The organism is Kribbella sp. WER1, from assembly GCF_054189145.1.
The window spans coordinates 4,222,518-4,279,872 of the sequence record NZ_CM135186.1; the positions used below are offsets into that span (position 1 = coordinate 4,222,518).

The 57,355-nt window shown below is 69.8% G+C and carries 47 protein-coding genes and 1 tRNA gene (2 of these 48 only partly in view); 18 read left to right on the top strand and 30 right to left on the bottom strand.

The window, feature by feature from the left end; all coding sequences use genetic code 11:
- From ACXJJ3_RS20295 to ACXJJ3_RS20305, 3 genes are all read left to right on the top strand, one after another.
- Nucleotides 1-602, top strand: partial view of an MFS transporter gene (locus tag ACXJJ3_RS20295; RefSeq protein WP_458171773.1) — the 3' portion only. 601 nt of this gene lie to the left of the window's left edge; only the last 602 of its 1,203 coding nucleotides appear in the window; the start codon falls outside the window, past its left edge; it ends in the stop codon at nt 600-602.
- A gap of 278 nt (nt 603-880) precedes the next feature.
- On the top strand, nt 881-1,063 hold the full coding sequence (locus ACXJJ3_RS20300; RefSeq protein ID WP_458171774.1) for a hypothetical protein: 183 nt from the start codon (nt 881-883) through the stop codon (nt 1,061-1,063).
- Entirely contained in the window at nt 1,060-1,383 is a 324-nt protein-coding gene (locus tag ACXJJ3_RS20305; RefSeq protein WP_344189234.1) for a hypothetical protein, read from the top strand. The genes ACXJJ3_RS20300 and ACXJJ3_RS20305 overlap by 4 nt, the downstream gene beginning before the upstream one ends.
- Before the next feature lie 235 nt (nt 1,384-1,618).
- On the opposite strand, the gene ACXJJ3_RS20310 is transcribed toward ACXJJ3_RS20305, so the two are convergent.
- Nucleotides 1,619-2,371: a hypothetical protein gene (locus ACXJJ3_RS20310; RefSeq protein ID WP_458171775.1), complete on the bottom strand. Its 753-nt coding sequence runs from the start codon at nt 2,369-2,371 to the stop codon at nt 1,619-1,621.
- 402 nt (nt 2,372-2,773) lie between these two features.
- Nucleotides 2,774-3,571 carry a methyltransferase domain-containing protein gene (locus tag ACXJJ3_RS20315; RefSeq protein ID WP_458171776.1) on the bottom strand — a complete coding sequence of 266 codons (798 nt, stop codon included), beginning with the start codon at nt 3,569-3,571 and terminating at the stop codon, nt 2,774-2,776.
- Nucleotides 3,572-3,652: 81 nt separating this feature from the next.
- On the opposite strand from ACXJJ3_RS20315, the gene ACXJJ3_RS20320 reads away from it, so the two are divergent.
- On the top strand, nt 3,653-4,510 hold the full coding sequence (locus tag ACXJJ3_RS20320; protein WP_458171777.1) for an aminoglycoside phosphotransferase family protein: 858 nt from the start codon (nt 3,653-3,655) through the stop codon (nt 4,508-4,510).
- Here ACXJJ3_RS20320 and ACXJJ3_RS20325 read toward each other — a convergent pair.
- From ACXJJ3_RS20325 to ACXJJ3_RS20335, 3 genes are all read right to left on the bottom strand, one after another.
- A complete protein-coding gene (locus tag ACXJJ3_RS20325) occupies nt 4,491-5,228 on the bottom strand; it encodes a phytanoyl-CoA dioxygenase family protein (protein ID WP_458171778.1) in 738 nt (245 codons plus the stop codon). The genes ACXJJ3_RS20320 and ACXJJ3_RS20325 overlap by 20 nt on opposite strands.
- A 41-nt stretch (nt 5,229-5,269) precedes the next feature.
- Nucleotides 5,270-6,688 carry an alpha/beta hydrolase gene (locus tag ACXJJ3_RS20330; protein WP_458171779.1) on the bottom strand — a complete coding sequence of 473 codons (1,419 nt, stop codon included), beginning with the start codon at nt 6,686-6,688 and terminating at the stop codon, nt 5,270-5,272.
- Between the two features lie 84 nt (nt 6,689-6,772).
- Nucleotides 6,773-7,135, bottom strand: coding sequence for a nuclear transport factor 2 family protein (locus ACXJJ3_RS20335; RefSeq protein WP_458171780.1), 363 nt, complete (start codon nt 7,133-7,135; stop codon nt 6,773-6,775).
- Between the two features lie 113 nt (nt 7,136-7,248).
- Between ACXJJ3_RS20335 and ACXJJ3_RS20340 the strand changes: the two genes are divergently transcribed.
- On the top strand, nt 7,249-8,043 hold the full coding sequence (locus tag ACXJJ3_RS20340) for a helix-turn-helix domain-containing protein (RefSeq protein WP_458171781.1): 795 nt from the start codon (nt 7,249-7,251) through the stop codon (nt 8,041-8,043).
- Nucleotides 8,040-8,543 (top strand): DinB family protein, encoded by a 504-nt coding sequence (locus ACXJJ3_RS20345; protein ID WP_458171782.1) that lies wholly within the window; start codon nt 8,040-8,042, stop codon nt 8,541-8,543. Before ACXJJ3_RS20340 ends, ACXJJ3_RS20345 begins: the two co-directional genes overlap by 4 nt.
- Before the next feature lie 57 nt (nt 8,544-8,600).
- On the opposite strand, the gene ACXJJ3_RS20350 is transcribed toward ACXJJ3_RS20345, so the two are convergent.
- Together ACXJJ3_RS20350 and ACXJJ3_RS20355 are read right to left on the bottom strand one after the other, a co-directional pair.
- Entirely contained in the window at nt 8,601-9,635 is a 1,035-nt protein-coding gene (locus ACXJJ3_RS20350; RefSeq protein WP_458171783.1) for a hypothetical protein, read from the bottom strand.
- Nucleotides 9,635-10,150 (bottom strand): SigE family RNA polymerase sigma factor, encoded by a 516-nt coding sequence (locus ACXJJ3_RS20355; RefSeq protein ID WP_458171784.1) that lies wholly within the window; start codon nt 10,148-10,150, stop codon nt 9,635-9,637. Before ACXJJ3_RS20355 ends, ACXJJ3_RS20350 begins: the two co-directional genes overlap by 1 nt.
- Before the next feature lie 174 nt (nt 10,151-10,324).
- On the opposite strand from ACXJJ3_RS20355, the gene ACXJJ3_RS20360 reads away from it, so the two are divergent.
- Together ACXJJ3_RS20360 and ACXJJ3_RS20365 are read left to right on the top strand one after the other, a co-directional pair.
- Entirely contained in the window at nt 10,325-11,536 is a 1,212-nt protein-coding gene (locus ACXJJ3_RS20360) for a hypothetical protein (protein ID WP_458171785.1), read from the top strand.
- A gap of 994 nt (nt 11,537-12,530) precedes the next feature.
- Nucleotides 12,531-13,250 (top strand): hypothetical protein, encoded by a 720-nt coding sequence (locus tag ACXJJ3_RS20365; RefSeq protein ID WP_458171787.1) that lies wholly within the window; start codon nt 12,531-12,533, stop codon nt 13,248-13,250.
- Between the two features lie 53 nt (nt 13,251-13,303).
- Here the strand turns inward: ACXJJ3_RS20365 and ACXJJ3_RS20370 are convergent, their stop codons facing one another.
- The 4 genes from ACXJJ3_RS20370 to ACXJJ3_RS20385 all read right to left on the bottom strand — a co-directional run bounded on the left by ACXJJ3_RS20370 (nt 13,304) and on the right by ACXJJ3_RS20385 (nt 17,664).
- Nucleotides 13,304-13,831: a hypothetical protein gene (locus tag ACXJJ3_RS20370; RefSeq protein ID WP_458171788.1), complete on the bottom strand. Its 528-nt coding sequence runs from the start codon at nt 13,829-13,831 to the stop codon at nt 13,304-13,306.
- A 133-nt stretch (nt 13,832-13,964) separates the two neighbouring features.
- The gene (locus ACXJJ3_RS20375) at nt 13,965-14,489 is read right to left on the bottom strand and encodes a SigE family RNA polymerase sigma factor (RefSeq protein ID WP_458171789.1); all 525 of its coding nucleotides are present in this window, start codon (nt 14,487-14,489) and stop codon (nt 13,965-13,967) included.
- A gap of 21 nt (nt 14,490-14,510) precedes the next feature.
- A complete protein-coding gene (locus tag ACXJJ3_RS20380) occupies nt 14,511-15,842 on the bottom strand; it encodes a diguanylate cyclase (RefSeq protein ID WP_458171790.1) in 1,332 nt (443 codons plus the stop codon).
- Between the two features lie 283 nt (nt 15,843-16,125).
- Nucleotides 16,126-17,664 (bottom strand): helicase HerA-like domain-containing protein, encoded by a 1,539-nt coding sequence (locus ACXJJ3_RS20385; RefSeq protein ID WP_458171791.1) that lies wholly within the window; start codon nt 17,662-17,664, stop codon nt 16,126-16,128.
- Between the two features lie 243 nt (nt 17,665-17,907).
- On the opposite strand from ACXJJ3_RS20385, the gene ACXJJ3_RS20390 reads away from it, so the two are divergent.
- Complete coding sequence (locus ACXJJ3_RS20390; RefSeq protein ID WP_209697067.1) at nt 17,908-18,201, top strand: type II toxin-antitoxin system VapB family antitoxin; 294 nt, start codon at nt 17,908-17,910, stop codon at nt 18,199-18,201.
- A gap of 32 nt (nt 18,202-18,233) precedes the next feature.
- Nucleotides 18,234-18,797 carry a LytR C-terminal domain-containing protein gene (locus ACXJJ3_RS20395; protein WP_458171792.1) on the top strand — a complete coding sequence of 188 codons (564 nt, stop codon included), beginning with the start codon at nt 18,234-18,236 and terminating at the stop codon, nt 18,795-18,797.
- Here the strand turns inward: ACXJJ3_RS20395 and ACXJJ3_RS20400 are convergent.
- The 5 genes from ACXJJ3_RS20400 to ACXJJ3_RS20420 form a co-directional block, all read right to left on the bottom strand.
- Nucleotides 18,794-20,305 carry a potassium/proton antiporter gene (locus ACXJJ3_RS20400; protein ID WP_458171793.1) on the bottom strand — a complete coding sequence of 504 codons (1,512 nt, stop codon included), beginning with the start codon at nt 20,303-20,305 and terminating at the stop codon, nt 18,794-18,796. The two genes, ACXJJ3_RS20395 and ACXJJ3_RS20400, sit on opposite strands and share 4 nt — an antisense overlap.
- A gap of 209 nt (nt 20,306-20,514) precedes the next feature.
- Nucleotides 20,515-20,605 (bottom strand) — tRNA-Ser (locus ACXJJ3_RS20405).
- A 13-nt stretch (nt 20,606-20,618) separates the two neighbouring features.
- Complete coding sequence (locus ACXJJ3_RS20410) at nt 20,619-21,047, bottom strand: nucleoside deaminase (RefSeq protein ID WP_458171923.1); 429 nt, start codon at nt 21,045-21,047, stop codon at nt 20,619-20,621.
- Nucleotides 21,048-21,078: 31 nt separating this feature from the next.
- Entirely contained in the window at nt 21,079-21,561 is a 483-nt protein-coding gene (locus ACXJJ3_RS20415) for a tRNA adenosine deaminase-associated protein (protein ID WP_380190514.1), read from the bottom strand.
- A gap of 131 nt (nt 21,562-21,692) precedes the next feature.
- Nucleotides 21,693-21,854 carry a hypothetical protein gene (locus ACXJJ3_RS20420; protein ID WP_458171794.1) on the bottom strand — a complete coding sequence of 54 codons (162 nt, stop codon included), beginning with the start codon at nt 21,852-21,854 and terminating at the stop codon, nt 21,693-21,695.
- Between the two features lie 104 nt (nt 21,855-21,958).
- On the opposite strand from ACXJJ3_RS20420, the gene upp reads away from it, so the two are divergent.
- Nucleotides 21,959-22,600, top strand: a complete 642-nt coding sequence (gene upp, locus ACXJJ3_RS20425) for a uracil phosphoribosyltransferase (protein WP_458171795.1) — start codon at nt 21,959-21,961, stop codon at nt 22,598-22,600.
- 1 nt (nt 22,601) lies between these two features.
- Here upp and ACXJJ3_RS20430 read toward each other — a convergent pair whose 3' ends face one another.
- The 3 genes from ACXJJ3_RS20430 to ACXJJ3_RS20440 form a co-directional block, all read right to left on the bottom strand.
- Nucleotides 22,602-23,537 carry a phage baseplate protein gene (locus ACXJJ3_RS20430; RefSeq protein ID WP_458171797.1) on the bottom strand — a complete coding sequence of 312 codons (936 nt, stop codon included), beginning with the start codon at nt 23,535-23,537 and terminating at the stop codon, nt 22,602-22,604.
- A gap of 79 nt (nt 23,538-23,616) precedes the next feature.
- On the bottom strand, nt 23,617-26,109 hold the full coding sequence (locus tag ACXJJ3_RS20435) for a right-handed parallel beta-helix repeat-containing protein (RefSeq protein ID WP_458171798.1): 2,493 nt from the start codon (nt 26,107-26,109) through the stop codon (nt 23,617-23,619).
- Nucleotides 26,106-36,749 (bottom strand): actin cross-linking domain-containing toxin, encoded by a 10,644-nt coding sequence (locus ACXJJ3_RS20440; RefSeq protein ID WP_458171799.1) that lies wholly within the window; start codon nt 36,747-36,749, stop codon nt 26,106-26,108. The genes ACXJJ3_RS20435 and ACXJJ3_RS20440 overlap by 4 nt, the downstream gene beginning before the upstream one ends.
- Nucleotides 36,750-36,881: 132 nt before the next feature.
- On the opposite strand from ACXJJ3_RS20440, the gene ACXJJ3_RS20445 reads away from it, so the two are divergent.
- Together ACXJJ3_RS20445 and ACXJJ3_RS20450 are read left to right on the top strand one after the other, a co-directional pair.
- Nucleotides 36,882-37,784 carry a hypothetical protein gene (locus ACXJJ3_RS20445; RefSeq protein ID WP_458171800.1) on the top strand — a complete coding sequence of 301 codons (903 nt, stop codon included), beginning with the start codon at nt 36,882-36,884 and terminating at the stop codon, nt 37,782-37,784.
- 14 nt (nt 37,785-37,798) lie between these two features.
- The gene (locus ACXJJ3_RS20450; RefSeq protein WP_137255555.1) at nt 37,799-38,107 is read left to right on the top strand and encodes a hypothetical protein; all 309 of its coding nucleotides are present in this window, start codon (nt 37,799-37,801) and stop codon (nt 38,105-38,107) included.
- Between the two features lie 270 nt (nt 38,108-38,377).
- On the opposite strand, the gene ACXJJ3_RS20455 is transcribed toward ACXJJ3_RS20450, so the two are convergent.
- From ACXJJ3_RS20455 to ACXJJ3_RS20465, 3 genes are read right to left on the bottom strand one after another with little or no spacing between them, the layout of a single operon-like run.
- The gene (locus tag ACXJJ3_RS20455; RefSeq protein ID WP_458171801.1) at nt 38,378-42,877 is read right to left on the bottom strand and encodes an FtsK/SpoIIIE domain-containing protein; all 4,500 of its coding nucleotides are present in this window, start codon (nt 42,875-42,877) and stop codon (nt 38,378-38,380) included.
- Nucleotides 42,868-43,905, bottom strand: a complete 1,038-nt coding sequence (locus ACXJJ3_RS20460; RefSeq protein ID WP_458171802.1) for a hypothetical protein — start codon at nt 43,903-43,905, stop codon at nt 42,868-42,870. Before ACXJJ3_RS20460 ends, ACXJJ3_RS20455 begins: the two co-directional genes overlap by 10 nt.
- On the bottom strand, nt 43,902-44,435 hold the full coding sequence (locus tag ACXJJ3_RS20465; protein ID WP_458171803.1) for a sigma-70 family RNA polymerase sigma factor: 534 nt from the start codon (nt 44,433-44,435) through the stop codon (nt 43,902-43,904). Before ACXJJ3_RS20465 ends, ACXJJ3_RS20460 begins: the two co-directional genes overlap by 4 nt.
- A gap of 224 nt (nt 44,436-44,659) precedes the next feature.
- On the opposite strand from ACXJJ3_RS20465, the gene ACXJJ3_RS20470 reads away from it, so the two are divergent.
- Nucleotides 44,660-45,625 carry a ricin-type beta-trefoil lectin domain protein gene (locus ACXJJ3_RS20470; protein ID WP_458171805.1) on the top strand — a complete coding sequence of 322 codons (966 nt, stop codon included), beginning with the start codon at nt 44,660-44,662 and terminating at the stop codon, nt 45,623-45,625.
- On the opposite strand, the gene ACXJJ3_RS20475 is transcribed toward ACXJJ3_RS20470, so the two are convergent.
- Nucleotides 45,622-46,524, bottom strand: a complete 903-nt coding sequence (locus ACXJJ3_RS20475; RefSeq protein WP_458171806.1) for a 1,4-dihydroxy-2-naphthoyl-CoA synthase — start codon at nt 46,522-46,524, stop codon at nt 45,622-45,624. The genes ACXJJ3_RS20470 and ACXJJ3_RS20475 overlap by 4 nt on opposite strands.
- A gap of 14 nt (nt 46,525-46,538) precedes the next feature.
- Nucleotides 46,539-47,552 carry a LacI family DNA-binding transcriptional regulator gene (locus ACXJJ3_RS20480; protein WP_458171807.1) on the bottom strand — a complete coding sequence of 338 codons (1,014 nt, stop codon included), beginning with the start codon at nt 47,550-47,552 and terminating at the stop codon, nt 46,539-46,541.
- A gap of 142 nt (nt 47,553-47,694) precedes the next feature.
- Here ACXJJ3_RS20480 and ACXJJ3_RS20485 point away from each other — a divergent pair, with 142 nt between their 5' ends.
- Together ACXJJ3_RS20485 and ACXJJ3_RS20490 are read left to right on the top strand one after the other, a co-directional pair.
- Nucleotides 47,695-49,626: a Xaa-Pro dipeptidyl-peptidase gene (locus ACXJJ3_RS20485; protein ID WP_458171808.1), complete on the top strand. Its 1,932-nt coding sequence runs from the start codon at nt 47,695-47,697 to the stop codon at nt 49,624-49,626.
- A gap of 168 nt (nt 49,627-49,794) precedes the next feature.
- Nucleotides 49,795-50,655, top strand: a complete 861-nt coding sequence (locus tag ACXJJ3_RS20490; RefSeq protein WP_458171809.1) for a DUF559 domain-containing protein — start codon at nt 49,795-49,797, stop codon at nt 50,653-50,655.
- A gap of 91 nt (nt 50,656-50,746) precedes the next feature.
- Here ACXJJ3_RS20490 and ACXJJ3_RS20495 read toward each other — a convergent pair whose 3' ends face one another.
- The gene (locus tag ACXJJ3_RS20495; RefSeq protein ID WP_458171810.1) at nt 50,747-51,673 is read right to left on the bottom strand and encodes a helix-turn-helix domain-containing protein; all 927 of its coding nucleotides are present in this window, start codon (nt 51,671-51,673) and stop codon (nt 50,747-50,749) included.
- Between the two features lie 92 nt (nt 51,674-51,765).
- Between ACXJJ3_RS20495 and ACXJJ3_RS20500 the strand changes: the two genes are divergently transcribed.
- Both ACXJJ3_RS20500 and ACXJJ3_RS20505 read left to right on the top strand, forming a co-directional pair.
- On the top strand, nt 51,766-52,095 hold the full coding sequence (locus ACXJJ3_RS20500; RefSeq protein ID WP_458171811.1) for a PadR family transcriptional regulator: 330 nt from the start codon (nt 51,766-51,768) through the stop codon (nt 52,093-52,095).
- Nucleotides 52,092-53,270, top strand: a complete 1,179-nt coding sequence (locus tag ACXJJ3_RS20505) for an HAAS signaling domain-containing protein (protein WP_458171812.1) — start codon at nt 52,092-52,094, stop codon at nt 53,268-53,270. The genes ACXJJ3_RS20500 and ACXJJ3_RS20505 overlap by 4 nt, the downstream gene beginning before the upstream one ends.
- Here the strand turns inward: ACXJJ3_RS20505 and ACXJJ3_RS20510 are convergent.
- The 5 genes in view from ACXJJ3_RS20510 to ACXJJ3_RS20530 are tightly spaced (at most 41 nt apart) and all read right to left on the bottom strand, a layout consistent with a single transcriptional unit that may run on beyond the window.
- Nucleotides 53,254-53,982, bottom strand: coding sequence for a GNAT family N-acetyltransferase (locus tag ACXJJ3_RS20510; RefSeq protein ID WP_458171814.1), 729 nt, complete (start codon nt 53,980-53,982; stop codon nt 53,254-53,256). The genes ACXJJ3_RS20505 and ACXJJ3_RS20510 overlap by 17 nt on opposite strands.
- 15 nt (nt 53,983-53,997) lie before the next feature.
- Nucleotides 53,998-54,978, bottom strand: a complete 981-nt coding sequence (locus ACXJJ3_RS20515; protein WP_458171815.1) for an adenylate/guanylate cyclase domain-containing protein — start codon at nt 54,976-54,978, stop codon at nt 53,998-54,000.
- Nucleotides 54,968-55,366 carry a cyclic nucleotide-binding domain-containing protein gene (locus ACXJJ3_RS20520; protein WP_458171816.1) on the bottom strand — a complete coding sequence of 133 codons (399 nt, stop codon included), beginning with the start codon at nt 55,364-55,366 and terminating at the stop codon, nt 54,968-54,970. The genes ACXJJ3_RS20515 and ACXJJ3_RS20520 overlap by 11 nt, the downstream gene beginning before the upstream one ends.
- Before the next feature lie 41 nt (nt 55,367-55,407).
- Nucleotides 55,408-56,757: an FAD-dependent monooxygenase gene (locus tag ACXJJ3_RS20525; protein WP_458171817.1), complete on the bottom strand. Its 1,350-nt coding sequence runs from the start codon at nt 56,755-56,757 to the stop codon at nt 55,408-55,410.
- A protein-coding gene (locus tag ACXJJ3_RS20530; protein ID WP_458171818.1) for a VC0807 family protein crosses the window boundary here: on the bottom strand, nt 56,754-57,355 show its 3' portion. The gene runs 136 nt beyond the window's last position; only the last 602 of its 738 coding nucleotides appear in the window; its start codon lies off the right edge, out of view — the gene reads right to left on this strand; it ends in the stop codon at nt 56,754-56,756. Before ACXJJ3_RS20530 ends, ACXJJ3_RS20525 begins: the two co-directional genes overlap by 4 nt.

The following is a 57,355-nucleotide window of genomic DNA, read 5'->3' on the forward strand; positions in this document are numbered from 1 at the left end:
CCACCGTCCGGCACCGGGCGCTCCGCGGCATCCTGATCGGCCAGACCGTCTTCCTGACCGCGAACGCCGGCCTCACCGCACTCCTCGTCCCGTTCACCGTCGACCGTCTGCACGCCCCCGGGTACGTCGTCGGCTACCTGATCTCCGGCCTCGGCGCCGGGTACCTCATCGGCGCGACCCTCAGTACCCGCGCCGCCCGGCTGCTCAACACCCGCGAACTCCTGACGGTCACCCAACTCGCCAGCGCGGCGGCGTACTTCGCGCTCTTCAACGCTCCGAGTGTCCCGATCGCCGTCGCGGCGGCGGTCCTGATCGGGTTCCCCGGCAGCATCCTGCTGATCACCGCGGGCACGACGATCCAGCGAGCGGCTCCGTCGGAGGTACTGGCGAGCGTCGGCGCGATCTTCTTCGCGGCGGACTCGCTGGCGCTGCTGCTCGGCGGCCTCGTCGCACCGGCGATCACGCTCGCGATCGGGCTGCACCTGACGCTCAACCTGCTCGCGGTACTCGCGGTCGGCGCCGCGGGCGTGACGCTGGCCGTCGTACCGCGGCATCCCGCACATTTACTACCGGTCCGTGAGCAGCCGCACGCAAAGGGTTAGCAGGACGTCATAGATTTCGTCCCTCATCGAATAACCCGGGGCGTCTCCGAATCGTTATTGGCAAATAGCTGCAAACATTCTTGACACCGTTTCCCGCGGGGTCAGTGACGCTCCGGAGACGGCGTTGACCTGCACGTTCGAAGGTTTCCCTACTCTGCGTCAAGGCTCTGTAAAGGTCCCTACCGAAGTGTTCCGAAGGGCCGGGAGGTTTGGTGTTCTTTATCTCAACGCCGGACAAAGCCGTCCGGGGTGAGACCGAGACTGCCGAAGGAACCGCGATGACCGAGACGCTCGAAGCCCCCGCAACGCACCGTCGGGTGCGGGTCTGGTTCGGCGCGCACCCCATCGCGGACCACACCGCCGACGCGGACCAGGCAGTGCAGTACGAGGAAGCCATGCGGCGCCGCTTCGCCTCCCTCCGGGTGACGAGCGAGCCGGTGGCGGTGGACGCCGAGCGATGACCACCCGGCCGACGTTGCTCGGGTACGTACGGGCCGACGCGCTGAGCTGCGCGGAGGAGCTGGCTGCGGCGACGGATTCGCTCGCCGCGTTCGCCAGCGCCGAGGGATTCACCCTCGGTACCGTCTACACCGAACGCGACGCGGCCGAGTCCGCGGCATTCCACGCACTGCTCGACGAGGTGAAACGCTCGGACGTCCGGGCGGTCGTCGTACCGACGATGAATCATCTCGGACTCGGCAACCCCGGCGGCTCTCCGGCCGCACTGCAGCAGCACCTCGAGTTCCATCACGCTCATGTGTGGGCGGTGGATCCGAGATAACTCCACAGACAAGCGGAGCTGACGTCTTGACCCCTGCATCGGCGTCGGTTCCGCTCTCCACCTCCACAGCTGCACCGGGGATGCCCGGGCGGTAGTGGACCACCAAGGCCCCACCGGCTGCTACCGGTGGGGCCTTGTCGTTGGTTTGAGGGAAGGAAAGAAAAGAAGAGAGATGAGTGGGCGGGGCCTTGTCTCTCACCTGAGGTAGCTGCTCAGGCGAGTCTCAGGTTGCTGGTCAGGCGACGATCTTGTAGCCGTACTTCTTCATTTCGTTGGCTACGGGGGTGTTGAAGATGCCGGTGACCTCGAGCTTGAAGTGCAGCTGGATCTTGCGGATGACGCGCTGGAAGTGCAGGTGCCACGGGACACCCGCCGCCGGGACCGTCTCCGCCTTCGTGATCGCGCCGACGCGCGGATGGGCCGCCCACGCGACCACCCGGGCCCGGTCCGCGCCCCACACCCCCGTCATCGCGTCGTGGGTGCGCGCGTACGCCATCGCTGCCAGCGAGATCGTCGAGTCCGGCACCGGCTCCTTCGGCGGGTGGGCCTTCAGGTACAGCTCCCACGTCATCCCGTAGTACCCGGGCGGGCCGTCGTCCTTCCCGCGGTTCGCCAGCCCGTTCAGCTTCCGGTGGTACTCCGCGACCTGCACGGCCGCGCCCCGGGACAGGTCCTTGTCTCCGACCGCGATCCCGTGCACGTGGTACGGCCAGTTGCCCTGCGCCGGCGTCCGCAGCCAGGCGGCGAATCCGACCTCGCGGAGCGCCTTCACCACGGCGACCCGCTGCGCGGCGCTCTTCGTCCGTACGTCGACGTCGACCGCGCCGCCGCCGTCATGGGTCCCGGCCGACGCCTCGACACCGCCCTTGTTGTACGACCCCTGCAGGATCGCGAACTTCGAGTGGTACAGCCGCTCGGCGGCCTCGACCATCGCCACGGTGCGCTTGTTCATGGTGAACCCGCGCCAGCTGATCCTTGCCTCAGGCATCTTTTTCTCCGGGCCCGAGCAGTACGTCGGCGTCGTCGGCCGCGCCGCGCGCCTCGAGCTCGTCGAGCTGGTCCTCGGTCAGCTCGTCGTCGAACAGTTCCGGCATGGCGGATCCTCCCCCGCGCACCGACTCCCGGTGCCGCGAAATCGGCGTACAGCGTAGGCCGTTGCCGGGTCAGAGACTCGTCAAGGTTTGGGGAATGTGAAGTTTTCCGACGATCCAGCGTGCCGGGAGGTGTGTCGGGCCGGAATCTGGGGTACCAGTAGGTGGTCCCGCGGTTCGGTCATTGCCATTCGGGCATGGGTGGTGTTCACCGAGCCGCGAGTTCTCCCACTGAGGGGCGGGAGAACGACCGGCGCGGCGGGTGTGTCACTCCCAGGATGCACCCGCCGAGTCCGGCCTCAGAGCGCCGACGCGACGAACAGGTACCGGTTCAGGCTGAAGAAGTAGCCGTCGCCGAGTCCGCGCAGGTCGTCGGCCCAGGCGCGGGCCTCGTCGGCCGTGACACCGCCGTGCCCGGGGACGAAGTCCGCGATCATGTCGATCAGCCCGTCGCTGAACGTGCGCTCGTCGTACCCGGCGTTCAGGAGCGGCACCACCTGCCGGTGCGTCGGCGTGAATCCGGTCTTCACCAGTACGTCGGCCAGCGTCCGCGGCAGGTGCGGATCCGCCAGGTGGTCGTCGAACGCGGCCAGCACCCGCGCCATCCGCGCGTCGTCGTTCGACCGCCACACAATCGAGTCCCAGTCGGTGTCCAGGAGTACGACGCGACCCGCCGGCCGCAGCACCCGGCGTACCTCGCGGAGCGCGGCGGCCACGTCCTCGACGTACTCGAAGACCTGCGTGGACACCACCACGTCGAAGCTCTCCGCCGGGTACGGGATGCGGTCCACCGACGCCTGCGTGAACTCGATCTCGGGGCCGCCCGGGACGGCCGCGCGGGTGCGGGCGATCGTCAGCATGCTGTCGCTGATGTCGATCCCGCAGACCCGCCCGTCCGGCCCGACCTCGCCGGCCATCTCCGCCGCCAGCAGCCCCGGCCCGACGCCGATGTCCAGCACCCGGTCACCCGTCCGCAACGCCAACGCCGCCCGCACCGCCCGCCGCTGCTCGACCATGTCCGGCGTCAGGTACGCCGCCTCGAGCCGCCGGGAGCCACGCGCGTCGAACTGCGCTTCCACTTCGACCTGTCCGCCCATCCCCACATCATGGTCCCGGATCCGTCCACCGGGGAGGCCAGATCAAAATCAGCTGAAATGCCCTGCACTAGAGTTGACGCGATGATTAGTTTGCCGGAGTCGTTCCTGGCGATGCCTCGGTGGTGGAGCGAGGGGGCCGAGTGGTTGCGGGGGCTGCCGGCGGCGGTGGAGCGGCAGTGCTCCGCGTGGGATCTGAGCGTCGTGGGAGCGGTTGCACACGGGTCGAACGCGGTGGTGGTGCCGGTCGGCCGTGGCGCGGACGAGTTCGTGCTGCGGATGTCGCCGCCGGGTGACGAGGTCGCCGAGCAGGTGTGGGCGCTTCGGTGGTGGGCAGGTCGGGGCATGGCCCAGTTGTACGACGCGGACGTCGACGCCGGCGCGATGCTGCTGGAGCGGTTGTCCACACCGCTGACGACCCGCCCGGTCGACGAAACCATCGCCGTACTCGGCCGGCTGATGCGTCGTCTCGCCGTCCCCGCGCCCGACGACGCGCGCTCGACCGCGGACATCGTCACGACTCATTCGGCGGAGCTGGAGCCGCAGTGGGAACGCCTCGGCCGCCCGTTCGACGCCGCGATCCTGCGTGAAGCCCTCGACGTCGCGCCGACCACGACCAGCTCCACGGCGGCCGTCAACGGCGACTTCCACTCCGCTCAGGTACTCGCCGGGCAGCGGGAGGAGTGGCTGACCGTCGACCCGGTCCTGTTCCGCGGAGACATCGAGTACGACCTCGGCCGGGTCCTGTGGTGCGACCTCGACAGGATGGACAACATCGTCCGGTACTTCGACCTCGCGGTCCAGGAAGCGGGCCTCGATCGGGACCGCGCTCGCGACTGGGTGATCTGGCGGACCGTCGACTACTGGCTGTGGGGCCTCTCCGCCGGGCTGACCGAGGACCCGGTGCGCTGCGCCCGGCTGGTCACTGCGCTCGGTGGATGAACCGGCTGCGCATCATCCGCGGTACGTCGGCCGCGTTCGGCGCGATCGAGTGCAGGATCCACGGATGCGTCAGGTACACGTCACCCGCCTGACCGGTCAGCTCGATCACCCGCACGGGCAGACCGTCGAGCTCGACCGGCTCCATCGGATCGACCGCCCGCTGCTCGGACGTCAGGTTCCGGAACCACGGATCCGATCGCAGCACCTGGTCGCGGACCTCCTTGAAGTCCCGCTCGTCGGTCGTGGTCAGGAACCGCTCGAATACCCGGTGCGAGCCGGCCACCTGCGGCGTACCGCCGCCGCCCGGTCCGACCTCGTCGTAGAACGCCCAGATCTTCACCGCGTTCAGCGGCTGGTCGAATCCGACGTCGGTATGCCATAGCCGGTGCGGCACAGCCCACGGCACGCCCTCCGGCATCGTCACCAGCACCTGGCCCTGGTGCTTCGGCTCGAGCCATTCGCCCAGCAGACCGTCCAGCGCGGACCGCACCCGCTGCCCCAGGATCGCGTGCGCCCGGCGGTCGAACTTGGTGGTCTTGAGACCGGTCGGCCGCAGGACCGTCCAGGTCGCCCGGTCGTCGCGATCCATCCCGTGCCGCTCGGAGAGCTCGCGCCACAGCACGTCGCGCATCCCGGCGGCCTCGTCGGCGGAGAACGCGGACGGGATCTTGACGATCCCGTCCCGCTCGAAGATTTCCAGCTCCTCGGTGGTGAGCATGCGCTCCATCGTGCGCCCACCACGCGAGGCCTGCCACCGAATTAACAGTTCCGCGTCGGCAGTTTGCCCTCCAACAGGTAATCGGTGATCCGGTCCCGCGCACAGGCCGAGTTGAAGTACGCCGTGTGCCCGAACGTGTCGGCCGTCAGCAGCCGGCTGTTGTCGACCTGCCGCGCCAGACTGCGTGCGTTGACGAGCGGCGTGGACGGGTCGTGCAGCGTCGACGTGATCAGGATCGGCGGCGTACCGTGCACGGGCGTCGCGTGCCACGGGTTGCTCGGCGGGATCGGCCAGCCGGCACAGGCAGCCGTGATCGCCCAGCCCTCGACTGCCGCGCCGACCCGCGGCGCGACCGCCTTCGCCAGCACGAGCCGGGCCCGGGCATCGGCGTACCCGCGCAGCTCACCCGGGAGATCCATGCAGGACACGGCGGCGTACGCCGACTCGGGGTCGCCGACGTAGCTGATGTTCGCGAAGTCGGTGCCGTCGCCCTTGACCGCCTTCGCCAGCGCGGTCGCGAGCGCCGGCCAGTTGTCCGACACCATTGATGTCAAAGGCAACAAACTCGGCAGCGCCATCCGGATGACGTCGCCGTTCACCGGGCCTCTCGGGCTGGGCAGCGGGGTCTTGTCCGCCTTCGCGACGGTCCGGTCCCAGACCGCGCCGACGTCCTGCCCGTGCAGCGCGCAGCTCGTCTCCTTCGTGCACCACGCGGCGAAACGGTTGAAGCCGTCCTCCATCACCTTCGCCTCGTCGAGCATGAACTTCGTCGGGTCCTGCTTGTGGTCGACGATCCCGTCGAGCACCATCCGGCCGACCCGTTGCGGGAACTGCTGCGCATACAGCGTGCCCAGGTACGACCCGTAGGACAGCCCGATGTAGTTGAATTTCCGCTCCCCGAGCGCCGCGCGGATCGCGTCCATGTCGTGCGCGACGGTCGCGGTGTCGAGGTTCCGCATCAGGTCGCCGTGCTGCTTCAGGCACTGCTCACCGGTCGCGCGGCTCGACGCGACCAAAGCGTCGTACTGCGCCTTCGTCTTCGGGAACACCGGGACGCCGCGGCGCAGCACCGGCCCGCAGTCCAGCTGACTGCTGCTCCCCGTCCCCCGCGGGTCGAAGCTGACCAGGTCGTATTTCTCCCGGAACTGCGGGAGCACCGCGTCCGCGAGCCCGGCCGCGAAGATCGACCCGCCGGCTCCACCCGGCCCGCCCGGGTTGAAGAACAGCGCGCCGAGCTTGTGTTTCTGGTCCTTCGCCGGCACCTTCGCGACGAAGACCTTCGTGGTCGGACCGGCGGGTTTCGACCAGTCGAGGGGCACGGTCAGCGTCGCGCACTGCTCCACCGCACCGGGCTTACATTCCTTCCAGGACAGGGATTCCGCGGCCGCCGCCGTACCTGTCGGTACGACGGCGAACACCACGGCCCCTGCTATCGATGCCGCTGTCAACGATCTCCGCATGCCCGCCAACTTATGCGGCAGATCACACGGATCACATCAACCGTTCGGCTACTCCGGGATCATCCCTCGGTATCAGTGTGCGTATCAGTGCGCCGGCGCGAAGTCGTGGAACCCGATCAGCTTCTGGATCCTGCCGTCCGCGTCCAGCATGACGATGTCGGTACCGCCCGCCACCGGTTCCTGGCCCTCGGCCTGCAGGTGCCAGGTCCAGCGCAGGTAGTTGTGGTGCTCGTCGATGTCGCCGATCCGCACGAAGCTCAGCCCCGGGAACATCTGCTGCGCCGCACCGACCAGCTTGTTCAGCTCGTCGGGTCCGGTGGTCTCGAAGCTCGGGTCCTGGAAGGTCGCGTCCGCGGTCCAGTTCGCCGCGATCAGCTCGGCCCGGCGGTCGGCGTCGGCGGCGTTCCACAGCGCGAAGTACTGGTCGGCGAGGGCCTTGGCGTTCATGGTGTCTCCTCCGGTTGTTCGGTGATGACCAGAACCTTGCCGCCGGGTACGGCGTACCGTCGATGACGTCACAGGTAATGGAACTGTCTACGCGACCCGATAACGTCAGAGCTATGGCAGCGACGATCGAGGAGACGTTCCAGCGCCCGGTGGGTGAGCTTCTGCGCGGCTGGCGGGAGCGCCGGCGGCTCAGTCAGCTCGAGCTGGCGAACCGGGTCGACGTGTCCACACGGCACGTGAGCTTCGTCGAGACCGGGCGGTCGAAGCCCAGCCGGGACATGGTGCTGCGGCTGGCCGAGCACCTCGACGTACCGCTGCGGGACCGCAACCAGCTGCTGCTCGCGGGCGGGTTCGCGCCGATCTACAGCGAGGCCTCGCTGCACTCGCCGGCGATGCTCGCGATCCGTACGACGCTGCGCCGGCTGCTGCGCGCCCACGAACCGTACCCGGCGCTCGTCGTCGACCGCTGGTGGAACATCGTCGAGGCGAACGCCGGCATCGAGATCTTCACCGCCGGCGTCGACGAGAAGTTGCTGCAGGCACCGGTCAACGCGCTCCGGCTGACCCTGCACCCGGACGGCCTGGCCCGCCGGATCGGCAACATCGCCGACGTCCGCGCGGCGGCGCTCGGAAGCCTGCAACGGCAGGTCGCGAGTACGGCGGATCCCGAGCTCGAGGACCTGTACGACGAGCTCCGCGAGTACGCCGCCCACGACCGGCCGGCCGCGCCGGGGCCGACCGATGTCGTCGTACCGTTCCGGCTCACCCACGACGGACAGGAGTTGTCCTTGCTGACCACGATCGCGACGTTCGGCACACCGCTCGACGTGACGGTGTCGGAGCTGATGATCGAGTCGTTCTACCCGGCCGACGACGCGACCGCCGAGTACCTGCGGGCGCTGTCGTGAAGCCGGCCCGGGACGTCGCGGACACGCTCGAGCTGCATCTGGAGTACCTCGACCGGTACCGCGGGATCATCGCGGCGAAGCTGACCGGATTGAGCGACGCCGACCTGCGGAGCAGCCGGCTGCCGTCGGGCTGGACGCCGTTGGAGCTGCTGAAGCACCTGATCTTCATGGAGCGGCGCTGGCTGCGCTGGGGATTCACCGCCGAGCAGGTCGAGCACCCGTGGGGCGACTCCGCCGACGACCCCGACGGGCGCTGGACGCTCGAGCCGGGCGACACGCTCGACGGGCTGCTGGCGCAGCTGCATGCGGGTGGTGAGTTCACCCGGCAGGTGGTGAGCGGGGCGGACCCCGCGGCGGTCGCGTCGGCCGGAGGCCGTTTCGGGACCGACGACCGGCCGACGCTGAACTGGATCCTGTTTCACGTGCTCCAGGAATACGCCCGACACGCAGGCCACCTGGACGTGGCCCGCGAGCTCGTGGATGGTGCCACCGGCGAGTAGGGGGCGGACACCCCCTTGCGGCTGCAGGGTTGGCCTACTCGCCGGTGGCGGGGAGCCCTAGCGGCCGATGGAGGGGTGGCCGGTAGGGAACGACGTCGGGACGCCGGTCGGGGTCGGCAAGCTCGGCTTGCCGGTGGGAGCCGGGATGCTCGGCTTGCCGGGGAGCGTGGGCTTCGCGGACGGGAGGGTCGGCTTGGTCGCCGGGACCGACGGCGTACCCGGGTCGACGGTCACCTCGACACCCGCGGAGACCGATGCGGACGGCTTCGGCGGCAGCGACGGCTTGTCGGTCGGCGTACCCGGCACGGTCGGCGTGGGGACACTCGGCTTGTCGGTCGGTACGCCGTGGACGCAGTCGGGGAGCTGGGCCGTCGGCTTCGCGTTCGGCAGCGTCGGCTTCGCGGGCAGACTCGGCTTGGTCGGGAGCGACGGCTTGGTCGGCAAGGTGGGCTTGGCTGTCGGGACGTTCGGCAGCGTCGGCTTGGTCGACGGCAGGCTCGGCGTCGACGGGAGAGTCGGCTTCGACGGCAGCGTCGGCTTGGACGGGAGCGTCGGCGTACCGGGAAGGGTCGGCTTGCTCGGCGTACCGGGCAGCGTCGGCGTACCGGGCAGCGTCGGCTTACCGGGCAGGGACGGCTTGCTCGGCAAGGTCGGCTTGCCGGTTGGCAGGCTCGGCTTGTTCGGCAGGCTGGGCTTCGCGGTCGGCAGGCTGGGCTTGGCCGGCAGCGACGGCGGGGTGTTCGGGTCGATCGTCTTGTTCACCGACACCGTCACCTTCGGCAGCTGCGGCTTCTCCGGCGGCTGCGGCAGGCAGGTCGGGTCGACCGTCGGAACCTTCGGCGTCTCGGTCGGCACCACCGCCGGCACGGGCGGCTTACCGCCCCCGGCCAGCAGGTTCTTCACCGGAGCCGGTCCGCCCACCGCCGCGGACACCGTCGCAACGGTTCCGGCGAGCGCGGTGACACCGGCCGCAGCCAGCCCGCGCCGCAGCCAGGTGAGCCGCTTGCCGCGCCGCATCAGGTCGGCGGCGTTCGGCTGCCACGGGTCCATCTCGTACGTGAGAGCGTCGCGTACCTGCTGCTCGTCACTCATCAGTTTCCTCCAACTCCGCTGTCGATCAGGTCGGGTGCCAGACGCAACTTGGCCAGCCCGCGGGAAGCCGTGCTCTTCACGGTCCCGGGTGCCATACCGAGCAGCTCGGCGGTCTCGGCCTCGGAGAGATCCTGCGAGTAGCGCAGCGCGACCACGGCTCTCTCCCGGACGGTCAGACCCTGGAGCGCCGAGAGCACGGTCTCCCTGGTCTGGACCGCCCCGGCGAAGTCCGCCACCGCTCGCTGGTCCCAATCGTTGAGCACCGGATCACTGGGTACTTCGTTGTTCCAGCGCCGGCGGGCCTGGCTGAGGAAGCGGTTCACCAGCACCCGGCGGACGTACCGCAACGGGTCGCCCTCCAGCCGGTGCCATTTCGGGTAGGACCGCATCAACGCTTGCTGCACCAGGTCCTCGGCGGTGTGCCGATCGCCGCACAGCATCTCCGCGAAGCGGAGCAAGGGGGTCGACTGCGCCTGCACGAAGCGCTCGAAGTCGGCGTCCGCGGTCCGGGTCATCGAATCTCCTCAGCCTCAGCCTCTGTCACACCGGTCCAAACCCGGTGACCGACCGATCGGGTTCTGTTTCGTCACCAACTCCTTCGAAGAAATTTATTGACGGGCTAGCCACAAGTGACGTTGATGAGTCACATTGGGTGAGCACACACCTTCACCGCCCCGGAGGTTCCGCCCATGCGTATCACCCGTCGAAGCACGTCCGCAGCCTGTCTGACGGCTGCCGCGGCCATCCTTGCCGCGACCTTTACGCTGGCCCCGGCCAGCACCGCGGCCCCGACCTCACCGGTCGCCGTCGCCGCCCAACCAGTTGACTCGAGCAACGTGAAGCTCGACGGCAACCGGATCGTCCTCGGCGACGCGGCCGCGTCCATCGGCGCCTCCGAGATCAAGCAGCGCTCGGGCCTGGCCGAGTTGACCCCGGTCCGGTTCGGTACGCCGACGTCCGCCGTCGTCGTCGTCGGCTACACCACCGGTACGCCGGACGGCACCACGGCCGAGGTCGACGTACGCGCACGTCTGAACGACCGCTGGTCCGAATGGACCGCCGCGAAGTCCGGTACGCCGACCGCACTGCCCGGCGCCAGCGACCAGGTCCAGGTCCGCATCATCGTCCTCGCTCCGCCGACCGGCGCCCGCCCGTGGGTCGGCGACATCACCGTCCAACCCACCGACAAGGCCGCCGCACCGCGGATGACGATCCAGGCCGCGCCGCTGAAGTCCCACGTCTTCGCGACCCGCGAAGGCCTGGTCGGCGGTACGACGGCCAACGGCCACGTCATCGCGAGCCGCGACCACTTCGTCGCCCTCCCGTCCCGCCGCGGCCTGTCCAGCAACGGATCCGGCACATACACGGTCAAGGTCTGCACCGCGACCCGCTGCGCGTTCGAGCCCGTCTGGGACGTCGGCCCGTGGAACACCAAGGACGACTACTGGAACCCGGGCGCAACCCGCGAAATGTGGAAAGACCTCGCCCAGGGCAAGCCGGAAGCCCAAGCCGCGTACCAGAACGGCTACAACGGCGGCAAAGACCAGTTCGGCCGCACCGTCGCCAACCCCGCCGGCATCGACCTCGCCGACGGCGTCTTCTGGGACGCCCTCAAACTCACCGACAACAGCTGGGTGGACGCCACCTACCTCTGGACCGGCGACGGCGGCCGCGGCACGGTGTCCATCTCATCCGGCTACCTGAACATCCGCAACGCCCCGAACTCCACGGGCGCGGTAGTCGGCATGGCCGGCAAATCAGCCCAGGTAACCGTCGAATGCCAAACAACAGGCGAGAATGTCACCGGCTCCCAAGGCACAAGCAACGTATGGCTCCGAGTCAACGCAGGAATGTACGTAGCCAAAGCCTGGGTAAACGCCGGCACCTTCGGCAACTGCTAACAAGCTTCCGGCCGCACCACTTGCCCAAAGCAACACAATCCGCGGGTACGTCGACCCGGCGTACCCGCATGCAGATCCGCCCGCCCGCACCACGAGCAGACAGGCACGACGGGCCCCGCACCGCGACCCGAATCATCCGAACCCGTCGCACGACCCACACCCACCTGCCCCGCAGGCCGAGCCGACTCTCACCGAACTACCCCACCCGCAGCCACCCCGTCGGCAGGTGCCTCCGCACCGCAGCACGAGCGACCGCGTACACCGACACCCCACCAACCGCCGACGGGCACCGCCGCCTCGCACCAAGCGCCGGCGGGTACTGCGGCCTCGCACCACGAGCCGGCAGGTACGACGACGCCGCGCCACGCGCAGGGCGGGTACGCCAGCACACAGTGCGAGCCCACGGATCGACCGCAGTCACCCGAGCCCGACGTACGGCCGCACGCCCGTCTGACCTCCAGCAGGCCGAGCCGACTCTCACCGAGCTACCCCACCCGCAACCACCCGCTCCGCGGATGCTTCCGCCCCGGCAGCACGAGCGACCGGGTACGCCGACACCGCATCAGCCGCCGGCGGGCACCGCGCCAAGCGAGCCCGCAGGTACGACGGCACCGCACCACGAGCCGGCGGGTACGACGGCGCCGGGCCAAGCGAGTTCGCGGATCGACCGGTGTCAGCCGAGACCGGCGTACGGCCGCACGCCTGGTCGTCCTTCGTGGGTATGGGGCCGTTGTGTGGAAGGTGTTACTTGCCGCGCGGGGACGCGGTCGGTGGGTCGGTCGGTTCGGCGGTGCGGGTGGGGACGGGACGCGGGGCTCGGGTCGGGGCGACGGTTGGGGGCTCGGTCGGGGTTGCGCGGGGACCGGGGGTGCGGGTCGGCGGTTCGGTGGGGGTCGGGCGCGTGGCGGGGGTGCGGGTCGCCTCGTCGGTTGGGGTTGGGCGCGGGCCGGGGGTGCGGGTGGGCGGATCTGTCGGGGAGACGCTTGGCGTCGCGGTGGGCTCGCAACTCGGTACCGCGCTCGGTACGGCGCTCGGTACGGCGCTCGGTACGGCGCTCGGTACGGCGCTCGGTGCCTCGGTGGGCGTGGCGGGCCGGCGGGGCGGGACTGCGCGCGGTGAGACCGTTGCTGAGGGCACCGGTCGGGTGCTTGGGGTGCCGGCGTCGCGCGGGGTCGGGCGCATGCTCGGGGGCATTGTCGGCTCCGGGCGGCGGGTGGGACTCATGGTCGGAGGCACCGGAGTGGGTACCGCGCGCCGCGTGGGGGACACGCTCGGCGGCGGGGTCGCCACGCGTGTCGGGGTTGCGGCCGGCGACGGGGTCGCGACGCGGACGCGTGGTGGGGTGGCGGCCGGCGACGGGGTCGCGGGGCGGGCACGTGTCGGGGACACGGTCGGTGGTGGGGTGGCGACCCGGGCGCGGGTCGGGGTTGTCGCCACGGGGGTGGGGCGGCGGCTGGGGGGCTCGGTGGGAGGTGTCCAGCAGGTGGGGGCTGGGCGGGTGGGGGTGTTTTGGTCGGTTGGGGTCTTGGCGACCGGGGTGGCCACCGGACCGCCTTGGGTTTGGGCGGTGGTGTCGGTGTTGTTGCTGCGGGCTATCGCCGTACCGGCTACTGCTACGCCGGCGACTGCTGCGACGGCCAGGCCGCCCAGGAGGATTCGGGTGGTTCTGCGTTTGCGGCCTGTGCCGTTCATTGTTGCCCTCCGCACCTTTTGATGTTCGGTCGGGCTGAAGGACGCGGTGGGGTGGGCGGATGGTTCTGCTGGGGTTCAGTTCGGCGATCGGGTAGGCGGGGTGGTCGGTGTCGCGTGCCGCGCCGGCGTACGGCCGCCGCGTGGCCCGGGCGTCGTCGTACTCGGCGCGTTGGTGGTCGCTCCGGTGGGCGTCACCGCAGCGCTAGGGGGCGGCGTGCGGGGTGGGGTTCGGCTGGGTATGTCGGTGGGCGAACTGATCCGCGTGGGCGTCGGTACCGCGGTCGGTCGTACCGACGGTGGTTCCGTCGGCGGGACGGTCGGCTCGGGGGTCGGCGGTGGGTAGGTGGCAGTCGGCGTGGTCGGGCGGACCGGCACGCTCGATGGTGGATCCGCCGGCTGCGGTACTTCGCCGCGCAGCCGTCCCCCGCCGATCACCCCACCCACGACAACCACCCCGGCCACCGCGACCGACGCCACGGCGGCAGTCATCACCCGTCCACGTACCCGTCGCCGCCGAGCCCCGGCGATCACCCGCCCCGGATCAAGCGGCCCAGCCACCCCGTCCGGCGCCAGCGCATCCCGGATCTCGTCCTCGTCCTTCATCCCCACACCCCCAATCCGCACACGGCGCCCAACACACAGAACCCGACCGACCGCCACTCCTCGCCGCCGCACGACCCGCGCAAAGCAAGCCGCGAGCTCTCCCCGCACCGACCCGGCGCCGCGGTACACCAGTTCATGTGCGATCTCCTACGCCGCTCAGCTCCGGGGCGGTGCGGAGCTTGTCCAGGGCGCGGGCGTTGGCGCTCTTCACGGTTCCTACGGCGACCCCCAGGACCGCGGCCGTTTCGCGTTCGGTCAGGTCTTCGAGGTAGCGGAGTACGACGACTGCTCGTTCTCGGCGGCTCAGGCCGTCCAGGGCAGCCCGGACCGCGACCCGGCGGTTGACGCCGCCGCTCGGGTCGGTTTCCGCGTCCAGGAACAGGTCGAGTTCGGCCGCGTCGCCGCTCGGGCGCTCTCGCCACGGGCGGCGGCGGAGCCACGAGAGGTGCTGGTTGACGACGGCCTGGCGGACGTACCCGAACGGGTCTGCCATCTCGATCCGGTCCCAGCGCAGGTACGCCTTCTCGAGCGCGGTCTGTACCAGGTCCTCCGCGAGGCCGGCGTCGCCGCAGAGCATCCGCGCGAAGTGCACCAACCGCGCGGATCTGGCCAGCACGAATGCCGTGAAGTCGTCGTCACGACTCCCCGTTGCCGCCATGCGCACTCCGTCCTGCCGTCCTCATCTCACAGGACGCTGGGCAGGAGCCAAAGGTTCTGTCTGTCCGGAGAATTGCGTCAGATGGTGCAGCGGGACGGTGTCGGCGGCCAGCCGGACCCGGTTGCGGCCGGCGGCCTTGGCGGCATACATGGCGCGGTCGGCGCGCAGCAGCAGGTCGTCGACGGTCGAGCCGTCGGTCGGGTACACCGCGACGCCGATGCTGACGGTCAGCTGGAACGTGTCCGGATCCAGGTCCGGATCGTCGAGTACGCCGGCGCACATCGCGGCGAGCGGGCTGTTCGCGACCGCGTTGCGGAGCCGGTCCGCGGTCACGGTGGCCTCGTCGATCCCGGTGTCCGGGAGCGCGATCACGAACTCCTCGCCGCCGAACCGGCCGATCACGTCCTTCGCGCGGATCGCGCTGCGCAGGATCGTCGCGACCGCCCGGAGCGCCTCGTCGCCGACGAGGTGGCCGTGGCGGTCGTTGACGTGCTTGAAGTGGTCGATGTCGATCAGCAGGACGGCCATCGGCTCGTGCTGATTGCGCGAAGTGCGGAGCATCTGCTCGGTGCGGCGGCGCCACCAGTCGACGCGGGACAGGCTGGTCTTCGGGTCGGTCTGCGCCTCGGTCTCCAGCTGGCCGAGGAGCAGGGCACGCTGGGCGGTCAGCGTGATCGGGATCGCGACGAACGCGAACCACGGCGTCACCAGGCAGGCCGCGGCGAGCAGGCAGCCGAGGGTGGCCGCGGTGGCGTCGGTGCACAGGTCGTCGAGCCCGCCGACCGTCTCGCGGCGGTTGCTGCCCGGGATGATCAAGGAGATCGCGAGGCCGCACAGCAGGGTGTCGGTGACGACGTACGCGAACGCGCCGGCCGCCATCGAGATGACCAGGCCGAGGTCGCCGCCGCCGGTCAGCTGCCGGGCCGAGACGAACACGGCGTGCGCGGCGCCGACCGCGAGGACACACACCGCGGTCGAGAAGGCCCAGCGATACGGGATGCACTTGCCGGCGCGGATCCGCCACCAGATGCGGAGCAGTACGACGACCAGGATCGCCAGCGCCGGGTGCAGGACGACGGCCGCGGCGATCATCCACGCCGGGGCGAGGTCCTTGTGCAGGGCACCGCCGCGGCGGCGACGGCTCTCCACCCGGCGCGCGCCCTCGACCGCGATCAGCGCGGAGACGGTGAGCGCGAGCACGACGTCCAGGCCGCGCCAGCTCGGGCGGTCGGCGAACGCGTGCACGCCGTACGCGATCGCGCCGAGGTCGATGAGCACGACGAGCAGGAACGCCGGGACCGTCAGGGTCCAGAGCGCCCAGGACCGGATCGCCTGCCTACTCTGTGCAACCATCACCTCACACGGTACGACGAGTGGCCGCTCAGGCCCAATCGCTCGCGGCGCGGCTGTGGATGACGAGTTGAGAACGATCGTCGATCCTTCAGTATTCATTCGTTTGATCAACAATCAAACGGAGGTTTTCCCTTGCACGACAGGAAAAACAACACAAATACCCGCGAAGCCGAGCCCCACACCAGGCGAAGGTGAGGTGCCGGGCGGTGGAGGCCCAGCCCGGATCACCCGCCCGGCGGGGCGGACGCTTGCGTCCACCCCGGTGGAACCCGCGGGGGTGGGGTCAGCGTTTGCGGGCGGCGCCGAAGAGGCCTCGGACTATTTCTCGGCCGGCGGAGCGGGCGAACTGTTTGAAGGCGGTGGAGCCGATCACCTGTTCGACCATCGACTTCTCCTGCTTCTGGGCGCGCGGCCGCGGCGCCTCCGGCTCCTTCGCCTGGTCCTGCTTCTCGGCCTCGGCCTGGGCGGCGCCGGCCTGGACCTTCGCGGCGAGGATCTCGTACGCCGACTCGCGGTCGACGGTCTCGGAGTACTTCGCGTTGTTCGGGGACGCCTGCACCGTGGCCGTCATCTGGTCCGCCGACGCGGGCGCCATCAGCGACTGCGGCGCCCGCAGCCGGGTCCACGCGACGGGGGTCGGCGCGCCGGACTCGTTCATCACGGTCACGATCGCCTCGCCGATGCCGAGCTGGGTGAGCACCTCGCCCAGGTCGTACGACGAGCTCGGGAACGTCGACACGGTCGCCTTCAGCGCCTTCGCGTCGTTCGGCGTGTGCGCCCGCAGCTGGTGCTGCACCCGGGAACCGAGCTGCGCGAGCACCGCGTCCGGCACGTCCTTCGGGGTCTGCGTCACGAAGAACACGCCGACACCCTTCGACCGGATCAGCCGGACGGTCTGCGCGATCGAGTCCAGGAACGCCTTGGACGCGTCGTTGAACAGCAGGTGTGCCTCGTCGAAGAAGAACACCAGCTTCGGCTTGTCCACGTCCCCGACCTCGGGCAGGTCGTGGAACAGGTCCGCGAGCAGCCACATCAGGAAGGTGGAGAACAGCGCCGGCCGGTCCTGCAGGTTCGGCAGTTCGAGCAGCGAGATGAGGCCCTTGCCGTCGCGCTGCTGCAGCAGGTCCGCGGTCTCGAACTCCGGCTCGCCGAAGAACGCCTCGGCGCCCTGGTCGGCGAACCCGATCAGCGCCCGCAGGATCACGCCCGCAGTGGCCGCGGACAGCCCGCCGAGCTCCTTCAGGTCCTCTTTCCCCTCGTCCGAGGTGAGGTGCTGGATGACCGACCGCAGGTCCTTCAGGTCGAGCAGCGTCAGCCCGGCCTTGTCGGCGTAGTGGAAGATCAGCCCGAGCGACGACTCCTGAACGTCGTTCAGCCCGAGCACCTTGGACAGCAGCACCGGCCCGAATGACGTGATCGTCGCGCGGATCGGGATCCCGGTCCCCTGCCCGCCGAGCGCGTAGAACTCGGTCGGGAAACCGCTCGCGGTCCACTCCTGGCCGATCGCCTTGGTCCGGGCCAGCAGCTTGTCGCCGCCGGCGCCGGGCTGCGAGATCCCGGACAGGTCACCCTTGACGTCGGCCGCGAACACCGCGACACCGTTCGCGGACAGCTGCTCGGCCATCAGTTGGAGGGTCTTCGTCTTACCGGTACCGGTGGCGCCCGCGACCAGGCCGTGCCGGTTCATCATCCCGAGCGGGATCCGGACCGCCGCCTCCGGTTTCGGCTCGCCGTCGACCAGCAGCGCACCCAGTTCGAGGGCCGCTCCCTCGAACGCGTATCCCTGCTTGACGGTCTCGACGACGTCGGCTTTCTCGGCCATCTCAGCGTGCCTTTCCCCGGTTGACGGAAATAACCCGCTCGAATGCTAGTCCTCCGATGTCAGCCCGGCACGGTCCCACGCGTCGGCCCGGCCCGAACGGCCGGATCCGCGCCACGTTGCCTCAGGCATCGCTGTCCAGGGGTGACGCCGTACTCCTCCAAAAGGTTGAAAAACGGCTCCGGACTGTTCCGGTGACATTCATGACCTCCTCGCGGGACCTGATCCCCGGCTAGACTCCGGGAGGTGATCTTCAAGCGCGTCGGGGACGATCGGCCGTACCCGGACCACGGGCTGCGGCCCAAGGACTGGTCCGCCCTGCCTCCACGGCAGGTACGGCTGGACGAACTCGTCACGACCAAGGGCACCCTGGACCTGACCGCGCTGCTGGACGAGGACTCGACTTTCTACGGCGACCTGTTCGCACATGTCGTGGAGTGGAAGGGCGACATGTATCTCGAGGACGGCCTGCACCGCGCGCTGCGTGCCGCGCTGCAGCAGCGTCAGGTCCTCCATGCACGGGTACTGGTAGTGGACTGACCAATGGCTGCCGCTCACGGGGGGTGGAGCAAATGACAGCGATCCATCCGCAACCGAGACCGCACTCGCGGATCCGGTGGCGTACGCCGATCACGATGGTGATCCTGCTCGTCATACTGGCCGGTGGCGGCTGGTGGGGCTGGAAGTCGCTGATGAGTTCCAGCGCCGATCCGACCTGCACCGAGCAGACGCTCACCAACAACCGGCTGCTGCCCAAGCAGGTCGTGCTGAACGTGTACAACGGCGGCGCCCGCGCGGGTTCGGCCGGCCGGGTCGCGGACGCGCTGAAGAAGCGCGGGTTCAACATCGACAAGATCGCGAACGAGCCGAAGGGCGACAAGACCGCGGTGGTGGCGCTCCGCGGTGCCACCGCGACGGCGCCCGAGATGCTGCTGGTCGCCGGTCAGCTCAACCAGAAGGCCGAGATGATCGCCGACGGCCGCACCGACCATTCGGTCGACCTGGTGATCGGTGCCGGCTTCGGCTCCGTGAAGCTCAAGGGCATCCCGTCCGTCGCGGTCAAGGCCGGTACGACGGTGTGCCTCCCGGTCGTCCGCACCCCGCAGCCGATCCCCTCGGGCCAGAACCCGAACTAATGCTGTTCGCGGCCGCGTTCGCCGAACCAGCCGGCCAGGCGGCCGGCCCGGGAGACGGCGCGGAGGCGGCGTACGGCCTGTTCGCGGACCGGGCTCGGGGTGACGATCAGCAGCGAGTCGGCGGCCCGCAGCACGGTACGGCGGTCCGGGACGAACGCCTGGTCGCCGCGGATCACCAGCGAGACCGACACGCCCGGCGGGAGCCGTAGTTCGCCGATCTCGACACCGGCCAGCCGGGACTCGCTCGGAACGTGGACCTGCAGCATGTCCGCGCCGAGCGACTCCAGCGGCGCGACGTCGATGTCCACCTCGTGGGCCGCGTTCTCGTCGAGGACGCCCAGCCGCTTCGCCAGCCACGGCAGCGACGGCCCCTGGAGCAGCGTGAACAGCAGCACCAGGACGAACACCACGTTGAAGATCCGGTCCGCGTGCGGCACGCCCTCCGAGAGCGGGATCGTCGCCAGCACGATCGGTACCGCGCCGCGCAGCCCGGCCCAGGAGATGAACGTCCGCTCCGCCCACGGCAACCGGAACGGCGCCGCCGAGATCGCCACCGACGCGAACCGGCCGACCACCGTCACCGCGACTCCGATCACGAGCGCCAGCAGTACGTCGTTCAACTTGAACTGTGCGGGCGACGCAAGCAGCCCGAGCATCACGAACAGCCCGATCTGCGCCAGCCAGGCGATCCCGTCGACGAACGACCGGGTCGCCATCCGGTGCGGCAACTCGGCCCGCCCGAGCACCAGCGACGTCACGTACACGGCGGCGAATCCGGACACGTGCAGCAGGACGGAGCCCCCGGCGTACGAGATGAACGCCACCGCGAGCACCGCGACCGGGTAGAGGCCGGCCGACCCGAGCGCCATCCGGCGGATCAGGCGGACGGCCACCCAGCCGACCGCCAGCCCGAAGAGCGCTCCCACGACCAGCTCGTACAGAACCAGGCCCGAGAACGCCAGCAGGCCCTTCTCGCCCACCTCGCCGGTGCTGACGAGTGTGACCAGCAACACGGTCGGAGCGTCGTTCAGGCCGGACTCCGCCTCCAGCGCCCCGCGCAGTCGCGGCCGGATCGGCACCCGTCTGAGCACCGAGAACACGGCCGCCGCGTCCGTCGGCGACGTCACCGCGCCGAGCAGTACGGACAGCTGCCAGCTCAGCCCGAGCACGAAATGCGCCACGCCCGCGACCACGGCGACGCTGACCGCGACCCCGACCGTTGCCAGCACCAGCCCGAGCGGCATCACCGGCCGTACTTCGTTCCACCGGGTGGTCAGGCCGCCCTCGGTGAGGATCACGACCAGCGCCGCGAACCCGAGCGCGTGCGCGAGCTGCGCGTTCTCGAAATGGATGTGCCCCGGGCCCGACTCGCCGAGCAGCAGCCCCATGCCGAGGTAGATCAGCAGCGACGGGAGCCCGATCCGGGCGGACAGCCGAACCGCGACCACGGCCACCAGCAGGACAGCCGCGCTCCCGAGAAGGATCCGGTCGAGCTCAGCTACGTCCATGGGGGGCCTCTCGTCGAGCGTCGGGTCCCGAGTCAGGTCCAGAGAGACGAAAACCCTGACGCATCACACAGCATCAGGGTCTCCGGCTATCTGCCGCCCGAAGGCGGTTGGCGGTGGCGGAGGGAACCGTCGCAGGCTCCTCCCAAATCCCACAGCACTTGATATTTGCTCAGATGGTCCCACACTCCGTGCGGGACCATCTGAGCAAATGGCGGTGGCGGAGGGATTTGAACCCTCGGACGGGGGTTGCCCGTCACGCGCTTTCGAGGCGCGCTCCTTCGGCCGCTCGGACACGCCACCGCCGAGGACAATATCAAGGTCTGTGGCCGATGAAGAAATCGCGTAGCCGGGCACCCGCCACGTCGGCCATCACACCGCCCACCACTTCGGGCCGATGGTTCAGCCGGCGGTCCCGTACGACGTCCCACAACGACCCCACCGCGCCGGCCTTCTCGTCGTACGCCGCGAAGATCAGCCGCTCCAGCCGCGACAGCACGATCGCCCCCGCGCACATCGTGCACGGCTCCAGCGTCACGACCAGCGTGCAGCCGGTCAGCCGCCATTCGCCGACGTGCCGGGCCGCCGCGCGGATCGCGAGTACCTCGGCGTGCGCGGTCGGGTCGCCGGTCGCCTCGCGTTCGTTGTGCCCGCGGCCGATGATCTCGCCGTCCTCGGTCACCACCAACGCACCGATCGGTACGTCGGGCAACGCCCGCTCGCCCTCCTCGAGCGCGAGCGCCATCAACCGCGACCACTCCCGGCGCAGCAGCGGGCTAGCCAACGGCCTCGACCGCGTCGTGGAACTGGCTGCCGAACCCGAGCTCCTCGGCGATCTCCTCGAGCATCTCCTCCGGGTAGAGGTCGACGTCGTCGCAGAGCGCGCCGAGGTCCATCGCGGTCATCCCCAGGTCGGCGATGATCGCCAGGTCACCGGCCGGTACCTGCTCGTCGTCGTCATCGGCGAGCGGGATGTCCAGCTCGTCGACGATCTGCCGGGCCAACGGCCACTCGGTCGCGGCGGTGACGTCGGAGATCAGCAGCCGGGCGCGCCCGCCCTGGACCCGGACCAGTACGAAGAAGTCCTCGTCGACCGAGACCAGCCCGAGCACCCCCGCGTCGCCGGGGAACCGGCGCAGCGCGGAGACGAGCGTGGCCAGGTCCAGCTCACCGCGCAGGACCAGCGGAGTGACGGTCCAATGCCCGTCCTCGGTGTAGGCAGCGACCGCGAAATCCAGGTCCGTAGCCGTATCAGACACGTCATCATGGTCGCAGAGTCGCGGGGGTTGTGGGGGGTTGCGGACGCCCAGGCCATCACAATTGCGTCTCGTCGGCCGACCTCCGCCTGCGCCGGCCGGGGCGGCGGGATTGTGATGGGCCGGCGGTCCGCTCAATGGTGGTACGTCGCCCAGCGCATCGCCTCGCGCAGCTGCCGGGCCCGGGCGCGCCGGGGTGCGATCCGGTCGCGCAGCGCCCGCGCCTCCTCGCGCTCCCGGAGGAACGCCGCACGGCGCCGCAGACGGTCGAGCTGCTCGGGCGTCTTCTCGGTCATCGGCTCACTCCCTGGAGGGCGACAGGGCAGAATCCAATGCAGTTTCCAGTCTGACAGCGGGCGCGCTTTCCCGCTCCGAATCGCCGACGGTACCGTTCGACGTTATGCAGATCCTCGTCGTGGACCACCCGCTCGTCGCCCACAAGCTCACCGCGCTGCGCGACGAGCAGACGGACTCACCCACGTTCCGCCGGCTGACCGAGGAACTCGTCACGCTGCTCGCCTACGAGGCGACCCGGGACGTGCGCACCGGTCCGGTCACCGTCCGCACGCCCGTCGCGGAGGCGCAGGGCGTGAAGCTCGCCGCCCCGAAGCCGCTGGTGGTGCCGATCCTGCGCGCCGGTCTCGGCATGCTCGAAGGCATGACCCGGCTGCTCCCGACCGCCGAGGTCGGCTTCCTCGGCATGGTCCGCAACGAGCAGACCCTGACCGCGTCGACGTACGCCGAACGCCTCCCCGAGGACCTGTCCGGCCGCCAGTGCTACGTCCTGGACCCGATGCTCGCCACCGGCGGCACGCTCGCCGCGGCCATCCAGTTCCTCGTGGACCGCGGCGCCGACCACATCACCGCCATCTGCCTCCTCGCCGCCCCCGAAGGCGTCGAACGAGTCGAACGCGAACTCACCCACCTCGACGTCCCGTGCAACCTGGTCATCGCCGGCATGGACTCCCACCTGAACGACAAGGGCTACATCGTCCCCGGCCTCGGCGACGCCGGCGACCGCTTGTACGGCGTAGCGCAGTAGTTCAGACCAAGGTGTCGCGGTAGAAGAGGTTTGCTCGGCGGTCGCCCGTGACGCCGGAGGCGAAGCCGAAGCACAGGCGAGGGCCGCTCGGCAGCTGTTGTACGCCGATGCCCTCGGCCTCCCGGTAGACCAGGTCGGCGCCGTCGAGGACCTGCGCGGACTCGACGATCTCACCGCGGTTGATGTCGTACGTCCACAGCTTCGACGTACTGCTGTTCGCCTCCCCCTCCCAGAGATACACATACGACCCGTACAGCACCCACCCCTGGAAGTCGATCCCGTCAGTCATCGCGGGCTGCTTGAACGACGCAAGCACCTGCGAGAAGTTGCCGGCCCGCGCCGCGGCCAGCGAGTACACGGTGATGTGAAACCCGTCCGCCCGCGTGTGCCGGATCCCGATCCGCCCGTGCTCCTGATCCACCGACGGCGTGAACAACGCGCCGTCCGCAACGGGCTTCCAACTCCGCAGCCCAGGCGAGTCCTTCGTCAACGTCGCCCCGTCCTGCCACCGGAACCGCGCGATCTGCCGCCCCCGCGCGTTCGTGGTGTCGACATCGGTCTCGGTCCACAGGTACGTCGTACGCCCCACGCTCTCGGCCCCGATCGACACCGCGTGCCCGAAGCCGCTCAGGTACATATGCCCGACGACATCACCCGCCGGCGTGAGCTGCGTCAACGTCAGATCCCCACTGTCGGCAGGCGACCCGGCGCGCAGCTGCCCCGCGAACAACCGCTGATTCCGGTTGTCGAAGGCAATCGACCGCATCACGGTCACATCCGCCAACGGCTTGCCCCGAAACACCTCACCCCCCGGCCCGTCCAGCACAAACCGCCGCGACCCCGGCACCCCGACCGCCGCAGCCGGCTGACCCACCACCCCACCAACCGCGATCGCACCGACACCAGCAAGCAACCCACGCCGCGAGAGTTTCTCCATGCCGCCAGACCGTAAGCGATCTACCGCGAACTGTCACCACTTCGCACGATAATTGCTGTGAAAATCTCATTCCATGATGTTAAGAGCTCGCCGGGATGTCGGCTGACTCGAGGGAGACGAGTTGGTCGGGGGTGGGGGCGGTCAGTTCGGAGAGGCGGTGGGCCTGGCGTTCGGTCATGGCCTGGAAGATTTGGCGGGCGGAGCGGCCGTTGCCGAAGCCTTCGCCGCGGGGCAGGCGTTCGAAGAGGTCGGTGAGGGCGGTGCGGGCGTCGGGGGTGACCTCGTACTGGTGGCCGCGGGCCTGGTGTTCGACGATCGCGACGAGTTCGGCCGCCGTGTAGTCCTCGAACATCAGGGTGCGGGTGAAGCGGGAGGACAGGCCGGGGTTGGAGCCGATGAAGCGGCCCATGTCGTTGACGTAGCCGGCCACGATGACGACGAGGTCGTCGCGGTGGTCTTCCATCAGTTTCACCAGCGTGGCAATGGCTTCCGCGCCGAAGTCGTTGCCGATGCCAACGGGTGACAGCGAGTACGCCTCGTCGATGAACAGCACGCCGCCGAGCGCCTGGTTCACGGCCGCGGTGGTCTTCGGCCCGGTGTGGCCGACGTACTCGCCGACGAGTGCGGTGCGGTCGACCTCGACCAGGTGGCCCTTCCGGAGCAGGCCGAGGGCCTTGAGCACGCGCCCGTACACCCGGGCGACCGTCGTCTTGCCGGTACCGGGGTTGCCCGCGAACACCAGGTGCCGCGACAGCGGTGGCGCCGGCAGCCCGGCCTCCTGCCGCATCCGAACCGTCTGCATGAGCTTCACCATCGACTGAACGTCGCGCTTCACCCGGTCCAGGCCGACCTGCTCGTCGAGCTCCGCGAGCACGTCCTCCAGCGTCTCGTCGTCCGGCGGCATGCTCTCGTCGAGCCCCGCGACGGTCGCTACGACCGCCGGTGCACTCGCGGCGACGGCCGGCGTCGGGGCGACCATCGGTACGCCGTCCACCGTGCAGTCCTCGAACGTCGGCCGCGCGCCGTCCTCCTGCCCGACCGCGTCCACGCAGTCCCGGATCCGCAGGTGCTGGAACACCGGCGCCGCCGCCTTGCTGAGATGCAGCGCCGGGTACTTCGTCCCGTTCACGTCGCAGTCGGCGTACTTCCCGGCCGCCCGCTCCGCGAGGTAGATCCCGTTCTTCGCGACCCCGGCGACCCGCAACCCCCGCACCGTCGGCGACGCCGACGCCCAGACGACGAGCCCGGACCCACCGCAGTCCTCGATCGCGGACCCGGAGACCTCGGCCGCCGCGCCGGTCCCGACGACGATCCCGGCCGCCTTCGACCCGCTCACCCGGACCGCGTCGACCGTCGACAGCCCGGCGCCGGCCAACTCGATCGCGGTGCCGCCCGTCCCGCTCACCGACGACCCGCGCAGCCCGGTCGCCGCGCTCGACTCCAGGTGTACGCCGGTGCCGCCGCCGCTGACCCGGCAGTCCGCAGCCTCCAGGGTCGCCCCGTCGACAACCGACAACCCGGTCAGCCCGACGTCGGTGATCCCGCAGCGCGTCAGCTCGACCCGCGACGACGCGGTCGCGTGGACGCCGTGCTCGGCCCCCTCGCGCACCGTGCAGTCCGTCAGCCGCGCCACCGCCGCACCGGTCAGGTGAACGGCGCTGTACACGGACCGGTCGAACCGGCTGCCCGTGACCGTCGCGGTCGCGGAATCCGAGACCAGCAATGCGTTCGCGCCCGCGTCCGCGACCGTGCAGTCCGACGCCGTCAGGTCCGCCTGGTCCTGCGCGACCAGGCCGCTGGCCCGCGCGTTCCGCACGCGGCAGTCGGTCAGCTGCACCTTCGCCGTACCGGCCGCGTGGACCCCCGGCCCGCCGGCCTGGTCGATCCGTACGTCGGTCAGCGCCGCCGTCGACCCGTCCTCCAGCAGTACGCCGGTCATCCCGGTCTGCCGGACGACGCCGTCGGTGGCCTCCAGGCGGCTCGCCCCGCGCAGCCGGAACCCGTACCCGGAGGTCGCGGTCAGCCGCAGCCGGGAGGCCTCCAGAAACGCGTTGCCGGACAGCACCACGCCGATCCCGTCGATGGTGTCGACGACCGAGTCCTCGACCTTCGCCCGGACCCGGCCGGACAGGTGCAGCGCCGCGAGCCGGCCCTTCTCGATCCGGGACCCGCGCAGCATCAGCGTGGTCACGCCGTACCCGGTGAGGTCCGAGGACCCGGCGGACTCGTTGCCGCGGGCATGGATCCGGCCGCCGGTGACCGTACAGTCGTCGAGCAGCAGCCCGGCGCCGGGCGCCACCCCGACGGCCGGTACGTCGCCGCCCGCGGACCGGATCACCAGCCCGCGCAGCGAACACTCCAGCCCTTCGGCGATCACGGCCGGCTCCCCCGGTACGCCGACCAGCTCGACGGTGCCCTCGGCAACGATCGCGACCGAGCGGTCCAGCCGGAGCGGCTCGGCGTACTCCCCGGCGCCGACCACGATCACGTCGCCGGGCGCCGCGGCCCGCAACGCGTCGGTGATCCGGCGGTAGCCGCCCCGGCCGCGCGGGGTCACGTAGCGGTTCGTCACAGTGTCCCTCCAAGAGCCGGCGGAACTTGATACCACACCGGGTTGATCGACGCCCGGATCGCCGGGGTCAGGAAGGCCCCGCCGATCCCCTTCTCGAACAACCGGAACGGCATCGTCAGCACGATCTCCGCGAGTCCACCCTTCTGGTAGAACCGGCCGACCGCGAAGTTCCCGCCGAGCAGTTTGGCCAAGCCGGCGCTGTTCGCGATCGCGTATCCGGTCAGGACCGCGATCCCGCCTTCGCCGACCGCCTGCCAGCCGGACAGCTTGACCGTCTTGCCGTCGGCGTTCGGGACGCCGAAGATCGCCGCGTTCATGGCGCCGTTCACGAAGCCGGTGATCGGCAGCAACAGCATGTTCAGGCTGTAGTCGAACGTGCCACCGCGCCAGCGGATCGGGCTGGTGTTGCCGGCCCACTCCACACCCCAGGTGGCGTCGTTGTTGTTCGGCCGCTTGGTGACGAACTTGCCGCCGTCGACGTTGCCCATGCTCTGCTTCAGGTTCCGCAGCGAGCCGCCGAGCTTGGTCTCGGTGAGCGCCGCGCCGGCCACCGACTTCAGCGTCGCGCCGACGGCCGCGTTCATCAGCGCCTTCAACGCGTCGTTCCCGGTGAACGGCTTGTTCTGCGCCTCCGCGACGATGCCCGCGATCATCAGGCTGGCCGCGTAGTCCAGGAAGAACTCGGTACCGACCTGCAGCAGCACCTTCTGGGTGAGCAGCCGCGAGAACGGCGTGTAGTTCGCCTCCCGGAACACGTTCCCGCCTGGCGTCAGCGTCGTGTCGGCCAGCGTCCAGTCGGACTGCATCAACCACGGCTGCCGCTGCGCGTCGCCGATCCGGGTGTTCCAGCCGCGGTACTCCGTCATCGCGCCGCGGAAGTCGAACTCGTTGCCGGTCAGCGTCAGCTTGCCGTCCCGCATCTCGAACACGAGCCCGTTGTCGGACCGCTCCCCGATCACCGTGCCGTGCTCGTCGTACAGCTTCCACTGGCCGTGGATCTTGTCGGTCTCGAGGTAGTTGTCGCCGGATTTCACCCGCTCCCGGACGACCTTGTCGACGTCGAACTCCTTCCACTGCCGCAGGTCGGTCTGCCCGTTGTCCAGCGTGTACTCGCGGACCCGGACCGGCCGCCCGTCGCCGATGTGCGTCGGCGTCTCGCGGACGAGCTGCGGCGGGACCTGCCCGTTCTGCGGCAGGCTGTCCCGGAAGTGCTGCGAACCGGCCGTCCAGTTCCCCTGCCAGTTGCCGTGGGCATCGAGCCACTGCCGGTCCAGCCGGGTGCTGCCGACGACCTCCTGGCCGGTCTTGTCGAACTCCGCGACCTTCCAGTGGTTGCCGTCCTGCCACGCCTCGACGAAGCGCCGCTCGTCCAGCATGTGCCGGTCTCGGACCAGGTCGTCGCCGTGGAAGTCGCGGAACGAGTTGTCCCAGCTGATCCCTTCGTCCGACGAGCCCTTGAAGTGGAACCGGTCGCCCTCCCGGCCGGGGATCGGTACACCGTTGTGGTCGAGCTCCTGCCAACGCCAGCGCTCGGAGTCGGCGGCCCCGTTGGCGACGACGTACCGGTGGTTCCCGCCGACCGGCGCCGGGGTCTGGTGGGAGCTGCCGACCAGATTGCCGTGGGCGTCCCGCTGGACCCAGATGTTGCGGTCGGCCGGCCGCTGGTACTCGCGGACCACGCCGCCCGGCCTGCTCTCCCGGACGACGGTCCAGCCCTGGAGACCGTCGACCTCGGCGACGTCCCGCCAGCCGTTGTTGTTGTCGAAGACCCGCCAGCCGTTCAGGTCGCCTGCGGTCCACGGGGTCGTCGAGGTCGGATGCGCGGTGCCCGGCGCGGTCGCCTGGTCGCCGACCTTCAGCTCGGTCCCGTCGTGCAGCTTGCCCTTCGAGCGGACGAACTCGCCGTTCAGGTTCACGTCGACGATCGACTCGTCGGTCCCGACGTACCGGATGCCGCGTTCGCCGGTGATGCCGTCGCCGGAGGTGTTCCAGCGGAAGATCTGGAACCGGTTGTCGCCGGAGATGTGCGCGACGCTGCCGGTGGTCGGCGGGTTGTCGAGGAAGTTCTTCCGGACCCACACCGGCGGGCGCTGGTCGCCCTGACGGACGGTCTTCAGCAGCGCGCCGCTGTCCAGCAGCTCGCCCTTGCCGACCGACTTCAGCTGCGGCGACTGCACCTCGAACTCGCCCGACCGGGTCGGGTGGCCGTCGCCGGCGGTGAGCTTGAATTCCTGGTACTGCCGGGCGGTGTCCGGGCCGTGCCAGGTGCCCCACTTCTGCTGGGCGACCCGGGTGACCTCGTTGCCGTTCTCCAGCACCTTGACGCTGTCGGTCCAGCCCTCGCCGATCGCCTCCAGCGTCCGGTTGCCCTCGGCAACGTGGACGCCGTTCGCGTCGTAGCGGTGCCAGGTCCAGTTCCGGCCGTCCTTGATCGCCAGCACGTGGCCGGTGATCTCCTTGTCCGCCTTGCCCAGCGGCGTCGGCTGCTCGGCGATCGGGTTCGCGTACTTCTGCAGGCCCTGCTGGTAGTCGCGCACCGCGTTGCCGTGGTGGTCGTAGTCGCGCCACGCCGATCCGCCGGTGCTGAAGTGCCGCTTGCCCCAGTTCGTCAGCGCGCCGTTCGCGTCGTACGTCGCCCACGTCGTGCGGCGGTCGAAGTACCCGTAGCCGAGGGTGTCGGTCTTACGGAACGTGTCCAGGACCGTGCCGTCCGGCAGCCAGCGGCGTTCGAAGACCTCGACCTGTTTCGCGGTCGTGCTCTGCAGCCGGATCCGGCCGTTGTCCAGGCCGACGATGTCGACGGTGCCGTGCTGGAAGTTGCCGGTGCCGTCGAGGTTCGCGGTGTCCACCCGGCGCCAGGTGTTGTCGGTGCGGTTCACGACGTACGTGAACTCGGTCGGGCGGCCGTTGCGGACCACCGGGAAGCCCTGCTCGGTCAGGTGGCCGTCGCGGGAGAACACGTGGAACTCGCCGTTCCGTGGGCTGCCCGGGACATTGACCTCCAGCCGTACGCCGCCGTGCTGGTCGATCGTGACCCGGTGCGGGGTCGGGACCGGGGCGCCGGCGCGGTCGGTCAGCGTGACCACGCCGTTCTGGTCGCGGGTGACTCGGGTGGTGCCGATGCCGAGGCCGTGCCCGTCGAGGTCGGTGACCTCCCGCAGTACGCCGCCCTGCAGGTCGAAGACGTCGTGCCCGCCGGCCCGGGTGACCGTGATCTCGCCGGCCGCGCCGTTGAAGGTGACCGTGCGGCCTGGGATCGGCTGGTAGTTGGCGTCCAGACGTTGCGCGCCGGTCGGGGTGATCTCCAGGAAACCGTGTTCGCCGGGCAGGTTGACGGCGTGTCCGTCCGCCTGGAACCCGCCGTCCGGGTCGTACGCGCGGTAGTTGCCACCGTCAACGACCCGGTAGCCGCCGCCCTGGATGTGCTCGACGGTCCGGCCGGCGCCGACCGGGTCGTGCAGCGTCAGGCGGTTGTTGACGTCGTGGATGACGACCTGCTGGTTGCCGAGCGGGATCTGCCGATCGAGGTAGCCGCCCGCGTCGTCGAAGGTACGCGCGATCCCGTTCGCCTCGGTGACCCGGAAACCGCCGCCGTCGAGGGCCGTAACCCGGCCGGGAAGTTGCGCGCCGGCGTTGTCGACGAGTATCGGATCCATGCCGTGGGCCCGATACAGGAAGGTCTGGCCGGCGTACGCCGGATCCGCGACCTGGAGTCCGGTCCCACGGTGGATGCCGGACCGGTCGAACCACCGGACATCCCGGAAAGCGTTGTCGGAAACCCGGAAATTCCCGTTTCCGAGGCGCTCCACCTGTGCGGTCGGAACCGCCGTACCGTGCACGTCGGTCACGTGGATCCCGCCGGCACCGTTCGGCTCGGTGAAGAGGTTCGCGTGCGGGTCGAACGGGTCCCGGAGTACGACGCCGTCGCCGACGTGGCCGCCGTCCGCGCCGTACCGGGCCACCTGTCCGTGCGGACCGACCGTCCGGAATCCGCCGTCCGGCAACTGGTGCACATGGGTGTTCGGGATCGGTGTGCCGTGCTGGTCGACCAGCCTGGTCCCGCCGGGGAGGTTCTCGGTGAACCGCGTGCCCTGCGGGTGATTCAGCCGGATGCCGTCGCCGCGCAGTACGCCGTTGCCGTCGTACAGCTGGGTGCGACCGTCCGGGCCGGTGAGCCGGAAACCGTTGTCGCCGAAGTCGTCGAGCGTGAGGTTGTGCGCGTTCGGGCCGGTGACGTGCGGCGTGCCGCCCTCCGGCCGGATCACCACGTGCTGGTCGAACGCGCCACCCAGCGCGTGCTGCTGGACCGGCGGCAGCTGCACGGTCCTGACGATCACCGGTTCCTGGCCGCCCAGGACCTGGTCCCACGCCTGCGGGTACTTCGTCATCATCCACTCGGCCTTCTGCTGGACCGTGGACATGGTGACGATGCGCTGGTCGGTCTTGGTCGCATGGTCCGGGAACTTCTCCCGGAACCATCCGGCGAAGTCGCCCCGGTTGTCGGTGTGGCCGACGGCGCCGTTGATGTGCTGGACCGCCGCGCGGCGGCCCGGGCCGAGATCGGCCAGCAGATCGGTGATCGAGGCGGTCGGCAGCTTCTGCGTCGGGACCAGGTGCTTCAGTCCGTCCGGTACGGTGCGGAACTCGAACAGCAGGGCCTTCTCGCCGCCGATCACCGCGTCGTTGATGCCGTGACCGGCGACCTCGCCGCCGCCCAGGATGTACAGCTTCGACTCGCGCCAGATCGTGCCGTCGCCGATCTCCGGCATCTCCCGGAGCAGCTTCAGCGTCGCCGCCTTGTCCACGTCGGACAGGCCCTCGAGGACGATGTTCGGCCGGGTGCGGGGCAGCACCGCCCAGTCGTTCTTCACCACCGGGTCGGTGAGGCTGTGGAACGGCGACGCCCCCGGGTGGGCGCCGATCGGGATGCCGTGCTTGTCGACCTGCTTCGCGGTGAAGCTGATGATCGACTTCAGGTAGGTGTACGCCGACGCGACCGCCTCGGGGTTGTCCAGGGCGGCGTGGTCGAGGTTGCGGACGGCGTCGTCGGTACGGAACCCGTCGTGGTACCAGGGGTTCTGGCGGAGCAGCTTCAACTCGTCGGTGGTGGCGAACTCGGTGGCCTTCACGCCGACGGTCAGCTGCTGGCCGCCGAGCGGCATCGTGACCGAGCCGAGGTCGTCGAGCTGCATCCCGCTGCCGCCGCCGATCACGTGCCTGCCGTTCGTGATCTCCAGGCGGAAGCGTCCGTCCGGGCTGGTGATCGACTCCATCGCCTGGTGGTTGGCGGTGTTCAGACGACCCTTGAAGGTGTCGAGCAGGAACTGGGTGGCGTCGTCGCGCAGCGCGATCCCCGCCTGGTCGCCGACACGGGACGGGTAGTTGACGAGCTCGACGGTGTGCGTCGTCCAGTTGCCGCCGCGGGCCGCGGGCAGGTCGCCCGGGTTGCGGTAGATCCCGTTGCTCATGTCCTTGGTGACCATCACCAGCGACTCGTCGGTCTCCACGTTCTTCACGAACGCGAACACCCGGTGCGACCCCTCCGGCATCGCGACCACGAACCCGCCGAGCTCGCTCTCGGTCCCGAACGACGCGCTGTCGAACTTCTTCCCGAACTCCGGAGCCACCACCCGCTGCGGCCGCGGCACCGGCGTCCCATGCCCCGCTCCCGGCGGCACCGGCGCATGCCCAGCAGCCACAGGCGGCGGAGGCGGCACCAAGTGCCCGGCCAGAGGCGGCGGGGGCGGTACGAGATGCCCGGCACCAGGAGGCGGCGGCACCATGTGCCCCGCCAACGGCGGAGGCGGTGGCGGTGGCGGCGGCGCCCCATGCGCCCCCGGCTCCGGCACCGCACCGTGTGCGCTCGGCCCAGCCGGCCCTCCGTGCATCCCAGGCGGGGGTGTGAGGGTGATGTCCTCGACGTCCAGGGTGGTTCGGCCGTCCATGCCGCCGACCAGGCGGGGCCGGTCCTTGAGGGACTGGTCCAGGAGGTTGCGCAGCTGCGTCTGGATGTCGGCGACCGACAGACCGGGATACTTGGTTTCGAACGTCGTCTTCGCCTGGTTGAGGTTCTCCTGCGCCTTCCACAGGTTGATGAACTTCTTGGCCCCGACCGGAGGCCCGTCCGACGGACCGTCGGCACGATGCCCGTACAGCCGTACGTCGTGGATCGCCGCGTCGACCTGCGCCTGCGCGCGCTGCACGTGCACGAAGTCGTCCATCTTCGCGCCGGCCATCGCGTCCGTGTCCCCGGGACCCCGGAACACCTCGAAGCGGGCCGCGAAGTCGTCATCCCACGCCTGCGCGATCCCCTTGCCCTTGCCGGGCACCTGATCCCACGACGACGGCTTCGGCATCCCGGCGAACGCGTCGTTGTTGTGCAGCACGTTCCCGCGCAGATCGGTCGCCAGGTTCGAGAACTGCTGCCCGCTCCACGTCTTGTCGAACTTGTTCGCCCCGTCCGCGGTCCAGATCACCCGCACCGAATCGTCCTGCGGATTCCGCAGTACCGAGATCGTCAGCTCGTCCGTCGACCCCGGCTTCGTCACGTGCACCGTGTGCGACAGGCCGTCCACACTCGTGGTCGCCCGGGTACTCACGTCCGAGAGCCCTTCGAACCCGCGCAACCCCGGCGTCTCGAACGACTTCACGAAGTCCCCGAACGCCGACTCCGACGAGATCCCCGGCCACTTCGCGGTGATCACCTCGTCGAACTTCGACGCCGGGATCGGCTCGGCCTTGACCGGGATGATCCGGTGCCCGTTCTCGATGACGTCCGGTCCGGTCCGCCGGAACGTGGCCGGCCCGAGCGTGATCTCCCACTGGTCCTGGTTCCACGCCCGCGCCTCACCGCCACCCGGGTGGTACCCCTCCGGGTACGACATCGCCAGCTTGCTGTGGTTCGGCGGTACGTCGACCTTGAACACGACCCGATTCGAGTCGACGCCGTTCTTCGCCCACTCGTCCTGGAACTTCAGCGTGCTGGACGTCGAGATCGGCAGCCGCTCGACGAACTCGTCGGCCTGTGCGCTGACCGGGTCCATCGACACCCCGCGGTACACGGTGATGTGCTCGGTCGCGCCCTTGAACTGCAGGTCCTTCGCGACCGCGTCGAAGTTCTTCACCTTCGTGACCAGCGTCCCGTCGGCCAGGGCGGACGGGTTCACATACCCGCCGAACCCGCGCTTGGACGTGAACGACCCGCCCATCACGTCCTTCATCAGGTTCTCGACCGCCTTGGTGCCGACCGCCTCGGTGAGGTGCGTCCGGGAGAGGTCGACCTGCGCGTTCCACCGGGCCAGATCGTCACCGGCGAGGTGCGGCGGCGGTACCGGCCGCACCATGTCGCCGGTGGCCGTCGTACCGATCCCGTGGAAGGAGCCGTCCCGGTTGTACTGCATCGGCCCGTGCGGCGATGCGACCACCAGGCCGTCCTCGGTGACCTTCACCGAGTACTTGCCGTCGGCAATGCCACTGTCGAGATTCCCGAGCTTGCCCTCCAGCGACACCGGCTTGCCGTCGAAATGCCCACCGTGCAACGAGAACGACTCGCCCACATGATTGGCGCGACCACCGAATCCGAGGCTGTACGTCCACGTGTGCGATCCATCGGAGATGGTCAGCGTCTTACCGACCACCGTGGACGTGAAGTCGTCCGCCCCCGGCCCGTGGACATGCACCTGCGCACCGTTGACGTCGAACTTCAGGCCGGCGTGCCCGGGTACGTCGTACGTCATCGTCCGCGCACCGCCGAGCAGCCGCGGCCGGACGCTCAGCGACTCCGTCGTCAGGTCGTCGAGCTGCTTCTGCAGACCGTCGACGCCGATCCCGTGCTTTCCCTCGAACGCGTGCTTGGCCAGGTCGAGGTCGTGCTGCGCGCCGTGCAGGTCGATGTGCACCTGTTCGCCGACCGACGGCGCGTTCGACGGCCCGTCCACCCGGTCGCCGTGGATCGCGACGTTCTCGTGCGCGAGGTCGAGGTTGCGCTGGGCCTGCTGGACGCCGGTGAAGTCGTCCATCTTCGCGTTGACCGCGGCGTCGGTGTCGCCCGGCTTGCGGAACACGCCGGCCTTCGCGGCCAGGTCGCTGTTCCAGGCCGCGTTCAGCGACTGGTTCTCCAGTTTGCCGTTCGCGTTGTAGTGCCAGGACATCCCGTCCTTGCCCAGCACGTGGACGCCGCCGGTGTCGAGCGCGCGGATCGTGACCTGGTCCGGGAGCGCGCTGCCGTCCAGGTTGGTGATCCGGAACTCACCGTCCGGCTGCTTGATCAGCACGCGGTCGTCGATGCGGGCGAGCCCGTCGCCCTTGGTCAGCCGTACGCCGTGATCGATGACGACGCCGTTCGGGTCGAAGCGGGTCGTCAGACCGTTCGAGGTGTCGGTGAACCGCAGGCCGCCGCCGTTCAGCGGGTCGAGCCGCCCGTTCGGGCCGCCACCGTGCAGGTTGAACTGGGTGACACCGCCTTCGAACCGCTCGACCTTGACCACGATGCCCGGGTGGTCCGGCAGCCCATTCAGCGGGATCTCGCTCTTACCCGGGCTGAACGTGTGCGGCGTGACCTGCTGCTGCAGCGGTACGTCGGTCTTCGGCACGTTCACCGGCTGCACATGGGCGGTCGGCGGAGTCGCGACGTTCTGTACCCCGGTGAACGTCGGCGTCTCGGTCCGGAGGTTGACCGGGCTGACCATCTTGAGGTCCGCCGGCCCGCCGGTGACCAGGTCCAGCGCGGCGTTCACGCGTTCCACGGCCGGCGGGCTGACCACGTGACCGCCGTTCGTCGCGGCCGGCGTCGGCGGCCGGGTCAGCTCGTCGAGCGAGAGCCGCAGGTGGTTCGCCTGGAAGCCGTGCGACACGCCCTCGTTGATCGAGGTGGTGATGTGCGGCGAGATGGAGGTCGTGGTGTTGTTCCGGAGGCTGGAGTTGACCAGGTCACCGATGCTCGTCGAGTGCGGCGTGGACACATGCAGCGCGGAGACATTCGTGACCGGCGGCGTCACGTTCATGCCGCCGTTGAGATGGGTCAGCGACGTCGAGGTGGTGGGGATCTGCACGTTCCCCGTCACCCCGTTGACGCCGTGGATGCTGTTCACCGCGGGCTGCCCGATGTTCGCCGACGGGATGTTCGTGGTCAGGTTCGTACCGGCCGTCGACGGCACGTGGACGCCGCCGGGGGTGACCACCGTCTCCATGTTGACGCCGTGCCCGAGGTTGGTGTTCATCGGCGGCAGGTGCAGGTCCTCGAACGCCTTGCCGGCGGTGATCCCGGACTCGGTCGCGAAGCCGAACTGGTTGATCTTGACGTCCGGCTTCAGCGGCGGCGGCGCGACCATCTCCTGGAAGAACACCTTCGCGTTCTCCAGGAACGTCAGCTTCGGGGTGTTGATCGGTACGGCGCTGATCGTGTGGCCGAGCGCGCTCACCATCGGCAGGCCGAACACGTGCTGCCCGGCGAGACCACGCCCGAACACGCCGACCTTCAACGCCTGCGTGAACGCCTTGAAGTCCGTCATACCGAGCGCCTTGAAGGCCCGGATCTCGTCCGCCGCGACGGGCAGGAACAACCGGGTCCACTGCAGCCCGCCGAAGTGCGCGGAGATGAACTGCTTGCTGCCGGTCCAGACCGTGCCGAGACCCTTGCCGACGGCACTGAACCCGCGGACGATCGTGGCCGGCAGCTGCGTGAACGCCGTACCGAACTTGCCCAGCGCCCCGAGGGTGATCGAGCCGAAGTTCGCGCCGAAGTTGCCGACCGAGACGGTGAAGTTGCGGATGTTCGAGGCAACGAACAGGCCGGTCTCCCGGATCGAGAGGGTGACCAGCATCGGCATCCCCTTCAGCCCGGTCATCATCTTGAACAGGAAGTCCTTGCTGAAGATGGTCCGGAAGCTGCTGGCGAGTCCCTTGGCGCCGGCGCTGATGCCCTTCGCGATGCCCTTGATGATGCTGAAGATCGGCAGCGCCTTGGTGGTCGGCGCGATCAGCCCGAGGCCGGCCAGGAACAGGTCGAGGAACGACGCGTCACCCTTCGCGACGTCGACGATGGTCTTGATGAACAGCGCCAGGTTGACGCCGAGCGCGAGCAGCGCGATCGGACCGCCGAAGATCAGCGCCGGGATGATCAGGATGATCGCCAGCCACTTGAACGCCTCCCAGAACGCCTCGCAGGAGGAGATCGGCAACTGGATGTCGGAGACCCCGTTGATCTTCCCGGCGTACGTCGAGGCCTGGTCGGACTGGTCCCGCCCGGCCTGCTCGGCGATGCCCTTCTGGGTGTCCCGGTCCGGGTCGTCCTCCTTCAGCCCGCGGCCGGCCGCCAGCGCAGCATCAGCCTTGCGCTGCTGCTCCTCGACCACCCCACGCCAGTCGCGCAGCGCCTGCGCCGAGGTCTCGAACGCGTTCGCCACGTCCTCGACATGCCCGCGCAACCGGTCGTCCACCTTGCCGCGCAACGCGTCCGCGGCCTGACCGACGAACACGCTGTCGTTGTTGGTGTTCATCACCGACTGGATGGCGTTGAAGATGTCCCGCGCCTTGCCGCCGAGCTTCTGCAGCACCTCGGCCAGCTGCCCGATCGTCTCCGGCTCCCCGGGAGTCGGGTCGCCACCGAGTCCGATCGCGTCCCAGTCGCTCGGCCGTGGCATCCACCCTCCCTGGTGATCCGGTCCTCCGTACTGACCACGCAGTACCCCGGTCCCGGGTTCAGATCGAAATGAACCCGGGCGTGGACTGCGGCGTGGTCTGGGTGGAGCCGTCGTGTTCGAGGAGGCATCGCTGTGCCGGACAAGCTGAAGATGAACTACAACCTGCTGAACGACGCCAAGCGCAACCTGGAAGACCTGGCGAACAACATCGAGCCGACGCTGAACGACAGCCTGTTCAGCACGCTGGCCGGGCAGGACAGTTCGAGCGTTCTCGGCAGCAGCGACATCGATCTCGCGATCACCGACCTGCACACGAACGCGCAGGGCACGATGACGAAAGCCGAGAAGGGGCTGAAGGAGCTGGCCAACTCGTTCGGGTCGGTCGGCGAGGCGTTCCTGCAGTTCGACGCCGAGATCGCGCAGGGCATGAACGTGACCAACAGCAACCTGGCGCTGTCGAACTGGCAGCGGCAGAAGGACCAGTGGGACTACTACCAGTCCCACAAGAGCGAGTGCGAGAACCTCCCGGCCGGCCAGAAGGCGCCGGACTTCTGCAGCGCCACCGACCCCGGGCAGCAGCCGCTCGACCAGACCATCACGACCGACCGCGGCAACATCCACACCCACCTGACCCTGGACGACAAGGGCAACGTGGTGAAGGAGGAGACCACGGTCACGTACGACGGCAAGACGTACACGTCGACGTCGTCGTACAGCGACGACAAGCACCACGTGATCACCGACAGCACGTATCCGGACGGCAGCACCGTGCACGACGACACGCACCTGAAGGACGACGGCAGCAGTACGACGACCACGACCAGCACGGACTCCGACGGCAAGAAGGACACCAGCGACGTGTCGCTGAGCGCCGACGGCAGCGGGACGAAGCACGCAACCAACAGCGACGGCAGCGTCCACGACTACACCCGCGGGCCGGACAACTCCGACGGCACCTCGGCCGACTGGGTCGAGACCCAGGACAGCATCGACCGGAACACCCCGGACGACACCTACATCCCGGTTACCTACTGAAAGGCAGCGCAGTCATGGCGTACGACGGCATCAACCTCGAGTACGGCAAGATCACCGAGGTCGCCAACCTCCTGCACAACGCCCACGAACAGATCGTCCCGCTCATCGTCAACCTGCGCAACAAGGTCAACCACCTGGTCGAGGACGGCCTGGTCTTCAAGCAGTCCAGCGAGGTCATCCGCAACACCTACAACCAGTTCGACACCAGCCTGAACCTGGCCGTCAAGGGCATCGAAGACTTCAAGGAAATGTTCAACAGCATCATGAAGAACGCCGAAGACTTCGACAAGGGCATCAGCGACAGCCTCAACCAAAAGAAATAAGAGATTACAAAGAAAAGAAGAGATATAGAGTGGTGGCCGGGTCTCGCGGCCGCTTCCACCGAGTCGTGGCGAACGGCTCGCACCTGATCGTCGAGTCGTGGATTATGGCTGGTTTCTGGCGCCTCTTCTCACGACTCGGCGCAGGGGGTGCGAGCCGTTTGCCACGACTCGGCAGACACTCAGGCAAACCTCCGGCTGACCACTGAAGCCAGCCACCACTCCAAATCTCTTCTTTCTTTGTTCTTTTCGTTTCTTATCCTTGTTTCTTGTTTACAGTTGGGGTTTCAGGACCGTGAGGGGGACTTGTACGGGGACGGGCTGGGAGGCGGGGCCGGTGGTCCAGGCTCGGCCTTGGCGGGGGGTGCTGCGGGTGATGTTGGCGGCCAGGCGGACGCCGATGAGTTCGCCGTCGCTGAAGGAGCGGGCCTCTAGCAACAGTCCGCGGCGGGCGCGGCGGGCGGCGCCGGCCCAGCCGCTCATGCCGGACTGGAAGCCGTCGGTGGTGGCGCCGAAGATCAGCGCCAGGCCCTGGTCGCGGCCGGAGACGACGATCTCCTTCAGGACCTTGTCCGCGGCGGCGGTCATGATCAGGTCGGCGTCGTCGATGACGACCACCTTCGGGCCGGCGGGCAGTTGCTCGAGAGCTCCGCGCAGTACGTCGTCCGCCGGGTCGGCGTGGTCCATCAGCAGGACGTGCGGGTGCCGCGCGAGCAACCGGAGCGGTGACTCGCGGGGCGTGATGACGACCAGCGAGGAACCACCGGCCAGCAGCGAGACCGCGAGACAGGACAGCGCGTTGCTCCGCCCGGACCCCGGCGAACCGAGTACGGCGTACGACGAACCGACGCCGGCGAGGTCGACCCCGACGGCACCGACCTCGTCGCCGCCGATACCGATCAGGCCCCACTGCGGGCGGCGTTCCGCGTCGCCGACGTGTTCGTAGGCTTCGGCGAATTCGATCGACGACGGCAGCTCCGCCAGCTGGAACGGCCGCCGCTCGGCCGGTACCTTCGCGTCCCGCTTCGTCGCCTCGGCCGCGATCGCGGTGATCGCGTCCACCTGCTCGGCACCGCCACCGGCGGCGAGTACGGCGACTTGCGTCTCGGTCCCGGTCAGCACGTGCCAGCCGCGTCCTGGCAGCACGATCGACGGGATCTTCACCCGCAGGCCGACGCCCTGGTAGTCGGTCCGATCGGCCTGCCGGAGCAGCAGTTTGTGGTCGTTGTGCGACGCCAGCCGCCCGCCGAGCAGGGAGCGTTCGGAGGTGGCGACCACATGCATCCCCAGGCCGGCTCCCTCCCGCAGCAGCCGCATGACGTCCTGCAGCAGATGGTTGTGGTCGCTGTCGTCCAGGGTCGCCGCCAGCGCGTCCCAGCCGTCGACGAGCACCAGTACGTGCGCCGGCCGCTCCTTCTTGGGCAGTGCCTTGCGGAGTTCGTTCAGCCCGGTCGCGTTGTGCTTGCCGGCCAGTTCCTGCCGTTCGCTCAGTTCCTGGTTCAGCCGGCGGAGCAGCCGGGTCATCCGTTCCATGTCGTGCCGCGACACGACCGCGCCGCAGTGCGGCAGCCGCTCCAACGGCGCGAGCCCGCCACCCGCGGCGTCGATGCCGTAGATGTGGACATCCGCGACGCTCAGGTTCTTCGCCGCCGATCCGGCCATCGTCCGCAGCGTCTGCGTGCGCCCGGACCGCGGTGCCCCGATCACATAAAGATGGCCGAACGTCTCGAAGTCCAGCCCGGCGACCCGCTGCTGCTGCAACGCCGGGATGTCTTCCAGCGCGTACGGCGCGAACATCGGCGTCTCGCTGGTGTCCGGCAGTTCGTCGAGCCGGATCTGCTGCCCGAGCGCGGGCTTCCACGGCTGCGGCTGTACGGCGAAGTCCGGCAACTCGGCCGCCGCCGTACGCAAGGCCTGCACCAGCGCCTGCAGATCGGTCGGCACCGGTGCGCCGGGCCGGCTCTCGTCGAGGTCGTCCGCTTCCCGGTCGACGGCGCGACCGAGGTCCGACCAGGGCAGCTCGGTGACGTGGACCTCCGCAGGATCAGCAGGTCCTACGGGCTCTTCGGCGTCGGTCGGCCGATCGGCCCCGACCCACGCGGTCTGGAACAGATCCGCCAGCCGTGGCCCGCGCCGGATCAGCGCCCGTCCCGGGATCCCCGGGCTGATCGACGCGGCTTCGTTCACGTCGACCACGTCCTGGCTCTCGGCCTGGTCGGTGACGCGCAACGCGATCCGCAGGTTGGTGTTGGCCCGGATGTCGCCGGTCACCACACCAGCCGGCCGCTGCGTCGCCAGGATCAGGTGGATCCCCAGCGAACGGCCGCGCTGGGCGATCCCGATCAGCCCCGGGACGAAGTCCGGGATCTCCCGCACCATCGCGGCGAACTCGTCGATCACCAGCAACAACCGCGGCAGTCGCGCCAGCTCCGGGTTCGCCACCCGCTTCGACTGGTAGTCCGGCAGGTCCTTCGCGTCGGCAGCAGCCAGGATCCGCTCCCGCCGCCGCAGCTCGGCCTCCAGCGACTCCAGCACCCGCTCGACCAGGTGCGCGTCGAGGTCGGTGACCATGCCCAGCGTGTGCGGCAGCCCCGCGCACTCCTTGAAGGCACTGCCGCCCTTGTAGTCGACGAGGACGAAGGTCAGCTCGTCCGGACGATTCGCGACCGCGAGCGACGCGACCATCGTCTGCAGGAGCTCCGACTTGCCGGATCCCGTCGTACCGGCGATCAAGCCGTGCGGGCCGTCGGCCACCAGGTCGACGGTGAACTTCCCGTCGAAGTCGGAGCCGAGGACGAACGACGTACTCGCCGGCCGTCGCTGCCACCGGGTCAGGATGTCCGAGGACTCCGGCGGCTCGAGGTCGAGCTCGTCGAGGAGCTTCACCGTCTTCGGCAGCCCGGCGTCGTGGTCGGGGCTGACGTCGCGGACCGGGGCCAGCGAGCGGGCGATCTGCTCGCACCACTGCGGCGTCACCAGGTCGGCCCGGACGTTCTCCTGGTCCGGGATCCCCGGCCGCCGGACGAGCAGCGTGTCGTCCTCGGCCAGTACGACGCCGCTGCACTCCTGGGGCAGCAGTCGCTCGTCGCGATCGAGGCAGACGGAGTACACCCCGACCGCGGGTCCTTCGGTCAGCACCTGCACGAACCCGGGTACGTCGCGCAGCCGCCGCGCCCCGTCCGCGATCACCAGGATCTCGTTCTCGAGCATCGGCTGCCGCTCGGTCGACGCCTCGGCCCGCCGGTGCCGTCCCTGGACCTGCGAGACCAGCTCGCCGATCCGGGCCACCGTCGTGACCTCGTCGTTCGCGATCAGGACCGTCGCCGGCCCCTTGCCCGGTCGCAACTGCGGCAACCACCGCACCCAGTCCCAGTCGGCGGCGTCGTCGGATTCCGCGAGCACGACGATCCGCAGCGACTGCGGCGAATGCAGGACGGCGGCCTGGATCGTCAGCCACCGCGCGAGTCCGCGCACCGTCGGCGCGGCGCCCGCGATCCCGAGGACGCCGTGATTGCGCAACGGTACGGCGATCGGCGCGTCCGGGATGGTCCACCGGATCGTCCGGTGGTTCTCCTCCCGGCCCTGGTCGTCGAGCTCCTTGAGTGACGCCTGGTCCGCCGTACCGACCCGCAGCAGCAGGTAGTCCGGGTCGTGCCGGCGGCGTTCCCACAGCCGGCTGCCCGGACGGGTCGCGAGCTGGGCGATCCGGACCGGGTCCGGCGCGGTCAGGTTCCGGATCACCCGCTCCCGGGCGACCGCGACCGCGATCTCCTCGTCGAGCGCGGCCTGCCGGGCGAAGTACAGCTTGCGGGCCTTGATGTGGTCGAGCCGGTTGGTCTTCCGGCTGGAGAAGAAGTTCATCCCCATCATCAGCGGGCTGACCAGCGTGAACACGAGGAAGTAGTACGAGTTGAACAGCCCGACCATCACCAGGCCGAGCACCAGTGGCATCAGGACGACGGGCCACGGGAACGGCCGGTTCTGCGGCGGCGGTGGCGGTGGCGGCAGCCGGAGCTTCTCCTCGTCGAGGTGTGGCGCGAGCCGCGGCGGCCGGTTGTAGTCGAGCCCGAACCCGTCGTCGGCGACCCGGATCGCGGCGATCGGCTCGATGTCCCCGCTGCAGCGCAGCAGCATCGGGCCGACGACCAGATCCTCGTCCGGCAGCCAGCTCTGCACCTCTCCGACGGGCACCGTCCCGGGGTCGACGACCCGCTGCTCGGGTTCCGGTCCGGGCATCGGCTCGTCGTCCTGCGGCCGGATCGCGCTGGTCGCCGCGTCGTCCGCGGGCGGCCCGATCCGCCGGTTCGAGACCGCGCCGCCGACGTCCTCGGTCCGGTGCCAGTACGCCTCACCGCGGGCGCCGACCGTGATCCACAGCCCACGCCTGGGTACGTCGTCGCCCTCGAGCCGGATCGCGCACTGGGCGTCGGTGCCGATCTCGTGGCTGCCTGGCCCGATCCGCCACACCCGCCCGGCCTGCGGCCCGGACACGGCGTGCAGTTCCACGACGGCGGTCGCGTGCCCGGCCGGGGCGCTCTGCAGCAGATCGGGTACGTCGACCGGGCCGCCGAGGCCGATCACGCCGCCGTTGCGGACCCCGGACTTCGCGAGCGTGGCCGCCGGGTCGAGACGCCGGCGGCCGAGGAACAGCGTCGTACCGGGTTTGCCGAGGCCGTCCGCGAGACCGCCGACGGACAGGCCGCGGGGGATCTTCACGAGCTGGTCGGCGCGGGATCCGGAGCGCGAGTCGACCGTGGTCAGGTTCAGCTCCACGAGGCCGCCTTTCCGTCCGTCACCGCGGATACGCCGACCGATCCGGCCGGCAGTTCCAGGTCGCTGAGGTCGTCGGCCGGCACCGTCTCCGGGCTGAACGGTACGCCGCTCTCGAACTCGTGCGGTGGCAGCCGGCGGATCGACCGCGCAACGGCCTTTGCCAACGGCAACGGGTCGATCCGCAGCCAGGTCGCGCCGCCGTGCAGCCGCAACGTCTGGTCCGGCAACGCCTCGATCAGCCGGCTGCTGCCGCGGGCGACGCCGAGGGTCAGCATCCGGCGGCCGGCCTGCAGTGGTCCGGCCAACGGTCCGGCGCCGACGATGAACCAGGCCCCGAGCCGCCGCGCGGCCTCCTCCAGCGGCATCCCGTCGTGCCGCGGATGGATGCCCTCGGCAACTTCGATCGCCCCGACCGGGAGCCGGACGTCGAGCTGCGCGGCCATCGCCTGGACGACGGCCCGCGCGGTCCGGTCTACGCCGTACACGGACACTGTCCGCGGGCCGGAGAGCAGGTCGAGCATGATCACGTGACCGCCGCTGCTGTCGGTGCCGACGCAGACCAGCAGCGGAAGCTCGCGGACCGAGCCGGTTTCGGGGACCGCGGCGCGCGGGATCCACCACAGCCACGGGTCCACCGGGTCGGCGCTCCACGGCGCCGGCGGCTCGAGCTCGGACATCCCCGCGAGCAGTACGCCGATCCGGTCCTTGGCCAGCGCGACGGCGTACGGCGCCATGCTCGGGGTGACGGCGGCCGCCGCGACGATCGCCTGTTCGGCGGCCGACCACGCGGTGCGATCCCGCAGGACCGAGGTCAGCAGGCGCAGGCGCCGCTTGTACTGCCGACGGGCCGCGATCGGCTCGGTGAACGCGCGGACCGTCCGCCGGGTCTCCCGGCGGATCCAGCGGAGCAGCCGTTTCCAGCCGCCGAGCTTGCGGACCAGGAGGTTGACCAGGACCACGACCAGCAGAATCACACCGATATAGCCCAGAACCCCCCGAACACCCCCGCCCGCGAACGCAGTGCTCATGCAGCGGCTCCCGCCGGGTCCATCCGGCTGAGTTCGGCCCGTAGTTGCCGGACCGCGTTGTGCGCCCGCGACTTCACCGTCCCGATCGGGACACCGAGCGCCGCCGCCACCTCTTCGCCGGCATGCCCGAGCAGATGCACCCGGGCCACCACCTCACGATGCGCCGGCGACAGCCCACGCAGTACGTCGACCAGCACCCGCCGGTCGAGCACCTGCTCCGCCGGGTCCGGCTGGCTCACGCGCTCCGCCAACTCACCGGCACCGAGGCCGACCGGGACCGCGCGTCCGGAGCGGCGGTGGTGGTCGACCACCAGGTTCCGGGCGACCCGGAACAGCCACATCCGCACCGGCCGGTCCTGCCACTCGATCCGGTCGGCCTGCTGCCAGGCACGCAGCAGCGTTTCCTGGACCACGTCCTCGACGGCATGGCTGTCCCGGCCGAGAATGCTGGTCACGTAGCGGCGAAGGCTTTCCCGCTCCGCCAGACAGAGCTCCATGACGGTGGTCCGGCACGCGCGCTCGTCGTTCATGGATCTCCCTCGGGGCGATGCAGTAGCGGAGAACCTGGCTCGGCTCAAAATAGGTTGAGAACGCTCTCATGGCAACGACAATGGATGAACACTCAGCAACAATTCGATCTCGCGCAGTGATCGGGGTCACCTTTTCGCGCACCGTTTGACGCCGGGCGGGTGCCCGGGTGATCCTCAGCAGCAGAGATGCTCTCGCCGTCCGTCCCCGAGCCCAGGAGCACGTCGTGCGGTCACGCCGATCCCCCGGTTCGTCCCGTTTCTCGGACACCTTCGCCAGCCGCCCGGGCCTGCCCCGGATCAGCCGGCTGCCGGACCGGCGCGCCTGGTCGACGACCGCGGTGGTCGCCGCGCTGATCGGCGGGATCGCGATCGGAGCCACCGCGCTCACCGGCGGCGGCTCCGGGCCGACGTACACGACCGACGTCGCGTACGTCCCGCAGAGCCGACCGACCGTGACACCGACGGTGACGGTCACGCCGAGCCCCGAGCAGGTGGCCGGACCCACGAAGACGACGACGGTCAAGGGCGATCCGCAGCAGGTCGTGAAGACCGTGATCATGCCGGGCGTGACGGTCACCCTGCCGCCGACCACGGTCACCGCGAAGCCACCGCTCGCCGGTACGCCGCCGACCGCGACGGTCACCGCGACCACCACGGCCACCGCGACGACGACCGCAACGGCCACGAAGACCGCCACCACCCGGACCACGGCGACCACGACCGCGACGACGACCGTCACGGCGAAGCCGCCCGCGCGGACCAGCAACTCGGACACCCAGAAGCCGCCGGCCGCAGCCACCGCGCCGATCGCGCTGAAGAGCGACCAGAGCAACCGCTGCATCGACGTACCGAACGCGGCCGACGGCGTCGGTCACGACGGAACGCCCTTGCAGGTCTGGGACTGCGGCGGCAACGCGGCCAACCAGCAGTGGGTCTTCCAGCCCGACGGCACGGTCCGCTCGATGGGCCTGTGCATGGACCTCGCCTGGGCCTCGACCGCCGACGGCACTCAGGTGCAGCTGGTCAACTGCAACGGCGGCTGGGCCCAAAAATTTGCCCTCAGCAACAACCATGAGCTGGTCAACCCGAGCGCCGGCAAGTGTGTGACGGCCGATGCCCCCGGCAACGGCGGCCGGTTGACGCTGCGCGGCTGCAGCGGCAGCGTCAATCAGAAGTGGCACAAACCCTAGAAGGCGTAGGGATACGGCGACCAGTCGGCGGGGCGCTTCTGGAGGAACGAGTCGCGTCCTTCGGCCGCTTCGTCGGTGCCGTACGCGAGCCGGGTCGCCTCGCCGGCGAACAGCTGCTGCCCGACCAGACCGTCGTCGATCTGGTTGAACGCGTACTTCAGCATCCGCTGCGCGGTCGGCGACTTCGCGCAGATCTTCTTGCCCCACTCCAGCGCGGTCGCCTCGAGCTCGGCGTGCGGGACGGCCTTGTTCACCATGCCCATCCGGTACGCGTCCTCGGCGGAGTACTCGTCGCCGAGGAAGAAGATCTCCCGGGCGAACTTCTGCCCGACCTGCCGGGCCAGGTACGCCGATCCGAAGCCGCCGTCGAACGACGCCACGTCCGCGTCGGTCTGCTTGAACCGGGCGTGCTCCGCGGACGCCAGCGTCAGGTCCGCGACCACGTGCAGGCTGTGCCCGCCGCCCGCGGCCCAGCCCGGGACGACGCAGATCACGACCTTCGGCATGAACCGGATCAGCCGTTGTACTTCGAGGATGTGCAGCCGGCCGGCCCGCGCCGGGTCGATGCTGTCCGCGGTCGTGCCCTCGGCGTACTTGTAGCCGTCCTTGCCGCGGATCCGCTGGTCGCCGCCGGAGCAGAACGCCCAGCCGCCGTCCTTCGGCGAGGGACCGTTGCCGGTCAGCAGCACGCAGCCGACGTCCGACGACATCCGCGCGTGGTCCAGCACCCGGTACAGCTCGTCCACGGTCTGCGGGCGGAACGCGTTCCGCACCTCCGGCCGGTTGAACGCGATCCGCACCACACCGGCGTCGACCGCCCGGTGATAGGTGATGTCGGTCAGCTCGAAGCCGTCCACCTGCTTCCAGGCCGACGGGTCGAAGATCTCGGAGACAGTCACCCTGGGAGCATATTTCAGCGCCGCGCGGTGCTCTCCCGCAGTACTACTTCGGCCTTGAAGGTCTCGGTGGTCGGGTCGCCGCCGTCGACCGCCAGCTCCAGCGCCCGACGGCCCATCTGCTCCAGCGGCAGCCGGACCGTCGTCAGCCCCGGCCAGACGTCCCGCAGCGTCGCGATGTCGTCGAACCCGGCGACACCGAGCTCTGCCGGTACGTCGACGCCGCGGTCCCGGAACGCGGACATCGCGCCGACCGCCATCACGTCGTTCACCGCGAACACGCAGTCCACGTCGGTCTTCCGGTCGAGCAGCTGTTCCGCGGCGACGTACCCGCCGTCCCGGGTGAAGTCACCGGCCTCGACCAGTACCGCCTCCAGCCCCGTCTCGGCGAGCCCCGCGACGAACCCGTCGCGCCGGTCGCGCGCGGTCGCAAGCGTCTCCGGACCACCGAGTACGGCGAACTTCCGGTAGCCGAGCCCGACCAGCTCGCGGGCCAGGTCCGCCGACCCCGAACGGTTGTCCGGCTCAACGGTGTGCGCGGGCATCCCGGACTGGCTGACCAGCGCCAGACCCGCGCCGGAGTTGAGGAAACTGTCCACCTCGGCCGCGGTCCGGGCCAGGCTGTCGGCGTCGGTCCGGCGGCTGCCGATCATCACCGCGGCCCGCGCCCGTTGCGCCCGCAACGACGACAGGTAGGCGATCTCCCGGTCGGAGTCGCGGAACGTACTGGCCATCATCACCAGCAGGTTGCGCTCGTCCGCGGCCCGCATCACGCCGTTCGCGATCGCTGCGAAGTACGGGTCCTCGATGTCGTGCACCAGGATGCCGACCACGTTGGTCGACGACTTGGCCAGCGCCTGGGCCTGCGCGTTCGGCGTGTAGCCGAGCTCGTCGGCCGCGGCCTTCACACGTTCCTGCAGTTCCGGACGGGGGACGCGGTCCCCACCGTTCAGCACGCGGGAGGCGGTCGCGACCGACACGCCCGCACGCTGCGCCACGTCCAGCAGTGTCACCGGTGCTCGCAGATTCATGGCCTACCCTTCCTTGCGTCCCCCGGGGCGGTGGCGGTCACCTTATCGAACTCGCCAGTTCTCACCCTGAGTATCGGGCAGGTCGCTGCCAATCTCGGCAGAACCTGGCATTGCGGCGCCCGAGTGACTAGCCTTCCCAGCCATGAGGACCGTCCGCGCCAGGGTGACGATCCTGGTCTCGTCCGCCGCGCTCAGCCTGACGACCCTCGCAGGTCCTGCCGTGGCTGCTCCGCTCCCGGACGGACCCGGTACGCCGGCCCCCGCAGCACCCAGTGTGCCGCAGCACGTCGACGCGCGCACCCAGAGCACGCAGCCGGTCTACGACTACTCCGACGCGATCCGCGAGTCGGTCTACGTCGACACCACGATGGACACCGACTCCGACGGCAAGAACGACGTGATCGCGGTGGACATCGTCCGCCCCAGCGAGCCGGCGCTCACCGGCGTGAAGATCCCGGTGATCATGGACGCCTCGCCGTACTACACCTGCTGCGGCCGCGGGAACGAGAACGAGAAGAAGTCGTACGACGCCGACGGCGTGATCCAGAAGATGCCGTTGTTCTACGACAACTACTTCGTGCCGCGCGGGTACGCGATGATCGGCGTGGACGTGCTCGGCACCGGCCGCTCCACCGGCTGCGGCGATGTCGGCGGCCCGAACGAGATCCAGTCCGTGGTCGACGTGATCGACTGGCTGAACGGCCGCAACACCGCGCACACCGCCGACGGGCGGCTGGTGAAAGCGACCTGGACCACCGGCGCCGTCGGGATGATCGGCAAGTCGTACGACGGCACGCTGGCCAACGGCGTCGCCGCCACCGGGGTAAACGGCCTGAAGACGATCGTGCCGATCTCGGCGATCTCCTCGTGGTACGACTACACCCGCTCCGGCGGCGTACCGTATTCGGACGACTACATGCCCTGGCTGGGCGGGTACGTCGGCCACGACAGCCCGGCGTGCGACGAGGTCCGCGGGAATCTCGGCGACAGCGACGACGACGACACCGGCGACTACACGGCGTTCTGGGCGGCCCGCGACTACACGAAGAACGCCTCGAAGGTGAAGGCGTCGGTCTTCATGACGCACGGGCTCAGCGACTACAACGTGCAGACCAACCACTTCTCGCAGTGGTGGTCGGCGCTGGCCCGCAACAACGTGCCGCGCAAGCTGTGGCTCGGCCTCGAGGACCACGTGGACCCGTTCGAGTTCCGCCGCGACGAGTGGGTGGACGAGCTGCACCAGTGGTTCGACTACTGGCTGCAGGGCCTGCACAACGGCGTGATGAAGCAACCGATGGTCTCGGTCGAGACGACGCCGGACGTGTGGCGCGACTACAAGACCTGGCCGGCCGTGAACCGGCCGATGTCGGTACCGGTCGCGGCCGGCAAACTAGGGGCCGCAGGCAAGGGAACGGTCACCGTCACGGACGACCCGGACCTGACCGAGGACGACATCGTCGCGGATCCGTCGGAGGTGATCGCGGGCCGGCAGATGTTCCTGTCCGCCCCGCTGGCCACCCCGCTGCGGGTCAGCGGTACGCCGTCGGTCACGCTGCGGATGAAGTCCGACTCGGCGACCACGCCGGTGACCGCCCGGCTGATCGACTACGGCAACGCCCTGCGGTACTCCGGCATCCGCCGTACCGACCAGAGCACGTGTGAGGGCGAGAGCACGGACTACGACGACAGCTGCTACTACACGGTGCAGAAGCTCACCACCCAGAGCGATCACGGCATCGTCAGCCGCGGCTGGATCGACGCCGCGCACAGCAAGTCGCTGTCGAAGCCGACGCCGCTCAAGCCGGGCGCCTGGACCACCGTCAACGTCCCCCTCCGCGCCCAGGACGAGATCATCCCGAAGGGCCACGTGGTGGGCCTCGCGATCACCCTGTCCGACACCGAGTGGACGACGCCGAACGACACCGGCGCCACCATCGACATCGACCTGTCCGGGACCAAGCTGAACATCCCGGTCACCGGCGGCAAGATCACCGCACCGGCGAAGGTACAGCCGATCAACGTCGAGATCACCACCCCCACCCAACGCCCAAACCTGCACGACCCGAAGAACTGACCCAGTCGTGGCAAACGGCTCGCCCGCCGTTCGCCGAGTCGTGGATTTCGGCAGATTTTCCGCGCCTTTGCTCACGACTCGGCGGAGGGGGTCTGAGCCGGTTGCCACGACTGGGTGGGGTTGTGGATAAGTCGGGGGGCGGGGTGGGAGGGGGCGGAGAATGGTGGGGTGTTTAGGGCGGCGGAGGCGCGGGCGGCGGGGATCTCGCGGGGACTGCTGCGCGGGCTGCGGTATCGGCGGGTGCTCGGGTCGGTGTACGTCGACGGGTCGACCGCCGTCACGACCCGTGTGCGGGCGGAGGCGGGGCTGCTGTTGACGCCTGGAGCGGTCGTCAGTCATCACACCGCGCTGAGCTTGTGGACAGCTGACGTACACACGGGCAACGACGTACACCTGTCCGTGCGACGCGATCCCCGGGCGACGCTGCCACGGGTGAGTGGGCTGCGCGTGCACGAAGTACAGCAGCTCGAGCAGGTACTGCGGGACGGGCTGCCGTTGACTCCGCCGGTGCGCACGTTCCTCGATCTGGCGCCGTACTGCGATCTCGCCGGACTCGTCGCCGCGGGGGATTCACTGGTACGACGTACCACGATCGAGCCGGCGCATCTACTCGAAGCGGCGGCCGGGGCGATCGGCGTACGCGGGATCCGACTGGCCCGCGAGGCGGCCACGCTGGTCCGGACGGGCGTCGACTCCCCGATGGAATCCCGCCTCCGCTTGATCATCATCAGCGGCGGACTGCCCGAACCCCAGATCGGGTACGTGGTCCGCGACTCCGCGGGCGGCTGGCTCGCCGCGCCGGACCTGGCCTATCCGCACGTCCGGCTCGCGATCGAGTACGACGGGAAGCACCACCTCGCGGATCCGCGGCAGTGGCGGCTCGACATCCGCCGCCGCGAGAACCTCGAACGCGAAGGCTGGCGGGTCCGCGTCTTCACCGCCCCCGACGTGAACGACCGCCCCGGCACCGTCGTCGCCCGCATCGACGAAGACCTCCGCTCCCGCCACCACCCCTACCTCGCCGCGTAGCCCCGCCGACTCGTGGCAAACGGCTCGCCCCACCTTCGCCGAGTCGTGAGTTTCGGCTGGATTTTCGAGCCTTTTCCCACGACTCGGCGGATTAGTTGCTTTCGGCTACGAACTGCATTGGGTCGCCGAAGGACAGGTCGGTGATGCCGGCGGTGTGGAAGGCGCCGATCAGGAGGGAGCGGCGGTGGGCGGCGAAGGTCAGGACGTGGGCGACCATGCCGCCGTAGGTGAAGACTCGTGGTGGTTCGCAGGTGGTGTCGACGAAGGACTCGTCGAAGCGGCCGTCCTCGTTGAGCTGCGCGACCAGGGCGGTGAAGCGGGCGCCGGCCTCGGCGTGCCGGGTGCGGAGCTCGGGGATCGGCGTGCCCACCTGGCGGCCGCATTCGGGCACCTGGAACGGGCGGTCCTCGACCGAGGCCAGCCACATCTCCTCCTGCCAGACCAGGCGGTCCAGCAGGTAGCGGATCGAGATGTCGTCGTCGATGCCCTCGACGGACAGCTCGATCGGCCGGTCCAGGGCGGCGGCGTCCAGGCGCGCGCCGCGTTCGATCATCTCGCCGGTCAGCCACACGTGGTGCTCGACCATCCGGACCAGTACGTCCATCCCTCTCACCTTTCGACGGGCCGGCAGCCGGAGTCCGGCCGGCGGCTGGAAATGCACTCCGCTCGGCGCCGCCAGGAAGAACACCCGCGACGCCTCCCGCCGCCACTCCCGCGGCGGCATCCCGTACGCCCGGGCGAACGCGCGCGTGAACGCCTCGTTCGACCCGTACCCGGCCTCGACAGCCACATCCAGTACGGCGACCGGTTCGGCCAGCAACCGGTACGCCGCCCGTTCCAGCAACACGCGCCGCCGGAACGCGAACGGGGACTCCCCCGCCACCGCGCCGATCACCCGGTCGAAGTGGAACCGCGACAGATGCACCCGCTCGGCGAGACCGGCACCGTCCACCGGGTCACACGGACCGCTCAGACCGGCCGCGACCACCGCCACGAACTCCTCGAACACATCCGCCATGTCCACCACTGTGCCCCCACCCGGCCTCCTCCGACTTGATCGAAATTGCGCTGGTTGGCGGAGTACTCCGTTATGTGTAGTAGCGTGACCGGGTGGACAGCAGCCAGTTGCTCAAGGGCGTTCTCGATCTCGCCGTCCTGGCGGTCCTCCGGGACGCCGACGGCTACGGGTACGACGTACTCCGCCGGCTGCGCGCCGCGGGTCTGGAAGACGTCGCGGACGCCTCCGTGTACGGCACCCTCCGGCGGCTGTTTCAGGCGGGCGCGCTGACGTCGTACGTGCAGCCGAGCGAGGAAGGCCCGCACCGGAAGTACTACGGGCTGAACAAGACCGGCCGGGAGCTGCTGGCGCGTTCCACCGAGACCTGGAACCACTTCGCCGGCGCGATGTCGGTGCTGCTGGTCGACAAGGAGGCCGCGTGAACACCGGGGCGGCGGCGATCTACCTGGCGCAGGTGCGGTCCGAGCTCAGCGACCTGCCGCCGGCCGAGCTGGAGGACGTACTGCAGGACGTCGGCGGTCACCTCAGCGAGGTCGCCGGCGAGTTCGGCGCCGAGCCGACGATCGGCCAGCTGCAGGACCGCCTCGGCACCCCGCGTCAGTACGCCGACGAGCTGCGGACCGCGGCCGGGTACCCGCCACGGACCGGACCGGCCGGGCAGAGCCACAAGGAGCGCCTGGACGCCGGCTGGAACGCCTTGCGCTGGGGCGTGATCGCCGCCACCGTCGGCCCGTTCTTCATCGCGGTCGCGATCTTCGCGTGGTCGCGGCGGGAGACCTCGTTCTTCGGGATGCTCGGGTTCGGGATCCTGTTCGCGGCGGCGTTCCTCGGCGTACTGGCGCTGCGCGGGAACGACCCGCGGGTGGTGCTGGACACCCCGCAGGGCACCCGCGGGGCGACCGCGATCCGGACCTGGATCGACCAGATCCCGCCGAACATCCGGCACGAGCTGCTGACCATCGGGCAGCCGATCTGGTGGGTCGCCCGCGGCATGATCGGCGCCGGCGGGTTCTTCGCGTTGTTCGGCGCACCGGCCGTCACCGTGGTCGGGGCGCTCGCGGGCGCGGCGGTGTCGATCTGGATCGGCCGCCGGACCCAGCAGGACGGCCGCTGGCTCTGGTACGTCGTACCGCTGAACGTGGTCGCGGCGGTCGCCGTACCGGCGTTCCTGGCGGCGGCGTACATGGGTGCGTCGTTCGGGTTCCTCGACAACTACCAGGCCAGGCACGGCAGCTCGGGGTACAACCCGCCGGACAACGGGCTGCGGCTGAACGGTACGCCGGTGACGAACATCTACCCGTTCGATGCCCAGGGCAAGCAGGTCGACGTCCGGCTGTACGACCAGGACGGCAACCCGATCGACCTGGACCGCCAGGACTGCGCGGAGAGCTACCAGCCGGGGCAACGCGGCAGCACGAGCAACCAGTTCCCGCAGGCGGTGATCGTGCCGGACGAGAACGGCGTGGTCACGAACGTCCGGAACTGCAAGGACACCACGAAGGCGCCGTTCGCCCCACCGCCCGCGCCGGCCACCACTCCGACTCCCAAGCCGACGCCGACACCCAAGCCGACCCCGACGGTCAAACCGACGCGCTAGGACCTGCCGCCGCGACCTTGCGGTAGCTGTACCCGAGCCGCTCGTACACGGCGATCGCGGCCGCGTTGTCGCCGTCCACCATCAACGCGACCCGCCCGTGCCGCTTCACCAGCTCCGCCGTCACGAACCCGCACACCTGGCGGGACAATCCCTTGCCTCGGGCAACAGGATGCGTCGCGACCCCGGCCAGGAACCCGACCCCGGGCGCACTCCACGCGTCCGCCGCGACACTCAGCAGCTCGCCGTCGTCACCGGTCACCGCGGCCCATCGCCGGACACCGGAACGCCCGGGCCACGCGTACGACGACGGCGACGCGGCCTCGAGCAACGGCTCCACGCCGGCGTCCCCGTCCAGCCAGGCCGCGGTCGTCGTCACCTCCGTCGCCTGGTCGGTGTCCATCCAGCCGAACGCGGCCGCGAACTCCAGCCCCGGCAGGTGTTCGGCCAGCTCGCGGATCAGCTCCTCGTCACCGAACGGCCGGAACGACGGCCCCACTTCGGTGAGTACGGCGGCCGCGAGCCGGACCGATTCCGACACCGGTCCGACGACCGCGAGCCGGTCGTGCTTCGACACGTCCGGTGACGCGACGACCACCGCTGATCCCGCGCTCCAGGCGCGCGCTCCGGTGGTGAATCCCTGGGCAGCCCATCCGACGATCGAGTCGTCCCCACTCGCCAGCTTCAGCTCGGCCGGCGTCTTGATCTCCCGCACGGGTGACACCGTATGTCATGCGGGTGACCCGTTCGCACGCTGGATGGCGTACGGGACGAGATGCCGGTAGCCGCGGACGGCGACCCGGCGCAGCCGGTGGATCGTGTACGCCGGATGACCGTCGAGCGCGGCGGCGAGTTCGCGGTCGGCGAGCACCCGGCCGGGCTTGCATTCCGTGGTCAGCCGGGCGGCCAGGTTGACGACCTCGCCGTACACGTCGCCGAGCCGGATCAGGATGGTGCCGTACGCGAGTCCGATCCGTAGTTCGGGCAGGTCCGGGTCTGCGGTCACCGCGTCCTGCAACGCGAGCGCGACCGCGGCACCCTGCGCGGCGCTGTCGGTGACGAACAGGACCTCGTCGCCGATCGACTTGATCACGCGGCCGCCGTTCAGCGCGACCACGTCCGCGGCGGTGCCCTCGAAGCGTTCGATCAGCTGGCCGAGCTCGACCTCGGTCAGCCGCCGGGTCAGCCGCGTGTAGCTGACGATGTCCGCGAACCCGACCGCGCGGACGCCGCGTGCCAGTTCGTCCGACCCGGCGACCGCACGTCCGGCGGCCGCGGCCAGGTGCCGGCGCCAGACGTAGGTCTGCAGCCGTTCCATCGCCGGCAGCAAGAGCCCGGCGACCTCGATCGACTCGTCCGCCGTCAGCTTCGATCCGCCGAGGAACTCCAGGAACATCGCGGACTGCCAGGACGCCAGCCGGGACTGGGTCTGGCCGAGCTTGCGGGCCAGCGACGACTCCATCTCGGGCTCGATGAACCCGTCGTCCTCCAGCGCCGCGACCAGCCGCAGCGCCTCGACGTCGTCGTCGGTGAACGCCACCTCGTCGTCCGGGACCGTCGCGAACCCGAGCGCATGCCACATCCGCTCGGCGCGCTCGGTGGAGATCCCGGCCCGCTCGGACACCTGCACGCGGGTGAACTTCCGCTCGCCGCCGAGCAGGGTGCGCTCGAACTCGCGCTGGACCCCGGCGAGGTCAGGTTCAGGAGCCACCGCGGCGCTCGGCAATGGTGGCGTCGATGGCGTCCCGGAACGCGGGCAGCCGCCTGGTCAGGTCGTCGAACTTCTCCCGGGTGAAGTGCAGCAGCTGCAGCCGCGACTTCGCCGTGACCGTTGCCGTCCGCAACGTGTTCTTCCGGACCGCGACCTCGCCGGCGATGTCGCCCGGGCCGAGCTCGGCGATCTCCGTGCCCTTCTCCCGGACCGCGGCGGTGCCGCTCAGGATCAGATACGCCGCGTCCGGTGGCGTCTGCTCCAGGATCAGCGACCAGCCGGCCGGCACCGAGACCTCCTCGCCGGCCCGGAAGATGTCCCGGATGTCGCGTCCGGACAGATCCGCGAACAGCGGCAGGTCCCGCGGGGACGTCCTACCCAGTGCCACGTCGATCCTCCTCGTCGCGCTGATGTTTCCAGTCGGTAACTCTAACGGCTGGACGCGGCCGGGGTCATCGGGTGGCCGAAATTCGGCGGTGGCGTCGCGGCCGGGTCGTCGGTTGCCCACTGCACGTACCCGTCCGGGCGGACCAGGATCCGCTCGGCCGGAAGGCCCGCGTCGTCGAGGAGTACATGCCGTCCGGGGCGGAGGCGGTCGGCGACCGTCGTACCGTCCGGGAGTCGCAGGTCGGGGAGGCGTTTGCCGATCAACGGGTGCTCGCCCGGTGCGTAGGCGAGGTCGATGCCGGAGATGAGGCCGGCCAGCCGGCGGTTCGCCTCCGGTACGTCGAGCAGGTCGACGAATGTCGCGCGCAGACAGGCGATGTCGTCGTCCGGCACCATCAACACGCCTTGCGCCCGGGTGTTCGAGAGTACGGCGGCGCCGGCCGGGTGGCGCTCGTCGTGGTAGCTGTCGAGGAGCTGCTCGTCCGCGTCCCGTCGGACGACCGCGCCGAGCTTCCAGCCGAGGTTGAAGGCGTCCTGCAGGCCGAGGTTCATGCCCTGGCCGCCGGTCGGGGCGTGGACGTGTGCGGCGTCGCCGGCGAGGAAGACGCGGCCGGCCCGGTACCGGTCGGCCTGGCGGGTCGCGTCGGTGAAGCGGGAGGCGTAGCGGAGTTCGTGGAGGACGACGTGGTCGCCGTACCAGGCGCGGAGGGCGTTGGAGACCTCGCCGGGGGTGACGGAGTGGTTCTTCGGGAGGTGTTGTTGTTCGGGGCCGGTGAACAGCGCTCGGTGGACGCCGTCGTCCAGCGGGACCAGCGTCATGACGGCACCGTCGCGCGGGACGAGGGTCGGGAGTTGCCAGTCGGCTTCGATGCCGGAGAGGACCACGTCGGCGACGACCGCGGTGAACCGCCCGTCGCGGCCGGGGAAGCCGAGGCCGGTCATGGTTCGTACGGCGCTGTGGGCTCCGTCGCAGCCGACGACCCAGTCCGCGCGGATCGCCGTACCGTCGGCGAACCTGGCGTCGACGCCGGAGTCGTCCTGGTGGAGACCGGTCAGCTCGAGACCACGGCGTACGTCGAGATCGGTCTCCAGGAGTTGCTCGACGCGGAGCTGAGGAATGCCTAGCTGGTAAGGGAATCGGGTGTCGAGGGCGGTGTAGTCGAGGGGGACGCCGGCGAAGTGGCCGGCTGGGAGCTGTGGGGCGGCGTGCAGGTCGTCGAGGAGGCCACGGGAGTGCAGGATCTCCGCCGAGCGCGGCTGGAGGGTCAGAGCCTTCGACTGGCCGGAACGTTTCGTCGCCTTGTCGACAATTTGTACGTCGGCTCCGGCGAGGGTCAGCTCGGACGCGAGCAGCAGGCCGGTCGGGCCGGCACCTACGACGAGGACGTTCATGCGAGCAGGTCGTTCTTGCGGGAGTAGACCATCATGAAGCCGTAGAGCAGCACGAACAGCACGATCCACTGCACGGTCGTCACTCCCGGGACGGCGTCGAGCGGGAGCGCATACGCGATCACCACACGAACAACTGCGTCGGCAACCAGACCGACACCCCACACGGTCGTGATCAGCCGGATCCCGTGCCGGAACCGCGGCTCACTCTCCCACCGGCTCGCCCACACCTCGCCGCCACCCTCACCCCGCTTGGCCTCCGCAATCCCGCGCCCGACCGCCAGCAACAATGGCTTGCCCAGGGCAACAGTCCCGAGCATCCACAACCCACACAAGGCCGTGATCACACCATCCTTGGCAAGCAACATCCGCGGACTGTCCATCACCAACGAAGCAACAGTCCCCACCCCCAACGCCACAATCACAAACACCGCCATCCAGTCGACCTTCCGCCCGCGGACAACCGAGTACACCGTCCGCAGCACCGGAATCACCGACCCGGCAAGCGTCGCCCCCACCACCCCGACCCCCGCGCGCCGAAGCCCGTAGAAGATCACCAACGGCACCACCAGATCCACCAGCACCGGCGCCACCACAGCCC

Excerpts from the sequence above, each read along its gene's own strand:
- ACXJJ3_RS20300 (WP_458171774.1), top strand. The coding sequence starts at position 881 with ATGACCGAGACGCTCGAAGCCCCCGCAACGCACCGTCGGGTGCGGGTC.
- ACXJJ3_RS20305 (WP_344189234.1), top strand. The coding sequence starts at position 1,060 with ATGACCACCCGGCCGACGTTGCTCGGGTACGTACGGGCCGACGCGCTG.
- ACXJJ3_RS20310 (WP_458171775.1), bottom strand. The coding sequence starts at position 2,371 with ATGCCTGAGGCAAGGATCAGCTGGCGCGGGTTCACCATGAACAAGCGC.
- ACXJJ3_RS20315 (WP_458171776.1), bottom strand. The coding sequence starts at position 3,571 with ATGGGCGGACAGGTCGAAGTGGAAGCGCAGTTCGACGCGCGTGGCTCC.
- ACXJJ3_RS20320 (WP_458171777.1), top strand. The coding sequence starts at position 3,653 with ATGATTAGTTTGCCGGAGTCGTTCCTGGCGATGCCTCGGTGGTGGAGC.
- ACXJJ3_RS20325 (WP_458171778.1), bottom strand. The coding sequence starts at position 5,228 with ATGCTCACCACCGAGGAGCTGGAAATCTTCGAGCGGGACGGGATCGTC.
- ACXJJ3_RS20330 (WP_458171779.1), bottom strand. The coding sequence starts at position 6,688 with ATGCGGAGATCGTTGACAGCGGCATCGATAGCAGGGGCCGTGGTGTTC.
- ACXJJ3_RS20335 (WP_458171780.1), bottom strand. The coding sequence starts at position 7,135 with ATGAACGCCAAGGCCCTCGCCGACCAGTACTTCGCGCTGTGGAACGCC.
- ACXJJ3_RS20340 (WP_458171781.1), top strand. The coding sequence starts at position 7,249 with ATGGCAGCGACGATCGAGGAGACGTTCCAGCGCCCGGTGGGTGAGCTT.
- ACXJJ3_RS20350 (WP_458171783.1), bottom strand. The coding sequence starts at position 9,635 with ATGAGTGACGAGCAGCAGGTACGCGACGCTCTCACGTACGAGATGGAC.
- ACXJJ3_RS20355 (WP_458171784.1), bottom strand. The coding sequence starts at position 10,150 with ATGACCCGGACCGCGGACGCCGACTTCGAGCGCTTCGTGCAGGCGCAG.
- ACXJJ3_RS20360 (WP_458171785.1), top strand. The coding sequence starts at position 10,325 with ATGCGTATCACCCGTCGAAGCACGTCCGCAGCCTGTCTGACGGCTGCC.
- ACXJJ3_RS20370 (WP_458171788.1), bottom strand. The coding sequence starts at position 13,831 with ATGAAGGACGAGGACGAGATCCGGGATGCGCTGGCGCCGGACGGGGTG.
- ACXJJ3_RS20375 (WP_458171789.1), bottom strand. The coding sequence starts at position 14,489 with ATGGCGGCAACGGGGAGTCGTGACGACGACTTCACGGCATTCGTGCTG.
- ACXJJ3_RS20380 (WP_458171790.1), bottom strand. The coding sequence starts at position 15,842 with ATGGTTGCACAGAGTAGGCAGGCGATCCGGTCCTGGGCGCTCTGGACC.
- ACXJJ3_RS20385 (WP_458171791.1), bottom strand. The coding sequence starts at position 17,664 with ATGGCCGAGAAAGCCGACGTCGTCGAGACCGTCAAGCAGGGATACGCG.
- ACXJJ3_RS20395 (WP_458171792.1), top strand. The coding sequence starts at position 18,234 with ATGACAGCGATCCATCCGCAACCGAGACCGCACTCGCGGATCCGGTGG.
- ACXJJ3_RS20400 (WP_458171793.1), bottom strand. The coding sequence starts at position 20,305 with ATGGACGTAGCTGAGCTCGACCGGATCCTTCTCGGGAGCGCGGCTGTC.
- ACXJJ3_RS20410 (WP_458171923.1), bottom strand. The coding sequence starts at position 21,047 with ATGGCGCTCGCGCTCGAGGAGGGCGAGCGGGCGTTGCCCGACGTACCG.
- ACXJJ3_RS20420 (WP_458171794.1), bottom strand. The coding sequence starts at position 21,854 with ATGACCGAGAAGACGCCCGAGCAGCTCGACCGTCTGCGGCGCCGTGCG.
- upp (WP_458171795.1), top strand. The coding sequence starts at position 21,959 with ATGCAGATCCTCGTCGTGGACCACCCGCTCGTCGCCCACAAGCTCACC.
- ACXJJ3_RS20430 (WP_458171797.1), bottom strand. The coding sequence starts at position 23,537 with ATGGAGAAACTCTCGCGGCGTGGGTTGCTTGCTGGTGTCGGTGCGATC.
- ACXJJ3_RS20440 (WP_458171799.1), bottom strand. The coding sequence starts at position 36,749 with ATGCCACGGCCGAGCGACTGGGACGCGATCGGACTCGGTGGCGACCCG.
- ACXJJ3_RS20450 (WP_137255555.1), top strand. The coding sequence starts at position 37,799 with ATGGCGTACGACGGCATCAACCTCGAGTACGGCAAGATCACCGAGGTC.
- ACXJJ3_RS20460 (WP_458171802.1), bottom strand. The coding sequence starts at position 43,905 with ATGAGCACTGCGTTCGCGGGCGGGGGTGTTCGGGGGGTTCTGGGCTAT.
- ACXJJ3_RS20465 (WP_458171803.1), bottom strand. The coding sequence starts at position 44,435 with ATGAACGACGAGCGCGCGTGCCGGACCACCGTCATGGAGCTCTGTCTG.
- ACXJJ3_RS20480 (WP_458171807.1), bottom strand. The coding sequence starts at position 47,552 with ATGAATCTGCGAGCACCGGTGACACTGCTGGACGTGGCGCAGCGTGCG.
- ACXJJ3_RS20485 (WP_458171808.1), top strand. The coding sequence starts at position 47,695 with ATGAGGACCGTCCGCGCCAGGGTGACGATCCTGGTCTCGTCCGCCGCG.
- ACXJJ3_RS20495 (WP_458171810.1), bottom strand. The coding sequence starts at position 51,673 with ATGGCGGATGTGTTCGAGGAGTTCGTGGCGGTGGTCGCGGCCGGTCTG.
- ACXJJ3_RS20525 (WP_458171817.1), bottom strand. The coding sequence starts at position 56,757 with ATGAACGTCCTCGTCGTAGGTGCCGGCCCGACCGGCCTGCTGCTCGCG.